Source organism: Rhodovulum sp. FJ3 (genome assembly GCF_032918305.1).
GTDB lineage: Bacteria > Pseudomonadota > Alphaproteobacteria > Rhodobacterales > Rhodobacteraceae > SAT37.
Genome location: NZ_JAWJUU010000002.1, coordinates 678,645 through 732,938, shown reverse-complemented (window position 1 = coordinate 732,938; position 54,294 = coordinate 678,645). Strand labels below are relative to the sequence as shown.

The window sequence follows — 54,294 nt, the reverse complement described above, 5'->3', positions numbered from 1 at the left end:
GGGCAGGGCGGATATGGCGATGTGATCTCGCCCGCGTCCACCGAGCCGCTGCGCTCTGGCGATGTGTTGATGTTGGACACGGGCGCGGTGCGCGGCGGGTATTTCTGCGATTTCGACCGGAATTACGCGGTGGGCGACGTGTCCGATGCCGTGCGCCGCACCCATGCCGCGTTGTGGGAGACGACCGAGGAGGCGTTGTCCGCCCTGCGTCCGGGGATGCTGGCCTGCGATGTGCATCGAATGTTGTGTGATGGGTTAACGCGGCGCGGGGCCACGCCGGGCGGTGGACGGTTGGGCCATGGGTTGGGCGTCACCCTGACCGAATGGCCGTCGTTCACGCCGCTGGACACAACGCCCCTGCGCGCCGGTATGGTGTTGACGTTGGAACCCGGCGCGATGGTCGCGGACGGGCGCATGATTGTGCATGAAGAAAACATCGTGCTGCGGGCGGAGGGGGCCGAATTGCTGTGCCCGCGCGCGCCTTATGAGATGGTGGGATTGGGCTGATGGGCGATTTTCCCTATGACCTGACGCCCAGCACATTGCCCGCGATGGGTCTGATTGTGCTGCGCGTGGATGAGACGATTGAACAGGATTTCCGCCGCGCGATTACGCCCGATGCCGCGCGTCTGCACATCACGCGGGTTCAGTCGGGCGATGACCTGACGCCTGACAGTATTGCCGCGATGGAGACGCAACTGACCTCCGCCGCGTCGCTATTGCCGCCTGCGGGGTTTGACGTGGTGGGCTATGCCTGTACGTCGGGCACGGCGCAGATCGGGGTGGATCGCGTGGGTGATCTGGTCCGCGCGGGGGTGCAAACGCGGCATGTGACCAATCCGTTGACCGCCGCGCTGGCCGCCTTTGCGGATCGGGGCGTGGCGCGGGTCGGGATCGTGTCGCCCTATGTGGCGTCCGTGGCCGCGCCCTTACGAACGGCGTTCATAAATGCGGGGATCGAGGTGCCTGATACCGTGTCCTTTGGCGAAGAGGTCGAGGCGCGCGTCGCCCGTATCGATCCCAAATCCATCGCCGACGCCGCGCGTGCATTGGCCGCGCGCCGCCCGATGGATGCGGTATTCCTATCCTGCACGAACCTGCGCACCTTTGACATCCTATCCGTGCTAGAGGCCGAATTGGGAATCCCTGTGCTCAGTTCAAATCAGGTTCTTGCGTGGCATATGGCGCGCCTTGCGGGGCAAGGCGTCTGAACGACCTATCGCACCGGTCCGTTCAACCAATTCAGGCACATCTCAACCACCCGATCGTCGATCCAGTGGCCCAGACCGGGCAGGTCGCGAAAGGTCGCGTTGGGCATATGGGCAGCCAAACGACGGGCGGCGTCGGGCGTGATACAGGGATCATTGTCCCCATGCACGAACAGGGCAGGAACCGCCGCGCCGGATAGGTCCGCGTCCCACGGTGGGGTTCCGGTAATCGCCAAGGCCTGTCGCAAATATCCGCCCCCATCCGCCGCGCGCGCCACAAGGGTGCGGGCCAAATCACCGTTTGTCGCGCTGTCGCGCGGCATCAGGCCACTTGAAAAATGCGCGTTGCTGTCACGGATCGCGTTTTCCGCGTCGGCGGGCGTGGGAAAGGGCAGGAAAAACCGTTCCATCATCTGACGGGACTGCGGGGTCGCGGATAGGGCACCGCTGCCCCCCGTGCTGGACAAGGAAACCAACAGGCGCAGGCGCTCGGGCGCGCGGAGGGCGATCTGTTGGGCGATCATCCCGCCCATGGAAAACCCAAGGCAATCAAAGGTCGCAATCCCCAAATGATCGGCAAGGGCCACAACATCGCCCGCCATGTCCCCAAGGTCATAGGGGGCAATCGCGCGGGGGCTGCCGTCCCACGAAAACCCATCGGGCACCGCCGCGAACGTGCCGCCAAGGCGATCAGACAGGCCGCTGTCGCGATTGTCCATGCGGATGACGCGGAACCGCTTGGCCAATCCGGCGATCAGGTCCTCGGGCCATTCGATCAGCTGCATGCCCAACCCCGCGATCAGGAAAATCGCGGGGGCGTCCAGCTGTCCGTCTTGGCGATAGCAGATCTGAACGCCGTTCAAATCCGCAAACCGGTCGTACGTCATTTGGGGTGCATTCAAAGGCCGAGATCCGCGGTCACAGCATCCAATGCGGACGTCCCGTCCAGCGCCTGAACCCCGTTCAGCCAGCCGTTCAGCACATCGGGATGGGCCGTGATCAGGGCGCGCGCGGCGTCCATCGCACTCATCCCGTCCTCAAGGATATAGCCCATGCCCTCGCTCTCCAACGCGACGTCAAAGGTCAATTGTGTCAATAGCTTACCAACCTCGGGACACTCGTCTACATAGCCCTTGCGCACCTGTGTCGACACGGTCGCGCCACCGAAATTCGGCCCGTAATAGGCGTCACCGCCGGACAGATATTCCAGATCAAACGCCGTGTTCATCGGGTGCGGGGCCCATGCCAAAAAGACGATCCAGTCCTCTTTGCGCGCGAACCGTTCGACCTGCGACAACATCCCCTGTTCCGAGCTTTCGACGACCTCCCATTCGCCCAGCCCGAAATCATCCGCCGCCACGACGTTCAGCATAAGTTCGTTCGATCCCGGTTCGATCCCGTAGAGCTTGCCGTCGAATTTTTCGGCATGCGCGGCCAGATCGGCGAAGTCGGTCACCCCCGCCTCATAGACATAGGACGGCACGGCCCATGTGAATTTGGCGCCCTCAAGGTTCATGTGGATCGTCTCAATGTCACCGCTGTCACGGTAGGGGGCGAAATAGGTCTCCATAGCGGGGTCCCAATAGCCCATGAACACGTCCAGATCGCCGCGCTTCATCGACTCATAGATAACCGGAATGCCAAGGATGTCGCTCTCGGTGGTATAGCCCATCCCCTCAAGCAGGACCTGTGTGATGCCGGTTGTGACCGCAAGATCGGTCCATCCGGGTTCGGCAAGGCGCACGGTGGAACAGGTCGCATAGGCAGGCAGGGCACAGGTCAGGGCAAGGGCGCTGACGGTCGGGAGGAGAGGTTTCATAGTTGACGATCCTTTCGGATTAAAGATTGACCACACGGTTTATCTATCGCGACGGTGAAATAGATTGATCGGTGAGTCAATCTATTTTAGACATCCAAGACGAACGGCCCCGCCAGCGGAGGGTGCAATGGGACGACGGGACATGTCCGATATCCGGCGGGCGGAATATGCGGCGGCGGCCTATCGTGCGTTGATGCGTCACGGAAATCAGGGCACGTCGCTGGCCCGTGTGGCCGAAGAGGCGGGCGCGTCCAAGGCCAATGTCCTGCACTATTTCAAAAGCAAAGAGGCCCTGTTGGCCGCGGCCCTGCGCCATGCGAATGCGGTTTTGCTGCGCGAGGTGGTGTTGCTGTTGAATGAGGCGCAAAGCCCGTGGGAACGGATCTATGCGGTTGTGGAAACCAACCTGTCGCCGACCTCGTTCCGGCCTGAGGTGGCCCATGCGTGGATTTCCCTATGTGCGGGCGTACCCCATGTCGAGGCCTATCAGCGTATCCAGACCGTGATTTATGCGCGGATGCGATCCAACCTGATCGGCCCGTTGCGCGCGTTGCTGCCCGAGGAGGACGCGGTTCTGATGTCGGACCTGCTGACCACCGCGATTGACGGGATTTGGCTGCGCTGTGGGCTAAGCCTGAACGGGATCACGATTGAGGATGCGCGCGCCCAGATCGACGCGGTTCTGGACGCCCGTTTGCCCGATAGCGCGGAGCGCCGCGCGGCGCGTGCCCGCATGATCGAGGTCTGCCGCATCATGACAAGCGCCCGCCGCCTGCAAAACCCGCAAGACCCGTTGTAATGCCTAGCCGCCGCTGCGGGACACGACGTGGTCGCTATTGATGCCGCCAAGGGATTGGAACAATCCGCTTGAATTGCTGACCCCGAATTTTTTCAGCAGCTTCGCGCGATAGACCTCGACCGTGCGATAGGACAGGTCCAACTGGTTCGCGATTTCCTTGCTGGTCAGCCCGTCCGAGAGGTATGAAATGATCTCACGCTCGCGCCGTGTCAGGGGGACATAGGGGCGGGTTTCGGACAGATCGGCAAAGCTCCAGACGGCGCGGGACAATGGTTCGTCCGGCGTGAACGAATGGCCGCGCACACGGCACCAGAACAGGGTGCCGTCCTTTTTCGCCATGATGCGTTCGTCCCAATAGGTGTTGGTCTCACGCAATTGGCGCACACCGCGATCACGGATGTTTTTGAATTCCTCGTCGCTGGGGTAGAGGATCGCAAAGACCTGATTGCGCAGCTCATCCCGCGTATAGTCGAACATCTCGGCAAAGGCATCATTGCAATCGCGGATCACGCGGTTTTCCGTGATGACCAGACCGACCGGCGCAAACGCATAGGCCAGCGTGGCGAAATCGCCGGTTTCATAGGCCTCGTCTATACGTATTTCCACAATATTGCCTCAGGGTCCTAGTCGCGCGAACATGTCATTAGGGTAGGGGCGCGATGCTTGTGATGCAACGCATGCACCTGCCAACATGGGAGGAAAGCATGGCACTATTCAAGCGACTCGTCGCATCCGCCGTGATGGGTATGACCCTCAGCACGGCAGCAATTGCAGAAAACGACCCGATCAAGATCGCCCTGATCCACGGCCTTAGCGGGTCGAGTTTCGAGGCGTTTTCGAAACAGGCCCAGACCGGTTTCGAGATGGGCATCGAATACGGCACCGGTGGCACGGGCGAAATCAATGGCCGCCCGATTGAGCTGATCATCAAGGACACGCAATTCAAACCCGATATCGCGCGCGCCGTTCTGGCCGAAGCGTATGGCGATGATGAGGTGTTGCTGGCCGTCGGGGCGACCTCGTCCGGCGTGACCACGGGGATGTTGCCCATTGCCGAGGAATACGAGAAAATCCTGATCGTTGAACCGGCCGTCGCCGATAGCCTGACCGGCCCCGACAGCAACCGTTACGTGTTCAAGACCTCGCGCAACTCGTCGATGGATATGCAGGCACAGGCGCTTGCACTGAACCCTGATGAGACGCTCTATGTGGCGACTTTGGCCGAGGATTACGCCTTTGGCCGCGACGGGATTTCCGCCTTCAAAACCGCGCTGGACGGGTCGGGCGCCACGGTCGTGACCGAGGAATACGTGCCCCAAGGCACCACCGATTTCACCGCGACCGCCGAACGCATGTTCAACGCGCTAAAGGACAAAGAGGGCCGCAAGGTCATCCTGATCTACATCGCCGGTGGTGGTGATGCACCTGGTAAGATTCAGGCGATGGACCCCTCGCGGTTCGGGATCGAGATCTCGATGGGCGGGCACATCCTGCCGGTTCTGCCGACGTACAAACGCTTTCCCGGTATGGAAGGCGCCGTGTATTACTACTATGAGGCGTTCGATAACGAGATCAACGATTGGCTGGTGACCGAACACACCGCGCGGTTCGACGGTCCGCCCGATTTCTTTACCGCCGGTGGGATGTCGGCCGCGCTGGCCGTGGTCAAGGCCCTGACCGAGGCACCGGATTACGACACCGAGACCCTGATCGAAACGATGGAAGGCATGTCTTGGGAAACGCCCAAGGGCACGATGACCTTCCGTCCCGAGGATCATCAGGCGCTGCAGGATATGCTGCATTTCAAAATCCGCGTCGATGATGCCGTTGATTGGGCGATCCCCGACAAGGTCCGCATCATTCCCGCCGATGAGATGGATATCCCCATCGGTCGCGAGAACTAAGACCCACGCGGTCATTCCCCGTCCCCTTCTCGGGGCGGGGCCCCACGACGGGCCACCCCGTCGTCCCAATTTTCCTATCGGAATGATCTGATGACGTCCCCATCCCTTGAAACGCGCGACCTGACGATCCGGTTTGGTGGTCACGTCGCGGTCAACAGCGTCTCTTGCGCCTTTCATCCGGGCGAATTGACGGTGATCGTCGGCCCCAATGGCGCGGGCAAAACCACCTATTTCAACCTGATCTCGGGGCAATTGCCCGCGACATCGGGCAGTGTGATCAAGGACGGCGCGGACATCACCGGCCTGTCCCCGTCCGCGCGCGCCCATCACGGGGTGGGGCGGGCGTTTCAGCTGACCAATCTGTTCCCGCAGCTGACGGTTCTGGAAAACATCCGACTGGCGGTTCAGGCGCGTTCGCGCGCGGGGTGGAGCATGTTTCGCCCCGTCGCCCATTTCCGCGACCTGACCCAAAAGGCCGAACATTACCTAGAGGCCACGCGCCTGTCCAAACTGGCCCATCAGACCGCCGCGACCTTGCCCCACGGGGATCAACGCAAGCTGGAGGTCGCGCTGTTGATGGCGATGGAACCCGACGTCTATATGTTCGACGAACCGACCGCGGGGATGAGTTTGGATCATGCCCCTGATGTGTTGGACCTGATCGCGCAGATCAAGGCGGACACGTCCAAAACGGTCCTCTTGGTTGAACACAAAATGGACGTGGTGCGCGCACTGGCCGACCGGATTATCGTGCTGCACAACGGCGAATTGCTGGCCGATGGTGATCCGGCCGAGGTCATGTCCAGCCGCATCGTGCGCGACGTCTATCTGGGTACCGCGACGGAGGAAACCGCATGAGCCTCTTGTCGATCCGCAATATGAAAACCAGCATCGGCCAATATGCCGTTCTGCATGATGTGAGTTTTGACGTGCCCGAGGGCGGGGTGTTCGTCCTGCTGGGGCGCAATGGCGCGGGCAAGACGACCACCTTGCGTTCGATCATGGGGCTGTGGTCCGCGTCGCCCGGATCGGTGACGTTCCGCGGGCAGGACATCACAGGCATGCACACCGCCGATATCGCGCGGCTGGGCATCGCCTATGTGCCCGAAAACATGGGTATCTTTGGCACGCTGACGGTGGATGAGAACCTGATCCTTGCCACCGCGAACGGCAAGTTCGACAAGGCGCGTTTGGCCCGCATCCACGAATTGTTTCCCGCGTTGGAACGGTTCCGCGACAAACAAGCGTGGAGCCTGTCGGGTGGGCAGAAACAGATGCTGTCGGTGGCGCGCGCGATTATTGAACCGCGTTCATTGATCCTGATCGACGAGCCGACCAAGGGCCTTGCGCCGTCAATCGTCGCCGCCATGGCCGAGGCGTTTCGCGAGATTTCGCAGAGCACCACGATCCTGCTGGTCGAACAGAACTTCAACTTTGCCAAGAGCCTTGGGCGCGACATGGCGGTGATTGATGACGGGCGCGTGGCGCATGCGGGCACCATGGCCGATTTCGTCGCCGACCTTGATCTGCAGGACCGCCTGCTCAGCCTTTCTGTGTGAGGACCCCGATATGACTGCACTCACTCAAACTTTGGGACGGGCGGGGGGCGTGAACCTGTTGCCGGTCTTTATCGCGGTGATCGCCTTTGTCCTGATCGGCGCGCCGTCGTCGTGGATCACCCTGACCGTGGCGGGATTGGCCATGGGGATGATGTTGTTCCTGATGGCCTCGGGCCTCAGCCTTGTATTCGGCCTGATGGACGTTCTGAATTTCGGCCATTCCGCCTTTGTCAGCTTTGGCGCCTTTATCTCGGCCACGGTTCTGGCGGGGCTGGGCGGTTGGTTGACGGCGGACAGTTGGGCGCTCAACTCAATGGCCCTGATCGCGGCCTATCTGGCGGCGATTACATTCGGCCTGATCGCCGGTTGGTTTTTTGAAACCGTGATTATCAAGCCCGTCTACCGCGACCACCTGCGTCAAATCCTGATCACCATCGGCGCGATGATCGTGGCCGAACAAACCATCCTTGCCTTTTGGGGGGGCACGCCGTTTTCCGTGGCGCGCCCCGCGTTCCTAGAGGGGTCTTGGATCATCGGCGACGTCTCGATCGAGATCTACCGCGCCTTTGCCTTTGCCCTTGGGGCGGCGGTGTTTGTGATGCTTTATGTCGTGTTGAACCGCACGCGGATCGGTCTGCTGATCCGCGCGGGCGTCGAGGACCGCGAGATGGTTGAGGCGCTTGGGTTCCGTGTGGACCGGTTGTTCATCGGGGTGTTCATGCTGGGCTCGGCGCTTGCCGCGCTGGGGGGCGCGATGTGGGCGGGGTATGAGACGTTGATCACCCCGCATATGGGCGCGGACCTGATGATCGTGGTGTTCATCGTGGTGATCATCGGCGGTCTTGGCTCGATCGAGGGGACGCTGCTTGGCGCGGTGCTTGTTGGGTTGATGTCGAACTATGTGGGATTTCTGGCGCCGAAACTGGCGCTGGCGTCCAACATGATCCTGATGGTGGCGATCCTGATGTGGCGGCCCAACGGCTTGCGCCCTGCGGTCAAGTGAGGGGAACGAGATGAGCGATACCATGACCCACACCCCCGCAAACACCGGCACCATAATGGTCAAGGGCGTGGTTGCCCTGATCGCCGCGTTGCTCCTCTTCGCGCCGTTCCTGTTTCAGGACGTCCGGTCCCTAGAGGTCGCTGCGCGCATCTGCATCTTTATCGTTCTGGTGGCCAGCTTTGATCTGTTGATCGGCTATACCGGCATCGTCAGCTTTGCCCATACGATGTTTTTCGGGTTCGGCGCCTACGGGGCGGCGATCCTGTTGAAACAGATGGGGCCGGGGTGGACGCCTGTGATCCTTGGGGCGCTGGCCGGTGTCGGCGTGTCCTTGGTGTTTGCGGTGGTGATCGGGCTGCTGTCCCTGCGGGTCAAGGCGATCTTTTTCGCGATGATCACCCTGGCCGCCGCATCCGTGGTCTTGGTTCTGGCGTCCCAACTGTCGCAAATCACGGGCGGCGAGGACGGGATCATCTACAAATCCCCCGACCTGTTCAAAACCGCGACCAAGCTGGCCGTGGATGAGGATGGCAAGGTCCTGCGCATTTGGGGCGTGCGGTTGAACGGCAAACTGGCCGCGTATTACTTCGTCTTTGCGACCTCACTGATCCTGTTTCTGGCGATGCTGCGGTTCGTCGGGTCCCCCTTTGGCACGGTGCTCAAGGCGATCCGCGAGAATGAGGCGCGCGCCGAGGCCATCGGATACCGCGTCGTGGCCTATCGCACGGCGGTGTTCTGTTTGTCGGCGGCCATCGCGTCGCTGGCGGGGACGGTCTATGCGGTCTGGCTGAAATACACGGGGCCGGACACGGCGCTGTCGTTTTCGATCATGATCGACATCCTGCTGATGGTGGTGATCGGCGGCATGGGCACCATGTGGGGCGCGGTGATCGGCGCGGTTCTGATGATCCTTGCGCAATATTACCTGCGCGATCTGATGGGCGCGGCGGCCGAGGCGACGGCGAACATCCCCGTGCTGCCTCAGCTTTTGGCGCCGGATCGGTGGCTGTTCTGGTTGGGGATCATCTTTATCCTGTTGGTCTATTTCTTTCCAAAGGGCATCGCCGGCACCGCGATGGAGCGTGGCGCAGCAAAAGGGGGCGGCGCATGATCGCCCCGCGCTTTGCCCTGATCCCCGTGATGGATCACGAAATCCACGTCACCGAATGGGGCGATCCGTCGGGCAAGCCTCTGGTGATGTGGCACGGTCTGGCGCGCACGGGTCGGGATTTCGACGAACTGGCCGCCGCCCTGTCGGACCGGTATTTCGTGATCTGCCCCGATACCATTGGGCGCGGCCTGTCCAGTTGGTCCACGAACCCCGAGGCCGAATATTCCGTGGAATATTACGCGGGAATCGCGGCCGACCTGTTGGATCACTACGGGTTTGCCAGTGCCGATTGGCTGGGCACGTCTTTGGGCGGGTTGATTGGGATGCGGATTGCCTCGGGGTCGCAGGCCGACCGCCTGTCGTCCCTGATCATCAACGACATCGGTCCCGAACTCCCGCAAGAGGCCATTGACCGCATCGTCACCTATGTTAGCGACCCGCCCGAGTTCGCCACCGTGTCCGCGGCCGAGGCATGGTTGCGCGCGGTCTATCGTCCCTTTGGCCCCGCGCCGGATGGTTATTGGCGGCGCATGGCGCGCACGTCTCTGCGCCGGTTGGACAGTGGCAAGTTGGCCCTGCATTACGATCCGCGCATCACCGTTCAATTCACCGCATCGCGCGCCGAACTGACGTCATGGGATCGCTATGGGCGGATCACAACGCCCTGTCACGTCATTCGCGGGCGGACGTCCGATTTGTTGACGACGGATATTCTGGACCTGATGCGCCAACGCGGCCCGCGCCCCGATGCGACCGAGGTCGACTGTGGTCACGCGCCCAGTCTGGTCACGCCCGAGGGCGCGGATCTGATCCGCAGCATCCTGCACAGCCTGCGATCCGATGGGTGAAAACATAAAAAACGGCCCACCAGTCGCGCGAATGGTGGGCCGTCGGCGTTTGACCTGATTTCCCGCAATCGGGTCAAACGGTCTCGGGGTGCTGTGCCATCTCGCGCGCCTGTTCGCGCAGGGCGAATTTCTGGATTTTACCGGTCGAAGTGCGCGGGATCGTGGTGAAGACGAACCGCCCCGGCACCTTATAGGGGGCCAAACTATCGCGGCACCATTGGCGCAGGGCGTCGGGATCTGGCGCGTGCCTCTCGGCCAGTTCCACAAAGGCACAGGGCGTTTCGCCCCATTTGTCATGCGGCATGGCCACCACCGCCACAACGGCGACCGAGGGATGCCGATAGAGCGCCTCTTCGACCTCGATCGACGAGATGTTTTCGCCGCCTGAAATGATGATGTCCTTGGACCGATCCTTGAGCTGGATATAGCCGTCGGTATGCATCACCCCAAGATCGCCGGAATGGAACCAGCCGCCTGCAAAGGCCTCTTGCGTGGCTTTGGGGTTGCGGAAATAGCCCTTCATCACAACATTGCCGCGAAACATGACCTCACCCATGGTTTTGCCGTCGCGGGGGACGGGGGTCATGGTTTCGGGGTCCATCACGGCCAGCTGTTCCAGCGGCAGATACCGCACGCCTTGGCGCGCCTTGAGGCGGGCCTGTTCGTCGGCGGGCAGGTCGGACCAATCGCTGTGCCAGTCATTGACCACCGCAGGCCCATAGGTTTCCGTCAGACCATAGAGGTGCGTCACCTCAAATCCGGCGGTCTTCATATCGGCCAGAACCCGCTCGGGCGGCGGGGCGGCGGCGGTAAAGAACTGAACGTCATGATCCAGCGCGCGCTTTTCGCCCTCCGGCGCCCCGATCAGCAGGGACATCACAATCGGTGCACCGCACAGGTGCGTGACGCCCTCATCCGCCAATGCAGACCAGATCGGCGCGGCGCGCACCTGACGCAGGCAGACATGCGTGCCCACAATCGCCGACAGGGTCCACGGAAAGCACCAGCCGTTGCAATGAAACATCGGCAGGGTCCACAGATAGACCGCGTGCTTGCCCATCGACGTGGTCAGGGCATTTCCCTGTGCCAACAGATAGGCCCCGCGATGGTGGGACACGACGCCCTTGGGGTCACCGGTGGTGCCCGAGGTGTAGTTGATCGAAATTGCGTCCCATTCGTCCTCGGGCATTAGCCACGCATAGTCAGGATCGCCCCCGTCCAGAACCGTTTCGTAATCGGTGGTGTGGGGCAGGGCGGGCGTGTCGCTGTGAAACTCGGGGTCGTCGCTAAGGATGATGTCGGGTGTCACGGCGCACAGGTGCAGGGCCTCTTGCAGGAGGGCGGTAAATTCCCGATCTACGATCACCACCTTGGACATCGCATGGTCTAATTGGAACGCGATGATCGCCGCGTCGAGGCGGGTGTTGATCGAATGCAGGACCGCGCCACACATCGGCACGCCGTAATGGCATTCCAGCATGGCAGGCACGTTCGGCAAGAGGCACGAGACCGTATCCCCGCGCCCGATCCCGCGCTGCGCAAGGGCAGATCCAAGGCGGCGCGCACGCTCATAGAACGCGCCATAGCTGCGGCGCAGGGACCCGTGCACAATCGCGGTATGGTCGGGAAATACGGTGGCCGCCCGTTCCAGAAAGGTCAGCGGCGTCAGGGGCTGATGGTTGGCGGGGGTGCGGTCCAGATCGGTGTTATACGGGTTCTGGGTCATGGTTAGGCGTCCTGCCAGTGGGGGGTGCGCTTGTCGATAAAGGCGGCGATGCCTTCTTGGGCGTCGCGGGCCAGCATATTATCGACCATCACCTGAGACGCATAGGCATAGGCGTCTGCCAAGGGCATCTCGCGCTGTGCGTAAAAGGCGCGTTTGCCGGTGGCCAATGTCATCGACGATTTCGCGGCGATCTCGGCGGCGATGGCCATGGTCTGCGCACGCAACTCGTCCGGTGCCACGGCAAAGTTGACCAACCCCATCTCGGCGGCGCGTGCGGCGGGCATCATGCGCCCCGTCAACAGCATCTCCATCGCGTGCTTGTTTGATACATTGCGCGACAGGGCCACCATCGGGGTTGAGCAGAACAGCCCGATGTGAACCCCCGGCGTGCTAAAGCGGGCAGTTTCTGCGGCGACCGCCAAATCGCAACTGGCCACCAATTGGCACCCCGCAGCGGTGGCAATACCCTGAACCTCGGCGATGACGGGTTTGGGACAGGCGACAATGGCCTGCATCACCGACGAGCACAGCGACATGACCTTGGTGAAATAGGCCCGTCCGCCGTCCGGCGCGTCACGCCCTGCGGTCATTTCCTTGAGATCGTGACCGGCGGAAAAGGCGGGGCCGTCGGCGGCCAGAACGATCACCCGCACCGCAGGGTCCCGTCCCGCCGCGTCAAAGGCGCTGGCCAGCGCGTCCAGCATCGCCTCGGACAGGGGATTGCGGCGCGCGCCGTCGTTCAGGGTCAGACGCAGGATGCCGTCGGTATCAAGGTCGCGCAACAGAAGGTCGCCGGTGCTCATGACGTGGGTCTTTCAGGGGTTAGAGAATGTTGATTTCAACGCTGTCGGCCAAGGTATTGGCGATAAAGCAATAGCGGTGCGCGCGGTGCTGCATCTCGGCGAGGTCGGCGTCGCTGACCGTGAAGCCGGTGTCGAAACGGACCACCGGATGCAGGTCGATCCGCGTGACCGACATCTGCCCGCGCGGGTTCTTGCCCAGATGCGCCTCGGCATAGTCGTGATAGCTTGCCACCGGCCAGCCCGCCTTGGCGCAGAGCGCAAGGAAGGTCATCATGTGGCAACTGGACAGGGCTGAGGCCAAGGCCTGTTCGGGGTTTGTGTTGTCGGGATCCCCTCCCCAATCTGGGGCGGAGTCCACGGTGACGTCATAGTGGCTGTTGAACTGGACCCGATGCGCGTTCGAATAGGCGCCGGTGTGCAGGGCCGGACTGGCCCGATGCCAGTGAAGCTGGATCGCGAGGTCGGACATCTGTCGATACGCGGGCGATCAGGCTGCAGCGATTTTCTTTTTAGGGTCGTAGAACGGGCGCTCGACAATGGTGGCACGCACCGGCCCCGACTTGGTGACCACCTCGACCTCGGCACCGATATTGGCGTGCTCGGTCGCGACCATGGCTAGTGCGATGTTACGCTCAAGACGCGGGGAATAGACGGCCGAGGTCACTTTGCCGATGGTTTCGCCATCCATATTGATCGCCCAGAACGTTGTGTTCGGACCGGTCAGCGGTTCACAGTCGATGATCAGGCCGATTTGCTGGCGTGCGGGGCCTTGGTCCTTGATCCGTTGCAGGGCGGCCTTGCCGATGAAATCCGCCTCCATATCGAGGCTCACCAGACGCCCGAGGCCCAGCTCATAGGGGTTGGTGTGGATGTCGGCATCCGCGTGATAGGACAGCATCCCGCCCTCGATCCGGCGGATCGACGAGGTGTGACCCGGTTTCAGGCCGTGCTCCATGCCCGCCGCCATGATGCGTTCCCACAGGGCGTCGCCACGGCTGCCATCGCGCAGGTAGATTTCATAGCCAAGCTCGCTTGACCAACCGGTGCGCGACACGATCAGGGGAATGCCGTCCAGATCGACCTCGCGCAGCCAGTAGTATTTCAGGTCCATGATCTCTTCGCCAAAGAGTTCTTGCATGATCAGGCCGGATTTCGGGCCCTGCAGTTGCAGCGGCGAGACATCGGGTTCGCAGATCGACACGTCCAGACCGGAATGCACCGCCACACCCTGTGCCCAGAGCAGGACGTCGCTATCGGCCAGCGAAATCCAGAAATGGTTTTCGGCAAGGCGCAGCAGGATCGGGTCGTTCAGGATGCCGCCCTCGGCGTTGGTGATCAGGACGTATTTGCATTGGCCGACCGCCATGCTCGACAAATCGCGCGGGGTCAGCATCTGGACGAATTTCGCGGCGTCGGGGCCGGTGATTTCGACCTGACGTTCGACGGCCACATCGCACAGGATCGCGTCGTTCACGAGGTTCCAGAAGTTCTGTTCCGGATCACCGAAATCGCGCGGGATGTACATGTGGTTATAGACCGAAAAGCCCTGAGCGCCCCAGCGGACGGTCGCGTCGAAATAGGGGGACTTGCGGATCTGGGTGCCGAAGCCGAAATCGTCTGCCTTGTTCATCTGTATCGCCTTGTTTCCACGGGACCATTCAGGTCGGTGTCTCTATCTGTGGCGAAAGATGTAGCGCCGGATTGCGCAGATTTCCGGACCAAAAGAATTGGCTTTGACAGGCCGTTCAGACCGATTTTCGAGGCCCCGAAAGTCCGTTCAGACGCGCGATGTCAGTTCGCGCCCTGTGCGATCAGTTTTGCGACATTGGGCTGAATCGACTTGATTCTGCGCGTGGCGATGTAGGTCATATAGCGGTCGATGCCGATCTCGGACTCAAGCAGGGTTTCCATCAGGGTCTGGAACGCGGCAAGGGTCGGGGTAAACACGTGCAGGACGTAATCCATCCCCCCACCGGTCGCGATGCACAGGGTCACCTCGTCAAGGGTCTGGATCATCGCCTCGAACCGGTCGAAATCGGCCTTGCGGTGATGGGTCAGGGAGACAGTCACGATGACTTGGGTGAAATCGGCAATCCGCTCAAGCGCAAGGGCCGCGTGATAGCCGTTGATATAGCCCGCCGCCTTGAGGCGATCCAACCGCGCCCAGCAGGGGGTCGGGGACAGGTTCACCAGTTCGGCCAGACGCGTTTTGCTCAGCTGTCCGTGCTGTTGCAGGGCGCTGAGTATGCGAATGTCGGCGGCATCCAATCCGGTGGATTTCATGTTCATATACCCTCACCAAACCAAGGGCGCGCATGTCGCCATGTCCCTCGGCACGCAATATCCTTGCTTCTATGCCGCAAAGACCGTGCCTCTGGAAGATGTCTTGTGAGGTGTGCATGATGCAAAAGTCGGGCCGCAGGCCGCCACAGACAGGCGGCGGCCTGTGGCGGGGCTAGATCGCGCCGGAATACATTGCCGCGCCCGAAATCCCCAGATGTTCGGGGAACTCGGCGCGTAGGATGCTGCCGCTGTCGGATTCGGTGATGAACAACGTTCGCCCATCCGGCCCGCCAAAGGCACAGTTGGTTGTCCCCAAGCCGCGGGGCGACCGCACCACCGCGATGGGACGGCCCAGAACGTCATGCACCCAGACCAGACCCATGCCCGTCTGACAGACCACAACGCCCCCCGAGGACGTTAGCGCAAGGCCATCCGGTCCCGCACGTCCGCCCGAAAACTGGATAAACAGGCCTGCCTTGTTCACCCGACCCGAGGGCGACATCGGCAACCGCCAGACCGCATTGGCCCGCGTCACCGCCAAGAACAGGACATGCTCGGCCAGATCAAGGACAAGGCCGTTGGGACTGGGCACTTTGTCGATCAGACAGGTCAGGGCACCGGTATCAGGTTCCCAGCGATAGACGCGCCCCGTGGGATCTTGCAGGCCCGTCTGGCCCTGATCGGTGAAATAGAGCGACCCGTCCCGCCCGAAATGCAGGTCGTTGACGCCTTTGAACCCTTCGGTATCCGCATCGCCCAGAACCTTGGTGACGCTGCCGGTGTCGGGGTCCAACTGCATGATCCCGTTCTGATAGTCGGCAAGGAAAATGCGACCGTCCTGATGGATTTTCAGGCCGTTGGGCTGGCCGTTGTATTCCGTGATCTGGGTGATCTCGCCCGCAGGGGAGGCCCGAAACACGCGGCCAAAAGGGATATCGACGAAATAGAGGTTCCCCGCGCGATCAAACGACGGCCCTTCGAGAAAGCTATCGGCGGGCTGACCGCGCCGGTTCTTTTCGGCCCAATAGGACGGCACCCCCGGACGGCGCAATGCGTCCGGAAGGGCGGTAAAGACCTCGGCGTCGATGATGACGGGATCGGGAAACGGATAGGTAGGTGTCATCCGAACGTGAACTCCGGCAGGAACAATGCGATCTGCGGCGCCGCAATCAGCAACAGCATAAACGCAACGATGATGATGAAAAACGGCAAGGTGCCCATGATCACATCCTCGACCTTAACCTCGCTCGACGAACTGGCCACCACGAACAGGATCACCCCAAGGGGCGGGGTCAACTGGCCCAGTTCCACAAGGATCACCACAAACACACCGAACCAGATCGGATCGACGTCCAGCGCGACAAGCGCCGGAAAGATCACCGGTACGATGATCGCGATCATGCCCAGACCTTCCATGAAACACCCAAGGATCGCGAAGACGACCATGATGATCAACAGGAACGTCAGGCGCGAGACATTGGCATCCTCAAGCATCGCCACAAGGTCCTCACCAATCCCCGACAGGGCGGTGGCATAGGCAAAGATCATCGAGGTGAACACGATGAACAGGATGTTGCCGCTCATCGAGGCGGTCCGCGACAGGGCCTCGCGCAGCAAGGACCAGCTGAGACGACGATAGATGCCGGAAATCAGAACGGCACCGACGGTGCCCACGGCTCCGGCCTCGGTCGGGGTGGCGAAACCGCCATAGATGCTGCCCAAGACAATCACGATCAGCATCAGAAATGGCACGATGTCCAACAAGGCGCGCCCCAATTCGGGCAGGGTGGCGCGGGTGTCGGTTTTCGGGGCCAGCGACGGGTTCCACAGAACGCGCGCGACGATGAACCCCATATAGCACAGCGCCAGCACAATCCCCGGCACCAGACCGGCGGCAAACAGGCGCGCGATCGAGGTCTCGGTAAAGGTGGCGTAGATAATCATGGTGATCGAGGGCGGGATCAGAATGCCCAGCGTCCCACCAGCGGCCAGCGATCCGGCCACCAGACGTCGGTTATAGCCGCGCGCGGACAGTTCGGGCAGGGCAACGGTGGACATGGCTGCCGCCGTCGGGGCCGAGCCGCCCGAGATCGCCGCGAAAATGCCGCTGCCTGCGATGTTGGTGTGCAGCAACCCACCCGGCAGACGGCGCATGAACAGGGCGACCCCGTTATAAAGCCGCGTCGACAGGCCCGACCCCAACAGGATTTCGGCCATCAGAACAAACAGCGGGATCGCCGCAAGGGTAAAGCTGTTGGCCGCGCCCCAGCTGACGATGCCAAGAGCCTTCCAACCGGCGAACCCTTTCAGCAGCCAGATATAGGTCAGGCCAGCCCCCGCAACGGCGAATTGCACCCACATCCCCCCAAGGATGAGGCCGATCAACAGACCGAATGCCAAAATCGCTTCCATCAGGTATCACTCCGCGTGGTGGAGAAGGTCAGCAAGAACTGCTCGACCAAGAAAAAGCCAAGGACACTAAAGCCCAGCGGCGGAACAATCTGCGGAATCCACAAAGGTGTGCGCAGAACGGTGGGCGCGAATTTCCCGCGGCTGAATGAGCTCAGCGTCAGGTCCTTGGTCTTCCACGCCAACAGGATGCAGATCGCAATCGCGATCAGGGCGAAAATCCGCACCAACCATTTGCGTGTGCCCTCGGGCCAGTTGTCCAACAGGAAATGCACCTGAAACATGGCGCGCCCCCGCAGGGCCAGAGAGGCCCCGAAGAACGTCAGGAACACCACGCAATAGCCGGTGACCTCTTCGGCAAAGCCAAGGGAATAGTTGAACACCCCGCGCAAAAAGGCCTCGGTGCAGACCAACAGGACCAGACCCGTCAGAACGGTCCCACACAGGACCGCCGTGACCCGCGCGCCGAAATCGAAAATGGGACCAGCCGAAGCCGGTCCCGTCTTGATATCGCCTACCATCTTATTTGCCGATTGCAGCGCGCACAGTGTTCAGCGCGTCTACATATTCGGGACCGTTTTCCGCAGCCCATGCTTCCCAGAACGGGGCCAGCTTGGCGTTTGCGGCGGCGGCGTCACCTTCGGCTGCGGCGACAAGGGTCATGCCCGCCTCGGACTGGGCTTTTTTCTGAACCTCTTCGTCCTCAAGAAAGGCAGCGGTGGTTTTCGGACCTTCTTCGGCGACGATCGCACGCAGGGTGTCCTGCGTTTCAGGGGACAGCGCGGCAAAGCTGTCGGCGTTGGCGATGATCATCGAGTTGCCGTAGTTCACAGCAAAGCGGTAGTTATAAGGCAGGAATTCATGCCATTTCTTGGCCCCGCCCGCGCTTGCGGTCAGAACGCCTTCGATCACGCCACGCTCCAGAGAGGTCGGCACTTCGGACCCCGACAGGGTGATGGCCGCGCCGCCGAATTCCTGAATGAACTGGCCCTGCTCGGGCGAGGTCACGCGGATCTTGTGACCCTCAAGGTCGGCAAGGCTGTTGATTTCGAAGGTGGTGAAAATCGTCTGCTCGGGATAGCGGTAGCCGCCCAGCAGCACCACACCCTGTTCGGCAAAGGCGTCAACCAGAGCCGGTTCCATGGCGGCATAGGCCTTGGCCCATTCGTCGTCGTTCTCGATCAGCATCGGCAGGTTCAGAACCCGTGCAAGCGGGACGTTGCCCGAGAAGAAGAAATCCGCCGCCATGTCGATCACGCCGTCACCCACAGCTTGGGTGATGTCGGCCGACGCGATTTGCAGCGTTTTGCCAAGGTGCAGGTCAATCGACAGGTCGCTGTCGGCGGCCACGCGCTCGGTGATGCGGTTCATGCCTTTGACAGCCGAGGTCGTCGAAACCGACGAATAGGTATAGGCGGTCCAGTCGTCAGCCTGTGCCACGGTGGCGGAAACGGCGATCAGGGCAGCGGCCCCAAGGGTCTTCAGTGTCATCGATTCGTCCTCAAGAGGGTAAGGTAAAAGGGATGCGCGGGGCGTCGCCGCCCCGCAACCGGATTATTTCCAAGGGGTCTCGGCCCAGATATCGGCGGCGACTTGGTTTTGTGCGGCCGCGGTTGCTGCAAAATCGTCGCCAACCATGAATGCGATCGGGTTGCCTTGCTCGGCCATCATGGTCTGAAAGTCGGGATTGGCGTTGACGGCACTCAGGGCGGCGCGCAGTTTTTCTGCGGTCTCCGCGTCCATATCCGCCGGTCCAACGATCCCGCGCAGGGACGACATTTTCACGTCATAGCCCAGCTCGGCCGCGGTCGGAACATCGGGACGGAACGCCGAGCGTTCATCGGCCAGCACCGCCAGAACGCGCAGCTCGTCAGGGAAGTTCGTGGTCTGGCCAAGGGTCATTGTCCCCGCCGCCACATGGCCACCCATGATCGCCGTGCGGGCGTTCGAGGCCCCTTTGAACGGCACGATGGTGAATTCCACACCCGAGGCCGCCGCCATCATATTGGCCGAGAAATGGTCGTTGCCGCCCAGCGACGACAGGCCCACGGTAATCGCGCGCGGATCGGCCTTGGCCGCCGCCAGCAATTCGTCCAGCGTCTGATAGGGCGAGCTTGCCGCGACGGTGATGGTGTTGGGATCTTCGACGAAGTTCGCCAGATAGGTAAAGCTGGTGACGTCGTAATCCGCCTCACGGTCATGGGTCAGCGCCAGAGCAGCGGGCAGGTTGAACGTGCCAAGCGTATAGCCGTCCGCATCTGCGCCGGCCACTTCGGTGAAACCGATCTGACCCCCCGCGCCGGGCATGTTCTTGACCACGACCGATGCCCCGTCGCCCAGTTCCTGCTCAAGGAACTGCGAAACTGTGCGGGCCATGACATCGGTGCCGCCACCGGCGGAATATCCGACGATCACCTCGACCGGTTTTTCGGGGTATTCGGCCAGCGCGGCAGTGGCGCCAAGCCCCAGCGCGATCACCGCGCCTAGTGTTTTCCTCATGATGGTTTCCTCCCATTATCATGTGCGAAAATCTGTTCTGTGATGCCGTAGGTGCGGGCCGCGCTCTGCCAGAAGAGGGCGTCGCGGCTGTCCTGCGAATGACCGGCGGTCAGACGCTTGAACGCGTTCCACAGCGTGCGATAGGAATACTGTCCCTTGTCGACGGGAAAGTTGCTCTCGAACATGGCGCGGGTCGGGCCGAACAGGTCGATGCAGGTGTTCACCCACAGCGCCCAGTCCCCCGCCAGTTTCAGAGACGAGGGCGGGCGCGGCGCATCGCCATAGCGCCAGCCCATGACGTTCAATCCGAAGCCACCGATCTTGACCCGCGTGTTAGGCAGATCCGCCAGACGGGCCATCGCGTTGCGCCACGCGGTAAAGGTTTCAGGGGCGAACCGGTCATGCGGGCCAACGCCCAAGGGACCGCCGCAATGATCAATGACCACGGTCAGATCGGGCAGGGCGGCAGCGAGGGCATAGACCTCATCCAACTGGGTTTGATAGGCCCAGATGTCCAGGCACAGACCGTGCTCGGCCACGGCGCGTGCGCCCTCAAGAAACGCCGCACTGCGCAACAGGCCGTCGGGCGGCGGGTTGGGATTGCTGCGCACCGCCGGATCGGGATGCCACGCGGTGGTGTTGCGGATGCCGCGCAGACGTCCGTCGGCGGCCGCGCTGAGGGCGTCCAGAACAGGGCGCACCGCGTCGCCCAGTTGCAGGTCCGCCATGGCGACAATCGCGGCGGGAAAGGTCGGGTGGCCTGCGGTCCAGTTCAGGATCGTTTCGACCTCGCCCACGGGGCGCAGGTCCTTGGGGCCTTCGGTGCGATAGCCGGTGCGACATTGCACATAGACACTGGCGCGCAAATCATGCCCCGCGCAAACATCCCCCATCAATTCCTCTGTGCGATAGCGGCCCTCGGGGCGGTCCCACAGATGGTGGTGGGCATCAAGGATCGGCTGATCCGGCGCAAGAACCTTTTCTTGCGCCAGAGCGAGCCAATCCTCGCGCACTATGTGATGGGGGCTGTTCAAGATCAGGCCTTTGCCTTGGCGTCAAACAGGCGCCGTTTCAGGATCGGACCGACCACAACCGCAACGGTCAGCGCCACAAGGATCAGGCTGGTGGTGTTCTGGAACAGAACGCCCCAGTCACCGCGACCAATCCGCAGGGCAAGGCGCAGGTTCTCTTCGGCAAAGCTACCAAGGATCAGGCCCAAAACGACGGGTGGCAGCGGGAACTTGAGCTTGTCCATGATCCAGCCGATCGCGCCAAAGCCCAGCATCATATAGACGTCAAACATGCGGCCATGGATCGAATAGACCCCGATCAGCATCAGAACGATGATCACCGACCCCAGCAACGGGCGCGGCAGGTTCAACAGACGCGCAAAGCTGTTGGTGGCAAGCGAACCGCCCAGAAAGATCAACAGGATCGCACCGAACAGGAACTGCCACATAAAGCCGAACACCACATCGGGGTTTTCGCGAAACAGCATCGGTCCGGGCTGCAGGCCATGCACCAGAAGACCGCCCAACATGACCGCCGCCACAGCCGTCCCCGGAATGCCAAGGGTCAGGGCGGGGATCAGGGCCGACGCGGTATCGGCGTTGTTCGCGGTTTCTGCGGCGGCCACGCCTTCGGGTTCGCCGTTGCCCCATGTGTCAGGGGTTTTGGAGCCGCGGCGCGCCTCGTTATAGGACATGAACGCGGCCATGGATCCACCCGCACCGGGCAGGATGCCGATCCAGATGCCGATGAACGAGCCACGTAGCCACGTTTTCCAGAACCCCTTCATGCGCGGCATGGCCTTCCACATGGATTGGGTGCCCAGTTTCGAGCCGGTCACGCCATCGGTCTTGAGTGGGGTTTCCAACAGGTCGATCACCGGCGGCAGGGCATAAAGACCGACCAGCAGGATCACGATGTTGATCCCGTCCAGCAATTCCAGCGCCCCAAAGGTAAACCGGTCGTTGCCGTAAATCGGGTCGGATCCGACCACGGAAACAAAGACGCCGAAACAGGCGCTGATCAGGCCCTTGATCGGGTTGCCGCCCAACAAAAAGATGATCGAGGCAAGGCCGAACACCGCGACCCAGAACACCTCGGACGGGCCGAACAGCAACGTCACTTTGGACAGGGGCGGCGCCAATAGCATCAAGGCAAAGGCCGACGCGATCCCGCCAATGGCCGAAGACACCACCGCGACCTGCAGGGCAAAGCCGCCTTCGCCCTTTTGGGCCATGGGATAGCCGTCAAATGTGGTCGCGACGGCGGCGGGGGTGCCCGGAATGCGCAGCAAAACCGCAGGGATCGCGCCGCCATACATGGCCCCGTTATAGATGCCCGCCATCAGGCCGAGCGCGACAAGCGGCTCAAGGCCAAAGGTAAAGGGCACCAGAACCGAAATGGCCATTGTGGCCGACAGGCCCGGCATGGCCCCCACGACGATGCCCGCGATCACGCCGATGATGACGGCGGCAAAGTTGGCGAGTGCAAAGACGTTGGGCAGTGCGCTGAGAAGATCGGAATACATGGCGTGCTTAGTCCTTCCACAAGCGACCGGTGGGGAAATCCTGTGACATCCCGAAATCGAAGATCAGCCAGATCGTCCCGACGACGATCACCGTGGCCGCCAACAGGCCCAGCGGCGCGCGATAGCCAAAGGCCCAAGCGACAAGCGGGATGGTGATGGCGGTGCTGATGTAGAAACCGATGAAATCCGCGGCCAAGGCATAGGCCACGATCAAAAGAAACGCCCCGATTACCCGTTTGGGCGACTTGGTCACGGGGGCGGGGGCCTCACCCTTGGCGGCGCGGCGTTGGTCCATGGCCAAAAGGGCCACCGACAACACGATCAACCCGATCAGCATCGCCGCAGGCAACAGGGCCGAGATCGGGCGCAGTTCGGCCGTAGGGATCAACAGGGCACCGGCGACGATGACGATGCCGACGGCGGTCAGGGTCTCGGGCCGCATCAGGCGGGGCTTGGGGGTATCGGACATGGTGGGGTTCCGTTTCAGAGGATCGGAGTGCGCGGGGACATCGGGAGGAGCCCCCGCGCACCAAGGGCCTTAGTTCCAGGGGGTCGTTTCCCAGGTTTCCTTGGCCAGATCGAAGAGACCGTCGGTCAGCGTGCGGAAGTCCTCGCCGGTGACGACCTCAACAGGGTTGGCCGTGTCGGTCATCGCTTGGATGAACTCGGGGTCCTGTGCGGCCTTTTCGAACGCGTCACGCAATTTCGCGGCCACGTCCTCGGGCAGGCCAGCCGGCGCAACGACGCCCCGCATCGAGCCATTGATCAGGTCCAGACCCTGCTCACGGAAGGTTGCAACCTCAGGCGCGAAATCCGAACGCTCTGCTTGGGCGATGCCCAGCACGTTCAACTCACCCTGAAACTTGGCGATTTCGGAGACGTTGAAGATGCCGACGGCCACGTGGCCACCCATCACCGCCGTCCGCGCAGGGGCCGAGCCCTTGAACGGGACGATGGTGAAATCGGTCTCGGTCTGTTTTTGCAGTTTGATCAACAGGAAATGATCGTCGCCACCAAGGCTGGACATGCCGACGGTGATGGCAAACGGGTTTTCCTTGGCCGCCGCAATCAGATCGTCCACGGTTTCGATGCCGCTGTCTTTGGAGGTCACGATGACGTTGGGGTCATTCACGACATTCGCCAGATAGGTAAAGCTGTCGCGATCATAACCGGCCTCACGGTCCAGCGTCCGCGCCATCATCCCGGGCAGGTTGAACGTCCCAAGCGTATAGCCGTCCGCGTCCGAACCGGCGACCTCGGTGATGCCGATCTGACCCGATGCGCCGGGCATGTTTTTGACAACGATGCTGCTGCCTTCGCCGAGGTATTTCTCGACGAACGGCATGGTGGTGCGGGCCATAACGTCGGTGCCGCCACCGGCGGAATAGCCGACGATCACCTCAATCGGTTTCTCGGGATATTCGGCCTGCGCCGCGCCAGCGGCCAGAACCAGTGCGCCAATTGCGGCAGCGGTTTTTACGAATTTATGCATGTCTCTCCTCCGTTCATGCAGGTGTTAGGCGTCGGGCAGGATGCAGCCGCGCGCGATCAACGCGCGGTCGACCCAGCTCCGGTCGTTGGTGCCGGCCTCAATCGCGGCCATCTGTTTGATCTCGGCGGCGGATTTGGCTTCGGTGGCTTTCAGGATCTCCTCGGCGCCGTCGATCGGAACGCTGAGAACCCCATCGGAATCGCCGATGACGATGTCGCCGGGGTGGATCACCATGCCGTCGATGGCGACGGGGACGTTGATTTCGCCGGGGCCGTCCTTGTACGGGCCACGGTGGGTGACACCGGCGGCATAGGTCGGCAGGTTGGTTTCACGGAAGTTGTCCAGATCGCGGATCGCGCCGTTCAGGACAAAACCGACCACGCCACGCTTGATCGCATAGGCCAGCATCAGTTCCCCCATCAACGCATTGGCCAGATCGCCACCGGCATCCACGACGATCACGTCGCCGGGGACGGCCATGTCGATCGCCTTGTGCAGCATCAGGTTGTCACCGGGGCGCGCCTTGACGGTCAGGGCCACACCGGCCATGCCGCCAGAGCTGTGCATCGGGCGCAGGGTCGGACCGGCGGCGGTCATGCGCGACATGCTGTCCGAGACATTGGCGACCGGCAGCTTGGCGAATGCGTCGACCAGTTCTTTGGACGCGACGCGCTCACGGTTCAGGATGCGAAAGCCGATGGTCATTGTTTTTCCTTTACTTGGGCTGCGGGCGCCTGTGCGGCGGCCAGCATTTTGCGATTGACGATGCGTTCCTCGGGGACCGGCTGACCGTCGATGATCTGAAAGATGCCGCGTACGGCATCGACGCCGACGCGCACGCCCGCCTGACGGGTGACGCCGCCGATATGCGGGGTCAGGACGATGCGGGGTTCGGCGAAAAAGGGGTGGTCGGCGGCGGGCGGTTCCACCGCGAATGTGTCCAGACCGGCACCGGCCAGATGGCCGCTCTGGATCGCGTCCAGCAGGGCGGTCTCGTCAATCAGGCCCCCGCGCGCGGTGTTCACGACATAGGACCCTTCGGGCATGCGCGCGATGGTCTCGGCGTTCAGGATCTGGCGGGTTTTTTCGGTCAGGGGGCAGTGCAGGCTGAGGATATTGGACTGGGCGCAAAGATCCTCAACCGTGGCGCAACGGGTCACGCCAAGCTCTTCGAACGCGCTGTCGGGCGCAAACGGGTCATAGCCGATCAGGTTCAGGCCCAACCCCTTGGCCATGCGCCCCGTGGCCTGAGCGATAGAGCCCATCCCCATCAGGCCCATGGTTTGCCCCGCGATCTCGCGCCCCGAGAACCCGGGTTTTTCCCAGCGACCGGCGCGCAAACCGGCGTCCAGCGGCAGGATGCGTTTGACACTGGCCAACAGCAGGGCAATCGCGTGTTCGGCCACGGAAACAGCGTTCGCACCGGTGGCGACCAGAACGGGAATGCCGCGATCCGCCGCCGCCTGCAGGTCGATGTTATCGACGCCCACACCGTGTTTCGAGATCACCCGCAACTGGGGACCTGCGTCCATCACCTCGGCGTCGACACGACCCATCCGCGACACGATCCCGACCGCGCCGGTCTCTTGCAACAGCTGCGAAATCACCGCGCTGTCGGCATAGGCCGGGGTATGGACCGTCTGGTACCCGTGATCCAGCACCAGCTGTGCCGCTGCCGGATCCAGATCGGGTCCCGTTACGAGGATAGTCTTGCTCATCGCGCATGTCTCCATAGCGTCCCGAGAGGTCGGGGCGCGCCATTTCGTTTCCGTAATTTTTCGAAATCCCCGCTACGGCCTCCCAAGCCGATGGCAGGATTTCCTCCTTGGAGCGGGACCCTAAGAAAAAGAATGACTTCACAACAGCGCGTAATTCTGGTTATTAAATTAAGAAAAGCTGGATGTAGGCGATGGATACGCGACAATTGCGCACACTTTTGGCCATTCAGGCGCATGGCACCTTTGCGCTGGCTGCAGACGTCGTGAACCTGACGCCCTCTGCGGTTAGCCAACAAATTCAGGCGCTTGAGGATGAGTTGCAGGTGACTGTGTTTGACCGCAGCACCCGCCCGCCGCGCCTGACACCGGCGGGGTTGCAGGTGACCGAAATGGCGCGCGATATCCTGCGCCGTGAAGAGGATACAAAGGCCAGTTTGCGCGGAGATCAGATCGCGGGGACGCTTATGCTTGGCTCGGTCCGGTCGAGTGCGCTGAACCTTTTACCACGTGCGATGGTAGAAATGCGCAGCCGCTATCCCGACCTCAAGTCCAGCTTGCGGGTCTCGCTGTCCGCGAACCTGATCGCGGATGTGGCGGCGGGGCGTCTGGATGCGGCGATTGTGGCGGAACATGTCGGCTTTCCCAATGCCCTCCGGTGGAGCCCGTTTTTGCGCGAACCTCTGTGGCTGATCGCGCCAGAGGGGACGGTGGGCGACGATCCGATTTCGATGCTGAACAGTCTGCCCTATATCCGGTTTCGCAGTGCCGTGCCCTTGGCCAACCTGATTGACGCCGAGATTTCGCGCCTTGGGGTGGTGACGCATGATGTGGCGGAAATTGATACGATCGGGTCCATCGTGACCTGTGTGCGCCAAGGTCTGGGCGTGTCGATTGTCCCGCATGTGGCCCTGCAAGAGCCCGAGGACATCGACCTTGTCCGCCTGCCGTTCGGCAAGCCACAGATCAACCGCCAGATCGGGATTGTCGAACGTACCGTGTCGCCGCGGGGCGAAATCATCGCGCGGCTGCATGCCATTCTGGCCGAACTCTGTGGTCCATACGGGGTGGATCGGACCTAGGGGCCGCATCCCGACACTGCGGGATGTGGCGTTGGTTTAGGGCAGGGCGCGGTCGACCAATCGGTCCGACATGCGGCGCAATCCCGTCCCGAACAGCATGTCCAGCGTAAAAGCCACAGGCAGGGCGATCAGAATGCTGCGCCCCCAGACCTCTAGCCATTGAACGGTCGCGCCGAACTCTAGCAAGGTGAAAAGGCCCGACAGGGACACGGACATAAAGGTCGACATGACCAATGACCCTGTCAGGCGGCGAATGCGGTTATGCTGCATCTTTTTGAACGGCGTTCGTGGTCAGGGCCTCGGCCGCTGCGGTCAAATCGGCCAGAACCTCATCCGCGGTGATCGTGCCGGTGTCGGCGTCATAGACGTCATAAAAGCTGCCCACAGATACGGCGCCGCGCAGGTCCACGCCGAAAAACGGGGCCGATCCTTTGGCCGCGGCCAGAACGCTTGCGGCACCTGCGGGACCGGGCGAGGTCGACAGGAACAGGGCCGGTTTGTCCTGATAAACCTTCTGGTCAATGCGGCTGGCCCAATCGAACAGGTTCTTATAGGCGGCGGTGTAGGACCCGTTGTGTTCGGCATAGGATACGACCACGGCGTCGGCGGCCCCGATCTTGTCAAAGAAGGTCCGCGCGGCATCGGGCACGCCGATCTCTGCTTCACGGTCGGTGCTGTAAAGGGGCAGGTCGTAGTCGTTCAGGTCCAACAGCTCGACCTCCGCACCCGGTACCAGACCGGCGGTAAAGCGGGCCAGTTCCTTGTTGATCGAGGTCTTGGAGTTGCTTGCGGCAAAAGCGAGGATTTTCATGTGTCGTCTCCGGTTGTTCGGGCAGAGGGTCGGGCGATGCGACCCCGTGTTGATGTCTGATCCCTACTTAGGGCGTCACATGAGCAATTGATAATATCGAATTTTCACGATAATGATCCATTAAATAGATCAGGTTGGGTCGCTATGACATTGGAACAGTTGATCGTCCTGCATGCGATCGTCGAACACGGAACCTTTCGCGCGGCGGCCGAGCATTTGCACAAGGCCCAATCGGCGGTCAGCCACATGTTGAAAAAGCTGGAGGACGAGATCGGGTTCGAATTGGTGTCGCGGGAGGCCTATCGCCCCGCGCTGACCGAACGCGGAGAGGTCTTCTATCGCCACGCCACTCGCGTGTTGCAACGGATGCAGGACCTGAAATCGGTGGCGGCGACCTTGGGGTCGGACCAAGAGGCCGAGGTCGCGCTGACGGTCACGGCGACCTATCCTCTTGCGCCGATCCTGTCTTTGATCAGTGACATGACCGCACGGTTTCAGGCGACCCATATCAAGATGGGGCGCGATAACATGGGCGGCCCTCTGGAAAAGCTGATGGCGGGTGAGGTGCAGATCGCGATCTCGACCCTTGATGAGGCCCCTATGGATCGGGTGGAGGCGCTGCCGCTGGGGCCGGTGCGGATGATCCCCGTGTGCCATCCCGATTTCGCGCCCGCGCGCGGCGACGGGATGACCTCGGACGCCGAAATGCAGACCCATATTCAGGTCGTCGTCTCCGATAGCGCCCGCGAAACCACCCAAAGCAAGGGCCTGTTGCCGGGCGGGCTGCGCTGGACCGTGTCGGATTTCGGTACCAAGAAAGAGATCCTGCTGGCCAAAATGGGCTGGGGCGGGATGCCGGATTTCCTGATCAAGGACGAACTGGAGGCGGGCAGCTTGGTCCCGCTCAGCATTGAAGGCTATCCGCCCGCGCAGGTCCTGCACTATGCCCTGCGTCGCCGCGACATGGTGCACGGCACCGTGGCTCAGGCGATTTGGGATCAACTGCGCGGCGGCTCAGAATGAGTGATTTGACTGTCATTGAGAAATTGACGCGAAACGGTTGCGTATTTGAGGTGTTGGGCCCCGATACGGCCAAAACGCGTGCGGTCAATGCCGCGTTTGAGGTAATGGTTCCCAAGCTTGACGCGGGGGCAGAAGTAAACTGGGCAAAGGGGCGTGAGGTCACGGTCGAGGTGTCCGAAACCTACGCAGACCTTTTTGATCGTACCGCCGCGCGTCTCAGACAGATCTTCGGCGATGTCCTTGCCGGACAGGAGGTGACGGTCATCCCGTTCAATATGAACGACCCGACAATTGTTTTGTCTGCCTGTGAGGCCAGCAATGCAGTAGAGATTTTGCTTGAGCTAGAGCCGCTGTGGATGGTCGTATTTTCGAAGGGCTGGGTCTTTGAATGGCGACGGGTTGGGCATACCACATCAGGCTATTTCGACGGCTAACAGCAAAGGGTGCGACGCGCGCGCGTTCCCAGAACGCTGCGCGGTGTTGCCATGAACTCTGTGGAGACTTGGGTTACCCCGAGATCTTTTTGACGAATTCGGATTTCAGGCCCATTTGCCCGATGCCCGGCACCTTGCAGTCGATGTCGTGATCGCCGTCGACCAGACGGATGTTGCGCACCTTGGTGCCCACTTTGACCACGGAGGAGGACCCTTTGACTTTGAGGTCCTTGATCACCGTCACATCGTCCCCGTCGTTCAGGACATTGCCGACGCTATCACGCACGACCGGCGCGTCGTCGGACGCGGCACCCGGGGCCCATTCGTGACCGCATTCGGGGCAGGTCAGCAGGGCGTCCACTTGGTACGTGTAGACAGAGGAACATTCGGGGCAGGGGGGCAATGAATCGGTCATAGTGCAGCTATAGCGCTATGTCCGCACCCTCACCACTGTTTATGCGCGATCCGCGTGGTCGGGCAGTGGTCCCCGCGCGCGGTGGCGCGCAGAATCCGGTGCTCGTCGCCTAGCCCCAATCGCGGCAGACGTATTTCAGTTCGGTGAACGCCTCCATGCCTTGGCGCGCCCCTTCGCGGCCAAGCCCCGATTGTTTGGCCCCGCCAAATGGGATTGGGGCGCCTGTGACCTTGGTGCGGTTCACGGCCACCATGCCGAACTGTAACCGGCGGCTCATCCGGTGGATCTGGCGGGGGTCGGTGCTGTGGACATAGGCGACCAGCCCGTATTCGGTGTCGTTGGCGCGTTGGGTCACTTCGGGTTCGCTGTCAAAGGGCAGGATCGCCGCCACGGGGCCAAAGGTCTCTTCGTGCAGGATCAACGCATCCTCGGGCACATCAGACAGGACGGTCGGTTGATAAAAGAGCGGCCCCAGCGCGTGGCGCGCGCCCCCACAGGCCAGCGTTGCCCCCTTGGCAAGGGCGTCGGCGACATGGGCCTCTTGTTTGGCAATGGCGGCGGCGTTCATCAGGGGGCCGATATCAGGGTCCTCCATGCCGTGTCCGACCGTCAACCGTTTGGTGGCCGCGATGAATTTCTTGCAAAACGCGTCATAGATCGGGCGTTCCACGAAAATCCGGTTCGCGCCGAGGCAATCCTGACCCGAGGTGGCGAATTTCGCCTTGATGGTTTCCTCGACCGCCTTGTCCAGGTCCGCGTTCTTAAACACGATCACCGGCGCGTGCCCGCCGAGTTCCATCACCAGTGTTTTCATCGTATCCGACGATTGCCGGTACAACAGCTTGCCCACCTCGGTCGACCCCGTAAACGACAGGGCCCGCACGCGGGTGTCGGTGGTCCATGGTTCGACAACGGTGGCGGGACGCCCCGTGACCACGTTGAACACACCGGGCGGAAAGCCTGCGCGCTCGGCCAGTTCGGCAAGGGCCAGCGCGCTGAACGGGGTCTCGCCCGAGGGATGCGCCACAACGGTACAGCCCGCCGCCAGAGCCGCCGCCGCCTTGCGCGTCAGCATGGCCGAGGGAAAGTTCCACGGCGTGATAAGGGCGACAACGCCCACCGGTTCGCGCCACAGTTCCATCTCGGCGTCGGGCAGGTGGCTGGTGACGCCTTCGACATTGGGACGTTTGGCCTCTTCGGCATAGAATTCGACAAAGTCGGCCCCATAGCCGATTTCGCCGCGCGCCTCGGACAGGGGTTTGCCCTGTTCCAGAACCATGATCCGTGCGAGGTCCTCTTTGTGCTCCAGTTGCAGTTCATACCACCGGCGCAGGATCGCCGCGCGCTGTTGGGGTAGGATTTCGGACCATGTCTGAAACGCCTTTTGCGCGGCGTCGACGGCGGCGCGGGATTCATCGGCGGACAGGGCGGCGACCTCGCCCAGATGGGCACCTGTCGCGGGGTTGCTGACCAACAGCGACTCACCCGAGGCGGCCTGATGCCATTTGCCGTTAATGTAGGAAAAGGAGCGGATCAGCCGCTTGTCCTTGATATCGGCCTCGCCCGAAAAGAAAACCGCGTCCAACATGATGACCCTCCGTCTGTGATCTGACCCAAGGATGGCAGAGCAAACCCGAGGAAATGACCAAAGACAGGCCGTGTGGCAGATGAATCATCTGCCAGAGGCGATGCTTGCCAGAAGGTCTATCGGCAAGGTGCCGGGGTCCTTGACGGTTTTGGTGACAACATAGGTGAAATAGCGGCTTAGGCCGAGGCGGGCCTCAAGCATGTCGTCGATCATCCGCTGATAGGCATCAATGTCGCGCGTCACCACCTGTAACAGATAGTCAAACCCGCCCCCAAGCGCCCAGCATCCCGTGACCTCGTCATAGCGTTGGATCGTGGTCTCGAATTTCTGGAAACTGGCCGCCGTGTGATCCGACAGTTCGATCACCGCAAAAACCGTGACATGCGGGCCCAGCTTGCGCAGGTCGATGCGCGCGCCAAAGCTCTGGATCAGGCCCGCGTTTTCCAGTTTGCGCAGCCGTTCCCAGCAGGGTGTTGGCGACAGGCCGATACGCTCGGCGAGGGCAGCTTTGGAAATCCGGCCCTCGCGGGTGAGGGTCGACAGGATCTGAAGGTCACGGTCGTCAAGTTGCATAAGGGCTTGGTGGCGGGCCGAGGGCAGGGTGTCAAGCGTTGTGCGCGCGATGGACCGGCAGGGGCTCCCGTCACAGGGTCATGGGCAGGCGGGCAAAGCTGTGTTCGATGATCTCGGTCATCAGGCGGCGCGCCTCGGACGGTTGGCCGGACATGATCGCATTGGCCATCTGGCGGTGGCGGTCGGCGACAATCGACTGGTTCTCGTCGAAATCAACGTCCTTTTGGGCGATGAACAGGGAATACAGGGCCGTTTGCACCAGATCCCCCAGTGACAACAGAAACCGGTTTCCCGTGGCGCGCAGGACCTGCTTGTGAAACTCGTAATCTGCCACCGCAAAGTCGGTGCGTGAGGTGGCTTGTTCCATTCGGTCGCAATAGTCCGACAATAGGCCAGGGGGTAGGGCGTTGGATTTCTCTGCCGCCTTGGCGGCCGCCGCCGGTTCAAAGATCAGCCGGATATCAAACAGTTCGCGGTAGAACTGTTCGGGCGTTTTCAGGGACGCGTGCCACAGCAACACGTCCTTGTCGAACATGTTCCAGTGTTCGGGATCACGCACGTGGGTGCCGACCTTGGCGCGCGACTGGATCATGCCCTTGGCGATCAGGGTTTTCTTGGCCTCGCGCACGACGGTCCGTGACACGCCGAACATCTCACAGATGTCAGGGTCCAGCGGGATCATCGTTTCGCGGGGGTATTCCCCCGCGACGATGGCTTGGCCCAACTGGCCGACAACAAATGTGGTGTGATTGCTTGCCCGTTCCTGTCGCGCCTCACCGTTCACGACGTTCATGAGGGCGCGGCGAAACCAGTCACCGCCTTTCTGCGTGCCGTCGATACCCAAGTGAGCCCCTTTTGAAGCAAGATAAACGCAAATAGCAAAGCACCGATCACGATCTTTGTCCACCAACTGGACAGCGTGCCGTCAAACACGATGTAGGTCTGGATCAGGCCCATAATCAGGATGCCAAAGAAGGTTCCGGCGACAAAGCCATAGCCCCCCGTCAACAAGGTGCCGCCGATGACCACCGCGGCAATCGCGTCCAGTTCAACGCCAACCGTTGCAAGCGAATACCCCGCCGACGTGTAGAGCGAATAGACAATACCCGCCAACCCCGCAAGCCCGCCGGAAATCGCGTAAATCCCGATGGTTGTGCGCGCAAGCGGCACCCCCATAAGCTTGGCCGTGACATCGCCACCCCCAAGCGCATAGACGTTCTGGCCAAACCGTGTGCGGTGCGCGATCAGCATCCCCACCAGAAAGGTCAGCACCATCAGCCCGCCAATCAGACGAAACCGTCCGCCGCTGGGGGCTTTCCAATAGACCGATTGCAGCCAGTCATAGAACGCGTGATCAATCGGCACGCTGTCGGTGGACAGAACATAGGACACGCCCCGCGCCAGAAACATACCGGCAAGGGTCACGATAAAGGCGGGCATCTCAAGGTAATGGATGATCGCCCCCATGGCCGCGCCGAACAAGGTCGTGATGACCAGAACGATGGCAAAAGCCGTCAACGGGTGGATCGACGTATCCCGCAGGATCACCGCAAGGAACACACCGGTAAAGGCGATCACCGATCCCACGGACAGGTCGATCCCGCCCGACAGGATCACAAAGGTCATCCCGACCGCCACGATCCCCAGAAAGGCGTTGTCGGTCAACAGGTTGGCCACAACCCGCGTCGAGAGCATCGACGGGTACTGCCACGCGCAGAGCGCATAGGCGAGAATGAAGGTTGCCAATGTAATGATCAGCGACAGGTGGGTCGAACGTATCATCGGCCGTCTCCATCAATGGGTTTGGGTGTTTTCAGGGGCGGCGCGCCGGACACGCCGGGATCGTCCGGCTTGGCCTCTAGGACGGTGGCGCGCAGGATGTAGATGAAATGCGACACGCGCGGCGACTGGATCACGAGGATCGACAGGATCAACAGGGCCTTGATCACTAGGTTCAGTTCGGGCGGCATTCCCGACAGCAGGATCACCGAATTCACTGATTGAATGATCATTGCCCCGATCAGCGACGCGATGATTGAGAACCGTCCGCCTAGCAGAGAATTCCCGCCAATCACCACCGCTAGGATCGCGTCCAGTTCCAGCCACAGGCCCGCGTTATTCGCGTCCGCGCCCTTGATGTCGGCGGCCACGATCACACCGGCCAGCGCGGCGCAGATGCCGGACACCATATAGACGCACATCAACAGAACACGCGAATTGATCCCCGCAAGGCGGGAAGAGCGTTCGTTGATCCCGATGGCCTCGATCAACATCCCGAGGGCCGTGCGCCGGACGGCAAAGGCGGCAAAGGCCCCAAGGGCAATCCAGATCAGGATCGGGGTCGGAATGCCAAGGATCGTCCCCGCACCAAGGCGGATCAGGCCCTGATTGTTAAAGGTCAGGATAGTGCCTTCGGTGATCAATTGGGCGATGCCGCGCCCTGCGACCATCAGAACAAGGGTGGCCACGATGGGTTGGATGCGCAAAACCGCGACCAACACCCCGTTCCATGCGCCACAAATCGCCCCCACAGCCAGGGCCCCGATCAGGGCGGTTGGCCAGTTCTGCCCCTCAACAACCAGAGACGCGGCGGTTGCGCCCGCGATGGCCATGACCGCGCCGACGGACAGATCAATGCCCTTGGTTGCGATGACCAACGTCATCCCGATACACAGCAACGCCGTCGGCGCGCCACGGTTCAGCACGTCAATCAGGTTGCCAAACAGGCGTCCGTTCTGGAATTCGATCCGGAAAAAGTCCGGAAAAACAAGTAGGTTCAGCAACAGCACAACAGCGAGGATCACAAGCTGGGGCATGATCCGTTTCACGGCGGGGTTGCGGTGCAGAAAGCTCATGCGCGGATCTCCTGCTTGGCGGTGTCGGTCGTGTCCGCAATGGCATGGACGATATTGTCTGCGGTGATCTGATCACCGGTCAGTTCGCCGACCAACCTGCGATCCCGCAAAACCAGAACGCGGCTGGAATAGGCGACAAGTTCCTCAAGCTCGGACGAGGTCACCAACAGGGACATGCCATCACGGCGCAGGCGTTCGATCAGGGAAATGATTTCCGCATGGGCCCCGATGTCGATGCCGCGCGTTGGTTCATCAAGGATCAGGAAATCCGGCTCGGTCGCAAGCCACCGCGCCAACAGCGCCTTTTGCTGGTTTCCGCCCGATAGCAGACGGATAGGCATGTCCAGATTGGACAGGCGAATGTCCAACGCTTTGACATAGTGTTCGGCGATCTCGTCGACCTTGGCGCGTGGGATCGGACGGGTCCAACCCTGCCGCGCCTGCAATGCAATGATGATATTGTCGCGCACACTCAGGTCGCCAACGATGCCCTCGGTTTTGCGATCCTCAGGGCAGAGCGCAAAACCAAGGGCGATCGCATCGCGGGGGTTCGAGATCGACACATCCCGCCCCCTGAACCGGATCTGACCGGCGTCCGCCTTGGCCGATCCGAAGATGAGATTGACAGTTTCGGTGCGTCCCGATCCCAAAAGACCGGCCAGACCGACCACTTCGCCCGTGTGAACGGTGATGGATGTGGGGTCCAACATGCCACTGCGGCCAAGGCCGTCAATCTCAACCAAGGGGGCGCCGACCGCGTCCACCTTGGATTTCGCATGGACCGCTGATTCAAGCTGACGTCCCAGCATCAACATGACAATGTCCTTTTGGGACACGTCGGACAGGACGCGATGCCCGACCACACGCCCGTTGCGCAACACCGTCGCGCAATCGCACAGGTCAAACACCTGATCCAGAAAATGCGTAATGAAAACAATCGATAAACCGCGCTCCTTCAACTTGCGAATAACGGAAAAAATCAACTGGATTTCTTCGCGGTCGAGGCTGGCGGTGGGTTCGTCCAAGATCAGAACCTTGCCCGACAGTTCCACCGCGCGGGCGATGGCGATCACCTGTTGGATGGCCACGGAAAAATCCGACAGCGGGTCGGCGGGATTGATATCCACCCCATAGCCCCGCAACAGGTCCGCCGCGCGCCGGTTCATTTCGCGCCGTGCCACGAACGGGCCGCGCATGGGCTGGCGTCCCAGAAACAGGTTCTCGGCCACGGACAGGTTCGGCAGCAGATTGACCTCTTGATAGACGGTCCCGATGCCCAGATCCTGACTGTCTTTGGTCGATTTCGGATCGACCCGTTCACCGTCGATCTCGATACTGCCCGTGTCGCGCCGGTAGGCCCCCGTAAGGCATTTGATAAGCGTCGATTTTCCGGCGCCGTTTTCGCCCAAAATCGCATGAATTTCGCCGCGTTTCAGGTCCAGATCCACATCGTCGAGCGCAATCGTGCCCGGAAAGAATTTGGAAACGCCCCGCGCCCGAAGCACGGTCGGCCGGTTGTCTGTCATTGCTCTGCTCTATGTGCGTTGATGGATGGATAGCCCCGCCGTTCTGGTGCGGGACTATCCAAGCCGATCACAGATCGTGCGTAAAGGGATGCGCGGCCTTAGTAGCCGAGGCCCTTTTTCTCTTCGTAGATGGCGGCATTGTCGTCGGCCAAGGTGTAGAGACGGGATTCCGTCTGGATCCACTTGGGCGGTACGGTGCCATTGTCGAGATAGGCCTCAAGCGCGTCCAGAGCGGGACCCGCCATATTCGGCGTCAGTTCGATCGTCGCATTCATCTCGCCGTTTGCGATGGCAAGGTGGGCATCGGGAACCGCGTCAATGGCCACGATCTTGATGTCCTTGCCGGGGTTCAGGCCGGCCTCTTTGATCGCCTGGATCGCCCCGACGGCCATGTCGTCGTTATGAGCATAGAGCGCACAGATGTTTTCGCCGCCCTCTGCCTTGAGAAAGCTCTCCATCACGGTTTTGCCAAGAGAACGCGTGAAATCGCCGGTTTGGCTGCGCACGATCTCTAGGTTGGCGTGACCGGCGATGGCCTGTTCGAACCCCGTCTTGCGGTCAATCGCAGGGGACGAACCGGTCGTGCCTTGCAGCTCGACAATGCGACACTGATCGCCCGCCATTTCGTCGACAAGCCACTGACCCGCAACCGATCCTTCATGCACAAGGTCCGATGTCACCGCAGTCAGATACAGGTCCTCTGGTGCATCAACCGTCCGGTCCAGCAGGATAACCGGAATGTCGGCGTCCTTGGCTTCCTCCAGTACCTCGTCCCAACCGGTCGCAACCACCGGCGCGATCAGGATCGCATCGACGCCTTGCGCCACAAAAGACCGCAGCGCCTTGATCTGGTTTTCTTGTTTTTGCTGCGCGTCTGCGAATTTCAAATTGATGCCACGGCGCTCGGCCTCAAGCTTGGTCACCGTGGTTTCGGCGGCGCGCCATCCGGATTCAGACCCGATCTGCGAAAAGCCGATGGTGATATCGGCCAAAGCCGCGACAGGTGCCAATGCAACCGCACTGGCCAGTAGAATAGACTTTACCTTCATGTGTTCCTCCCTAGTTCTCCTCCAAGGTGAACTGATTAAGTATTACTTTATTATTTTTGTAAACAGGGTTGAGGTCGTGACCCTCTGACGGGCTGTTTTCAGATGCTCAAAATCTTGGGGGAACAACGGGGCGTCTGTCATCAAAAAACAGACTTAAGTCGTTATCAGGTAACAAACTTTAGGTTGGGTCGGGCAGGGGGTATAGGCAGGCCTCTTTGGGCTGGGGCGCAAGGGGCGCGGAGGGGCCAGAGCTTCGCCAGACCTGCCGAATCAGGCAGCGCAAGTCGCGACGGCGCGCCGGTCCGGCAGCCGCCCCGTTGCAGGGTCAGACCGATGGCAAGGTCGTCAACGGGCGCATCGGTGTGTCACGCAGGTCATCCCGACCGCCACGGTCTTCGGAAGGGCGTTGTCGGTCAGCAGGGCGTCCGCGTGACAGATGGAGATGGACGCATATTCGGGGCAGGGCGGATGAAACGCTTAGGCCGCAGCCATAGCGCCGCGCGAGTACGCGGGCCACTGTTTATACGTGTTGTGGGGCGCACCTATATGTTGTGGCGCACGCAACATCCGCTATGCGGGACGGGGCGGACCTAGCGCAAACCTCGCCGCAAGAGCGAGTCATTGATGGAGCGACGCTGTCGATAGAACTCGGGACCGCTATTAGACTTCGCTACTTCGAAGCCGATTTTTTCCAGAACTCGCATCAATTTCGGATTTGGTGTTGAGCAGTTTCTTGCATAAACAGACCATTCGATTGCAGCAAACTCCCGCATCAAGGCCGCTCTTTCGATTGTGTCGATTAGTACTGGCAGGACGCCATCTCCACCTTGATCTACCACCGCAATTTCAACCGAAAGCACTTTTCCTGATTTGGAGAACTCAGCGAGAACTTCTGCCGCTCCAACAGAGAAAACAATTGGACGCCCCGCCAGTACGTAGGATTCTAAATCTTCTAGGTTCACTAGCTCGCTTGGCTTGATGCCATCAATCAATAGTTCGGGCTTCGGCATAGTGTTCCAACTGTTTGTTTATGTCATGTGAAGCTCAGAGTGGCTGAAACACAACCCACAGTTTGGGCTCTTACCGGGCATCCCATAAGCGCGACAAAGCATCGATCGCGTGCCCTTAACGGACACTTACCAAAAATGATGTTGGGAAATCAGTAGGCAAGTGGCGGAGAGACAGGGATTCGAACCCTGGGTGGGCTTGCACCCACAACGGTTTTCGAGACCGCCCCGTTCGACCACTCCGGCACCTCTCCGCAGCCTGTGGCCTTGTGTGAGGGGCGATGTAATGCCAAGCGCGGACGGGCGCAACCCAGTTTTTTGCTTTTATGTTCGAAAGCTTGGAAAAATTCTGTGGCGTCCCTAAATTGGCAGGGAATTTCATCATCGGGACAACAGGTATGACGCGCATTTTTTCGATCGGGGTGTTGGTTTTGTGGGCCCAAAGCGCGGTGGCCCAGTCCGCGCCGGTCCCCGAGCAGGTGGATGCGCTATTGGATGCGATCCGGTTGCGCGACACGGTTGAGGTCATGACCGAGGAAAGCCTGAGCTATGGCCAAGAGATCGGGGACGATATCATGGCCGGCGGCGGGCAGAGCCCCGTTTGGGTCGCGCAGTTGGAGGACATCTATGATGCCGACCGCCAATATGCGGTGATGCGCCGCGTGATGGCGCGCGAATTGGGGGATCGGGACTTGACGTCGATCCTTGAGTTCTACGGCGATGGGGTCGGGGCCGAGGCCATCGCGCTTGAGATCGAGGCACGGCGCGCCTTGCTGGATCAGGCGGCAGAGGACGCCGCGATTGCCCGCCTTGAGGAATTGCGCGACGACAACGACCCGCGTCTGGACCTTGTGGAGCAGTTTGTTGAGGCCAACGATCTGGTCGAGTTGAACGTCTCGGGCGGCCTCAATGCCGAGTTTGCCTTTCTCAGCGGGTTTTATACCGGCTCGGGCGCTGTGGCCGAAATCCCCGAGAGCGATATCCTGTCCGAGGTTTGGGGGCGCGAACAAGAGGTGCGCGACAGCACATCCGAATGGCTGGCATATTACCTGTTGATGGCCTATCATCCTCTTAGTGACGCGGACCTACAGACCTATATCGACTATTCCGAGACCGAGGCGGGGCGCGCGTTGAACCTTGCGTTGTTTGCGGCCTTTGATGTTCTGTTCACCCAGACGTCGCGCGAATTGGGCTTTGCCACCGGCCAGATGGTCGTGGGCGAAGATATCTGACAAAATCTCAGGAAACACAGGGTGATCCCTGTTGACTTGGGCGGGGAATCTATGGATAAGCCCGCATCCCTGCCCAGAGTCCGTCTTGGCGGGGTGATTATTGTCTGCCCATAAGGGCGCGCAGTCTGAGGCGCGGTTCGCCGCCAAACACCGCCACGCGGGGCCACAAGACGCGGAAATGAAAAGGAAAGACACATGTTTGCGGTTCTGAAAACCGGCGGCAAGCAGTACAAAGTTCAGTCCGGCGACGTTCTGCGCGTTGAGAAACTGGCGGCTGCAGCGGGCGAAAAAGTCCAATTCAACGAGATTCTGATGCTGGGTTCGACCATCGGCGCCCCCACCGTAGAAGGTGCGGCGGTTCAAGCTGAGGTCATCGACCAGATCAAAGGCGAAAAGCTGATCCACTACGTCAAGCGTCGTCGTAAGCACAGCTCGCAGCGTAAAAAAGGCCACCGTCAGCAACTGACCCTGCTGCGCGTGACCGACATCCTGGAATCGGGTGCTGACAAATCCGGCGTCAAAGCCGCTGTTGGTGCTGGCTCGGTTTCGGGTGAGGCTGCTCCGGCTGCTGCGCCCGCCAAGAAAGCCGCCCCCAAGAAAGCAGCAGCCGCTGCTGGTGGTGACGATCTGAAAAAGCTGTCGGGTGTAGGTCCGGCTCTGGAAAAGAAACTGATTGAAGCTGGTGTCACCACCTTCGCGCAAATCGCCTCGTGGGGCGAAGCCGAGATTGCCGAGTTCGACGAGAAACTGTCGTTCAAAGGCCGCATCGAGCGTGAAGGTTGGGTCGAACAGGCCAAAGAACTGGCCAACGGCTAAGGTATAGGAGAACAGCGATATGGCACATAAAAAAGCAGGCGGTTCATCCCGTAACGGTCGCGACTCTGCTGGTCGCCGCCTTGGTATCAAAAAGTTCGGCGGCGAAGCTGTCGTTCCCGGCAACATCATCGCACGTCAGCGCGGCACCAAGTGGTGGCCGGGTGACAACGTCGGCATGGGCAAAGACCACACGATCTTTGCAACTGCCGAGGGTGCTGTGACCTTCCGCAAAGGCCTGAAAGGCCGCACCTTTATTTCGGTTCTGCCGGTGGCGGAGGCCGCTGAATAAGCCGAAACCCAAGGGTTCAAGTTTTTAGGGGATCGGCACCGCCGGTCCCCTTTTTCGTTTTCGAGATGATCACAAAATTAGGATTTTCGCGTTAACGGTAGCAAGTGATATGCTTTCGGAGGAGGAGAGCATGAACGTACTGACATCTGAATTACAGCCGACCATCGCGGCGGACCGGTTCGATTTGCGCCCTGTGCGCCCGTCCGATGCGGGGCTGTTTCAACTTTACGCCGGAGATGAACGCGTCGCGAGTTTTACGCGCTCGATCCCGCATCCCCTGCCACCGGGGGCCAGTGAGGCGTTTATCAAACGCTCAATGGCACCAGAGCGCAGCGAGGACGTCTGGGTTCTGGACGGCTCGCGCTTTGGTCAATCCGAGGTGCTGGGTGTGATCGGTCTGGACCGCATCAACGACACCCAGTCCGAGATCGGCTATTGGGTGGTGCCCGCGTCGTGGAACACGGGTCTTGCATCCGAGGCGGTGCGCGCGCTGTTGGCTGCGAACCCGCTCAAGAACACGTCGGTTGTGGCCGAGGTGTTTCAGGACAACCCGCGCTCTGCCCAAGTGCTGACCAACGCGGGGTTTGAATATATCGGCGATGCCGAGGCGTTCTGTGTGGCGCGCAATGCAACCGTGCGCACATGGACCTACGTACGAAAGATGGACTAGGCGATGACAGATGCGCCGTTGGATTTAACCCTGAACACGGCGCGTTTGACCCTTCGGCAAATGACGCCCGACGATGCGCCCGAATTTCGGCGGATGGTGTGTATCCCGTCCGTCGGTCGGATGCTGTTCGTGTTTCCGCCCGATTGGACGGATGAGGCCGCGCGCGCATGGATCCCCGATTGGGTCTATCGCGGTGATCTGAAGCTGCGCCTTGCGATTGAGGACCCGTCGGGTCGCTTCATCGGCACCGTTGGCGCGGTTGACATGGACGGTCGGGTACAGCTGTTTTACTTCATCGACCCAGATCACGCGGGCCATGGCTATGTGTCCGAGGCCGCGCGCGCCTTTCTGACGTGGCTGTTTGCCCAGTTCGACATCGACCTGGTCCATGCCGATGCCTTTATCGACAATCCCGCCTCGGCGCGGGTTTTAGAGAAGCTGGGCTTTGAATATATGGGCCAAGGCATGGGAAGTTCGGCCGCAAGGCTTGAGGATTGCGCGATTTCCCTCTATCGCCTGACGCGAAACCGTTTCGAAAGCACTCTGTCATGAAATTCCTTGATCTGGCCAAAGTTTACATCCGCTCGGGCGCGGGGGGGAATGGCTGTGCCAGCTTCCGCCGCGAAAAGTTCATGGAATACGGCGGACCGGATGGTGGCGACGGGGGCTGTGGCGGCGATGTGTGGGTTGAGGCCGTCGATGGTCTGAACACGCTGATCGATTTCCGCTATCAACAGCACTTTTTCGCCAAGAACGGACAACCCGGCATGGGGCGTCAGCGCACCGGCAAGGACGGCGATGACATCATCCTGCGCGTGCCCGTCGGGACCGAGGTGCTGGACGAGGACGAAGAAACTGTTCTGGCCGACCTGACCGAACTGGGCCAGCGCGTGCAATTGGCGCGCGGCGGTAACGGTGGTTTTGGCAACCTGCACTTCAAAACCTCAACGAACCAGGCGCCGCGCCGTGCGAACTCGGGTCAGCCGGGGGTCGAGCGTACGATCTGGTTGCGCCTGAAACTGATCGCGGATGCGGGTCTGTTGGGCCTGCCGAATGCGGGCAAATCGACCTTTCTGGCGGCGACGTCGAACGCGCGTCCGAAAATCGCGGATTACCCGTTCACCACGCTGCACCCGAACCTTGGGGTGGTAGGCGTCGATAACGTCGAATTCGTGATTGCCGACATTCCCGGCCTGATCGAGGGCGCGCATGAGGGTCGCGGGATCGGCGACCGGTTCCTTGGGCATGTGGAACGCTGTGCGGTGCTGCTGCATCTGGTGGATGGCACGTCGGAAACCGTGGTCGAAGATTACCAGACCATCATTCATGAGCTTGAGGCCTATGGCGGCGATCTGGCTCATAAACCGCGGATCACCGTTCTGAACAAGATCGACGCGCTGGATATTGATGAGCTGGCCGAGCGTCGCGATGCACTGGCCAAGGCCAGCGGCGGCAAGGTCATGACCATGTCGGGCGTCGCCAAACAGGGCACGACCGAGGTTCTGCGCGCACTGCGGGCCCAGATCGACGAGGACCGCCTGCGCCAGAAGAAATCCGCAGAAGAGGACGACCAGCCTTGGCATCCCTAACATCGGCGAAACGCCTTGTTGTCAAAATCGGCTCGGCCTTGCTGGTCGACCGGAACACGGGGGCATTGCGCCAAGAGTGGCTGCACGGATTGGCCGAGGATGTTGCGGCGGCTAAATCGGCGGGCGCAGACGTGGTTCTGGTGTCGTCGGGGTCCATCGCGCTGGGGCGTTCGATCCTTGGGTTGCCCGCGGGCGCGCTGTCGCTTGAACAGTCACAGGCCGCTGCCGCCGTCGGACAAATCCGTCTGGCCCGCGCCTATGAAGAGGCCCTGACGCCCCACGGGATCACCACCGCGCAGGTTCTGGTCACGCTTGAGGACAGCGCGGATCGTCGCCGCTATCTGAATTCGCGCAACACGCTGGCGACGCTGATCGGCTATGGCGTGGTGCCGATCGTCAACGAAAACGACACTGTCGCCACGGATGAAATCCGGTTCGGCGACAACGACCGCTTGGCCGCGCAGGTGGCCGTGACCGTGGGCGCGGATCAGTTGATCCTGTTGTCCGATGTCGACGGGTTCTACACGGCCAGCCCCGCGATTGATCCCAACGCGACGCGGTTTGATGTGATCGACGACATCACCCCCGAGATTGAGGCGATGGCGGGCGATGCCGGTTCGGGTCTGTCCAAGGGCGGGATGAAGACCAAGGTTCTGGCCGCCAAGACCGCGACCGGTGCGGGCTGTGCCATGGCGATCACCGAGGGGTCCGTCATGCGGCCCCTACAGGCGCTGGAAAACGGCGCGAATGCCACGTGGTTCCTGCCCAGAACCGACCCGCAGGCCGCGCGCAAGAAATGGATCGCCTCGATGAAGCCCCAAGGCATCATCGCGATTGACGCGGGCGCGGCGGCGGCGTTGAAGCGGGGCAAATCCCTGTTGCCCGCCGGTGTGGTGTCGGTCACGGGCGGTTTCGGGCGTGGCGACGCGGTTGAGGTGCACGCGCCCGATCACACGGTGCTGGCGCGCGGGTTGATCCGTTACACCGCCGATGAGGCCCGCGCGATCGCCGGTGCCCATTCGGATGAGATCGAAACGCGCCTCGGCTATCCCGGTCGCGCTGCGTTGATCCATCGCGATGATATGGCTCTTTGATAAAACGTTGACATTTTGTTTGCGTTGACCCATCTGCGTTCTGTATAAAGCGCAGACGGGGCGCTTGCCCGTGGATCGAAAGGCAAAGACATGAAAGACGTAGATGATATCGCCGCTGTGATGGTTGATCTGGGACGCCGCGCGCGTGCCGCTGCGAATGAACTGGCCTTTGCTGATCCAGCGGCGAAACGTCTGGCGATTGAGGCGGCCGCCGATGCGGTGATGGCCCGCGCCGAAGAGATCAAGGCCGCCAACGCCAAGGACATGGAATTTGCCCGCGAAAAGGGCCTGTCGGGCGCGATGATCGACCGGCTGATGCTGGACGATGCGCGGATTGCGGCGATGGCGGGGGGCCTTCGTACCGTTGCGGCGCAGGACGATCCGGTCGGGCAGGTGATGTCGGAATGGGATCGGCCCTCGGGTCTGCACATCAAACGCGTGCGCACGCCCCTTGGCGTGATAGGTGTGATCTATGAAAGCCGCCCCAATGTGACGGCGGATGCCGGTGCCCTGTGCCTGAAGGCCGGGAATGCCGTGATCCTGCGCGGCGGTTCGGAAAGTTTCCACAGCTCGGGCGTGATCCATTCCTGTTTGCAGGACGGGCTGCGCGCCGCCGGTCTGCCCGAGGACGCGATTCAGCGCGTGCCGACACGTGATCGCGCGGCGGTGGCGGAACTGCTGCGGATGACGGATTATGTCGACGTGATCGTGCCCCGTGGCGGCAAGGGATTGGTTGGTCTGGTTCAACGTGAGGCGCGTGTTCCCGTGTTCGCCCATCTTGAGGGCATCGTGCACATCTATCTGGACAAGGACGCCGATCCGCAAAAGGCGATGGATGTGGTGATGAACGCGAAAACGCGGCGCACCGGCATCTGTGGCGCGGCGGAATGTCTGTTGATCCACAAGGATCTGGTCGACGGTCTGGGTGGGGACATCATCCGCGCGCTGGTCGACGCGGGCGTGCGTGTGCACGCCGATCCGACCTTGGCCACCATTGAGGACACCACGCCTGCGACGGATGCCGATTGGGGACGCGAATATCTGGACATGGATATCGCGGCCAAGGTTGTCGATGACGTCGATGGCGCGATCAAGCACATCCGCACCTTCAGCAGCAGCCACACCGATTGTGTGATCACCGAGGATGACGCGGTGGCCGACCGGTTCTTTACCCGTCTGGACAGTGCGATCCTGATGCGCAACGCCTCGACCCAGTTTGCCGATGGCGGTGAGTTCGGGATGGGCGCGGAAATCGGCATTGCGACGGGCAAAATGCACGCCCGTGGTCCGGTGGGGGCCGAGCAATTGACCAGCTTCAAATATATCGTGGTCGGTCAGGGCACCGTGCGCCCCTAAATCCTAGAACGTCAGGCGGACCGCCCCATCGGTCAGGTCCGTTTGCAACCGTCGTCCCGCCGCGCGCAATGCGTCGGGGACCAGTGCGAATTGCACCTCGGCCGCCGACAGGCCGGGGGCCGGTACGGCCTCGGCCATCTGACCCCAGACCGCAGGATCGGTGTCGATCCGTTCGCCCGTCGCATGGATGGTCCAACCCGCATCGGTGCAGGTCAGGGAGATTTCGCCGCCACGGGGCAGGGCGGTTTCCACGCACATCACCAACAACAGGGCCAGTTTCGCCTCAACCCGCCGGATCGCCTTGGGTAGGTCACAAGTCATCGTCAGGCGCGGGCCGGTGAACATGGCGGTCGCGGCCTCGGACACCTCGGACCCTTTGACCACCGCATCCGTGGACGCCGCGCCAAAGGCCAGACGGAACACGCGAATCCGTGTGTGGGCGTTCTGGACGCTGTCGCGGATCAGGTCGAATTCCGGCCCAGAACTGTTCGACATCATCTCAAGCAGTTCCAACCCATTGCCGATTGCGCCCAGAGGGCTGATAAGGTCATGACAGATCCGCGATCCAATCAGGGCGTTTACATCAGGCGAACCGGTATGGGTCATGGCAATTCCTTTAACGACAGGCGGCCGAATTCATGAGTGATTTGAACGACTTTCTGGAACCGGGCCAATTCGTGCGCCATCCCGAGCGCGACGATTGGGGCCTGGGACAGGTGCAATCCAACATCAACGGCAAGATCACCGTGAATTTCCAAGAGCAGGGAAAGGTCGTGATTGATGGGGCCCAAGTGCCTTTGATTCCAGTGTTTGACGTTTGATAGCGTCATCCTGCTGCCGTCTTGGTTAACACGTGGTTAACGGCCATGTGTCGCGGTTGCCAAACGGCTGTGCGCTGCCTAGAACCCAAGGCCAGAGACCCCAGATAGAACGTGATCATGCCGCGCCCGACCGAAGACCATTTTGAACTGCGCCTTGCCGCCACGCGCGAAGACATCCGCGCGGCGCAACACCTGCGCTATCGGGTGTTTGTGCAGGAACTGGGCGGCGACGGCGCGATGGTGGATCACGACGCACAGCTGGAAATGGACGCGTTCGATCCGGTCTATGACCACCTGTTGTTGTTGGACCGACGTCGGGGCGACACCGTGCGTGACAGGGTCGTCGGTGTCTATCGCCTGATGCGCAGCGACCGCGTGGCCGAGGCGGGGCGCTATTACTGCGAAGACGAATATGACCTGAGCGTGCTCAAGGCCTCGGGGCGGCGTCTGTTGGAACTGGGCAGGTCCTGTGTCGATGCGGACTATCGCGGCGGGACGGCGATGTTGCATCTCTGGAGCGGTCTGGCCAGATACGTGGCCGATCATGACATCGACATCCTGTTTGGCGTGGCAAGCTTTCACGGCACCGACATTGGCGCGCTGAAACAGGCGCTGTCGTTCCTCTACCACAACCATCTGGCGCCCGAGGACGTGCGCGTGCGCGCCGTTGCGGATCATTTCCAGCCGATGGATTTGCTGCCTCCCGATCAGATCGACCGCAAAGAGGCGGTGCTGCAGGTCCCTGCGTTGATCAAGGGATACCTGCGTCTGGGCGGCACGGTCGGGGATGGGGCGTTTATTGATCACGCGTTCAATACCACCGATGTCTGTCTGATCATGGACACGGCGCGTATGACGGCGGGCGCAAACGCGAAATACAAAAAGGGCCGCGCATGACGACGACTTGGGGCGAAGGTCAGGAAATCACACCACCGCGCCCCACGGCGTTGGGATGGCTGTTGGTTCTGGTGCGGGGCGTGACGCTGGGCGTTGTGGTATTTGGCGGGCTGTTGATCCTGTTGGCGCTGCGGTTCATTGAACGTCCGCTCTGCGGGGCGCATCGCCCCGTGACGCCCTATATCACCCAAATCGTTTGTCGAACGGCGTTCATCATCCTTGGGATCCGCTATCGCGTGCAGGGCACCCCGATGCGCCAACGCGGGGCGATTGTGGCCAACCATGCATCGTGGCTGGATATTTTCGCGCTGAACGCGCGCAAACGCATCTATTTCGTGTCCAAGGCCGAGGTCGCCAAATGGCCCGGGATCGGCTGGCTGGCGCGGGCGACGGGAACGGTGTTCATCAACCGCGACCGCAAAGAGGCCGCCGCGCAAAAGGCGATGTTCGAGGAACGCCTGACCATCGGGCACAAGCTGTTGTTCTTTCCCGAGGGCACCTCAACCGATGGGCGGCGGGTTCTGACGTTCAAGCCGACCCTGTTTGCCGCGTTTTTCGCCGACGAGCTGCGCGATTTCCTGCATGTTCAACCGGTCACATTGGTCTATCGCGCGCCCAAGGGGGCGGATGCGCGGTTCTATGGCTGGTGGGGCGATATGGAGTTCGGCGCGCATATGCTGGCCGTTCTGGCCGCGCCGCGACAGGGCTCGGTCACGCTGATCTATCATGAGCCGATTTCGGTGGCGGCAGCGGGGGATCGCAAGGCCCTCGCGGCGGCCTGTCAGGCGGCCGTTCTCAGCGGCCTGCCTGAAGAGGTTCGTGCGAACGACTAATCCGCCCGTTAGCCCATGGCGGCGATCATGTCGCCCAGTGCGGCGGCGGCATCGTCCTGACGCCAGATTTCTTCGCCAATGCCGAAAAAATCGGTGATCGGCGACAGGGTGCGGATCAGATCGATATCCAGCGCGCCCTCGGCGACCACGGGCACCTCGATCATCTCCGACCACCATGCAAACAGGTCCGGTTCCGCGACCGATCCATCGCCCAGCGAGGTTTTCCCGACGGGGCCGAACGCGATGTAATCCGCGCCACCTTCGCCTGCGTTCATGCCATCATGGCTGGACGTGCCACAGAACGCGCCGACGATGGCGTCCTCACCCAGTTCCTTGCGCGCCTTGCGTACAGAGCGCGCACCATCGGTAAGATGCACACCGTCAAGGCCAAGGCGTTCCACCATCTGCACATGGGTGTCGATGGCAATCGCGATGTCACGGGCATGGCACACCTCGCGCAGGGCATCGCCCGCGCGCGACAACCGGTCCTCGTCCGTGGTGGCCAGCGACAGGCGCACACAGGCGATCTCATGCGCGTCCAGAACCGAGGCCAGCCGGTCCGGAAAGGACGACAGTTCAAACGACGGGGGCGTGATCAGATAGATTTGCGGGCGCTCGATCTCGGCCATTTGGGGCTCCTTCGTGACATTGGGGTGCTATAGCGGGGAATTTGCCGAACGGGAAGGGGGCAGCTGCGCCACGATCCCTTGTAAAGGCGCGGTCCAGCGCGTATCACCCGCCCGTATTTTAAGGAAGCGCGATGACCGATCCCCAGACCCAAACTCCGGCCCAAAATCCTGTGGCCCCGGCCTTTGTCCTGATCCGCCCGCAAATGGGCGAAAACATCGGGGGTGCGGCGCGGGCGATGTGGAACTTTGGCCTTGACCGGATGCGGATCGTGGCCCCGCGCGACGGTTGGCCCAATCAGCGCGCGATTGCCATGTCCAGCGGGGCGGGACGTCTTCTGGACGAGGCAGGGTTGTTTGACACGACCGCCGAGGCGCTGGCCGATTGTGATTATGTGTTTGCGACCACCGCGCGGCCCCGTGGGTTGACCAAGCCGGTGATGACGCCCGAGCGCGCGATGGAACACGCCCGTGCCCTGTGCGCCGAGGGCAAAAAGGTCGGCGTCATGTTCGGCCCCGAACGCGCCGGTCTGGAGAACGAGGACATCGTTCAGGCCAACGCCATCGTCACCGTGCCGGTGAACCCTGCCTTTGCCTCGCTGAACCTTGCGCAATGTGTGTTGCTGACCGCCTATGAATGGGGTCGTCAGACCACCGACACCCCGCCCGAGGTGATGGAGATGGCCAAGACCGAGGTCGCCGCCCATGTCGAGGTGCAAAAGCTGGCCGATCATTTCGAGGAACGGCTCGAAGAGGCGGGATTCTTCTTTCCGCCTGAAAAGGCCGCCAACATGAAAACCAACCTGCGCAACCTGTGGTCGCGTATGCCCCTGACCAAGGCCGACGTACAGGTGTTTCACGGCATGATGCGGCAACTGGTCCGATGGAAGAACAAGTCCGAGTGACTTGAAGCGCACAGGGCCGCGCCCTAGTGTCAGCACGCGACAGATGAGGACAGCATGAGCGGCAAGCGCAGTATCTTTGAAGAGGTCGGCACGACCAAATCCGAAACCGCCCCCAGCACCCCCAAGGGCGGTGTGATCGACGGGGCGCGCCGTCGCGGCGCACGCGGGGCGATCCGCGCGTGGTTGATGGTGCTTTTTGCCATGGTGGTGGCGATGATCGTGGTGGGCGGGCTGACCCGTCTGACCGACAGCGGTCTGTCGATCACCGAATGGCGTCCCGTGACCGGTGCCATGCCCCCGCTGAGCGAGGCCGCGTGGCAATCCGAGTTCGAGAAATACCAAGCCATCCCCGAATATCAGTTGCAGAACAAGGGGATGAGCCTACAGGAATTCAAGTTCATCTATTGGTGGGAATGGGGCCACCGCCAACTGGGCCGTACCATTGGTCTGGTCTGGGCGATCGGGTTCTTCGGCTTTATGGTCGCGCGCAAAATCCCGACGGGGTGGACGCGGCCGTTGCTTGGGATTGGCTTGCTTGGTGGTCTGCAGGGCGCAGTGGGTTGGTGGATGGTGCATTCGGGCCTGTCCGGTGATCGGGTCGATGTGGCCAGCTATCGCCTTGCGACGCACCTTGGGATTGCCTTTGTCATTCTCGGGTTCATCGCGTGGTTCGTGTTTAAACTGGGCCGCGAAGAGGGCGACCTGATACAGGCCCGCCGCGGACGTGAGGCCAAGCTGTTTTCCATGTCGACCGGCCTGATGCATTTCGCGTTCCTGCAAATCCTGCTGGGCGCGCTGGTCGCGGGGATCGATGCGGGGCGCAACTATATCGACTGGCCGTTGATGGCCGGTGGGTTCCTGCCGCCCGAACCGTTCTCGATCACGCCTGTCTGGCGGAACTTCTTTGAAAACGACGGTCTGGTGCAGTTCCTGCACCGCATGTCGGGTTATGGTCTGTTTATCTTTGGCCTGATCACATGGAACCGCGCCCGCAAGAGCGCCAATATGAAATCGCGCCGTGCGTTTGACTGGATGGCGACCATGATGTTTGGTCAGATGGTTCTGGGCGTGGTGACGGTGATGCATTCCTCGCCGTGGAATATCGCGATCCTGCATCAGTTGGGGGCGGTGATCCTGTGGGTTCTGATCCTGCGGGCCCGTTTCATCGCGCAATATCCGTTTGCTCAATCCGTTCGGGGGTAAAGATGACACAGGGCGCTCTGGCCGATCTGCTGGCCTATCAATCGGTGACCGAGGCCTTGGCGCAGGTGTCAGGCCGCCTTGGCTGGGATCAGGAAACGGTCATGCCACGCGGGGCCGCCCATCAGCGGGCCGAGGAGATGGCAGCGCTGGAGGGCGTATTGCACGCCCGCCGGACCGACCCGCAGATCGGTGAATGGTTGGCCGCGCTGGACGGTGCGGATCTGGACCCTGTGGCCGCGGCCAAGGTCCGCCATATCACCCGCTCCTATGCCCGTAATACCAAGGTACCCGGTGATCTGGCCGCCGAAATCGCCCGCGTCACCAGCCGTGCCCAAGGCATCTGGGCCGAGGCGCGCAGCAACGATGACGTCGCCCATTTCCTGCCGGTTCTGGGGCAGGTGATTGATCTGCGCCGCCAAGAGGGCGCGGCGTTGGCAGATGGCGGTGACACCTATGACGCCCTGCTGAACGATTATGAACAGGGCGCAACGGCCGCCGAGATCGGCGCGATGTTTGGCCGGATGCGCGAACGTCTGGTGCGTCTGCGCGAACGTATCCTTGGGGCGAACAAACCGGTTGCGGGTCTGAGCGGCACCTTTGACGAGGCGGGGCAGCTGCGCCTGTCCCATATGATGGCCGAGCATTTCGGATATGACTTCCGCCACGGTCGCATTGATAAGGCCGTCCATCCGTTCAGTTCGGGTTCGGGCGCCGATGTGCGCATCACCACCCGTGTGGACGAGGGCGATCCGTTCAACTGTCTCTATTCCACGATCCATGAGGTCGGCCACGGCTGTTATGAGCAAAACATCCATCCCGATTATGCCCTGACCCCTCTGGGCGGGGGCGTGTCGATGGGCGTCCATGAAAGCCAGAGCCGGATTTACGAAAACCAATTGGGCCGCAGTCGCGCCTTCACCGGTTGGATGTTTGATCAGATGGCGCGCGTGTTCGGTCATGGCGGTGCGGCGGATGCGGATGCGTTTTACGCCGCCGTGAACCGTGTCCATTCGGGCTATATCCGGACCGAGGCGGATGAGGTGCATTACAACCTGCACATCATGATGCGGTTCGATCTGGAACGTGCCTTGATGTCCGGCGATCTGGCCGTTGACGACCTTGAGGCCGCGTGGAACGACCGGTTCCATACCGATTTCGGGGCCAAGGTGGATCGCGCGTCCAATGGCGTGCTGCAGGACGTGCATTGGTCCGTGGGCCTGTTTGGCTATTTCCCGACCTATACGCTGGGCAATGTCTATGCGGGGTGTCTGCATCAGGCGTTGCGCGCGGCGCATCCTGATCTGGACGCGCAATTGGCCAAGGGCGACACCTCGGCGGCGACCGGATGGCTGCGCGAGAATGTGCAGGTGCATGGCGGCCTTTATGAGCCCGCCGAGATTATCAAACGCGCCTGCGGCTTTACCCCGGATGAGGGGCCTTTGTTGGATTATCTCGACCACAAGTTCGCCGCGCTTTACGATTTGTGAGGGCCGCACGCGTTCGGTGTGATTTTTGCACCCCTCGGTGGCATAAAAGAATTGCCCCGGTCACGCGGTGTTGATAGCACCGCGGCCAAACATAGGAACGCCATGGCCGAGATCAGACATAGCCGCGACAAGGGCCTGCCCCTGTGCATGATGCGCAATGAGGGGTTGGACCTAAAGACGCGCCTGTTGGCCCCGTTCTTTCCGCGCTATCGTTCGGTTCAGGCGACCCGCGCCCTGTCTGACGAGATGCGCGCGCCGATGCGCAATCTGGTCATGACCAAGGACAAGAGGTTCCTGTTTCTGCGCAACCAAAAGGCGGGCTGTACCTCGATCGCCCAGCTGATGTATGCCTATTCGACCGGCGATTTCTATGCGCGCACGATCCACCGCGCGCGCGATGGCATCTATCTGGCGCGCTATGATTGGGAGTTGATCAATCAGGTGATGCAGGCGCGTACGGCGACCCTGTTCACCTTTGTGCGGGATCCGGAAGCGCGGGTCTATTCGTCGTTTCGCAACTTTTTGGTGGATCGCTCGAACATCGCGCTGCGCAAACACTGGCAGCCGCTGTTGGCCAATGGCTATGACCCTGATGGCGATCATGTGCGCAATTTTGATGTGTTTCTGGACTATATCGAGCGTTGTCTCGATCTGGATCCCTATCTGACAGACACGCATTTCCGTCCGCAGGTGTTGAACATCGCCTATGGCGAGATCGACTATGATTTTATCGGGCGGTTGGAAAATATCGGCCACGATCTGCCGCGGGTGTTCGCGCTTGGCGGTCGGCCGGAATTCCCGCCGGCCGAGATCATGGATCATCGGTTCAACGCCTCGCAGGTGAAACCGGCCCCCCTGACGCCCGAGCAACGCAAGCGCGTGCGCCAGATTTTCGCCGCCGATTATGAGGCGTTTTCCTACGACTAATCCCGCGATAGGGCCCTATTTCGGGGCCCAATCCGGCGGGCGTTTGTCCAGAAATGCGTTGATCCCCTCATCCGTGTCACGGTGCAGCAGGTTTTCCACCATCACCTGACCCGTATGCGCATAGGCCTCGGCCACGGGCAGGTCGATCTGGTCGTAAAACGCGCGTTTGCCGATCTTGACCGCCGTGCCCAGTTTATCCGCGATAGTTTGCGCAAGGGTCAGGGTCGCGGTATCGAGGTCTTCGTGCGGGACGGCGCGGTTGATCAATCCCAGATCAGCCGCCTGATCAGCCGAGATAAACCCGCCCGTCGTCAGCATTTCAAACGCCGCCTTGCGCCCGATGACGCGGGTCAGGGCAACCATAGGGGTTGAGCAGAACAGGCCGATATTGACGCCGTTTACGCCAAACCGCGTGTCCTCGGCCGCGATGGCCAGATCACAGCTTGCCACCAACTGACAGCCCGCCGCCGTGGCGATGCCGTGGACCTGTGCGATCACCGGTTGGGGAATGGATTGCAGGCCCAGCATCACCGCGCTGCACCGGTCGAACAGGTCCTTGAAATAGGCCTTGCCGCCGTCCTCTGCCGCGCGGCCTGCCTGCATTTCCCGCAGGTCATGGCCTGCGCAAAACACCTTGCCCGCACCGCGCAGTATCACCACGCGCGTTGTCGTATCGGTCTTGAGCGCCTCGATCTGATCCGTCAGCGCCGCAAGTGTCGCGTCGCACAACGGGTTCAGGTTCTTGGGACGGTTCAGTGTCAGGGTCGCAATGCCTTCGGCATCGTGACGCAGGATCACGGCGTCATCCATGTTGTGTTTCCTCCCGATTTTGATTCACCATAGGGGCGGAAGACAGTCGGGGGAAGCACAAGGAGGGCTGTTATGGCAGTGGTGATGGATGAGGTTGCGCTAACAGCGTTCTTGCAGACGGCATTCGCGCAGGTGGCCGATGATTTCACGGTCGAGGAGGTCGGTGAGATGCGCGCGCGGGTGCGGTTGAACGTGGCCGAGCGACACCTTCGCCCCGGTGGCACCGTGTCGGGGCCGTCGATGTTTGCGCTGGCCGATGTGGGGATTTACGTGGCGATTTTGGCGATGGTTGGGCCCGAGGCCCTTGCCGTGACCACAAGCGCGCATATGGATTTCATGCGCAAACCGGCGGCAGGGGCCGATCTGATCGCAGAGGTGCGGTTGCTAAAGCTGGGTCGGGTCTTGGTGGTCGGCGAGGTGCTGATGCACTCCGAGGGGCAAGAGGCGCCTGTGGCGCGCGCCGCGATGACCTATTCCCGTCCGCCTAGCGGTGGCGGCGCGACGTGAGTATTTTTGCCAAGATGAAGGCGAAAAAAGTGGCCGGACACAAAGGCCCGGCCCAGGATGGGGACTGGTGCGGCGCTTAGGTGCGCCAGAAGGGTTTTTCGGTCTCTTGATCCGCTTGTTCGGAAGTCAGGCCGATGTCGCGCAGCAGATGGGGC

The 54,294-nt window shown here is 61.4% G+C and carries 62 protein-coding genes and 1 tRNA gene (2 of these 63 running past the window's edge); 28 read left to right on the top strand and 35 right to left on the bottom strand.

Annotated features, from left to right (window positions below; all coding sequences use genetic code 11):
* On the top strand, positions 1-507 hold the 3' portion of the coding sequence (locus R1W00_RS08680; protein WP_317262331.1) for a Xaa-Pro peptidase family protein. 657 nt of this gene lie to the left of the window's left edge; the window shows 507 of its 1,164 coding nt (coding positions 658-1,164); the start codon falls outside the window, past its left edge; it ends in the stop codon at positions 505-507.
* A complete protein-coding gene (locus R1W00_RS08675) occupies positions 507-1,211 on the top strand; it encodes an aspartate/glutamate racemase family protein (protein ID WP_317262330.1) in 705 nt (234 codons plus the stop codon). The genes R1W00_RS08680 and R1W00_RS08675 overlap by 1 nt, the downstream gene beginning before the upstream one ends.
* 5 nt (positions 1,212-1,216) lie before the next feature.
* On the opposite strand, the gene R1W00_RS08670 is transcribed toward R1W00_RS08675, so the two are convergent.
* Together R1W00_RS08670 and choX are read right to left on the bottom strand one after the other, a co-directional pair.
* The gene (locus tag R1W00_RS08670; RefSeq protein WP_317262329.1) at positions 1,217-2,095 is read right to left on the bottom strand and encodes an alpha/beta fold hydrolase; all 879 of its coding nucleotides are present in this window, start codon (positions 2,093-2,095) and stop codon (positions 1,217-1,219) included.
* 11 nt (positions 2,096-2,106) lie between these two features.
* Positions 2,107-3,027 carry a choline ABC transporter substrate-binding protein gene (gene choX / locus R1W00_RS08665; protein WP_317262328.1) on the bottom strand — a complete coding sequence of 307 codons (921 nt, stop codon included), beginning with the start codon at positions 3,025-3,027 and terminating at the stop codon, positions 2,107-2,109.
* A 127-nt stretch (positions 3,028-3,154) separates the two neighbouring features.
* Between choX and betI the strand changes: the two genes are divergently transcribed.
* Positions 3,155-3,826, top strand: a complete 672-nt coding sequence (betI, locus tag R1W00_RS08660; RefSeq protein WP_317262327.1) for a transcriptional regulator BetI — start codon at positions 3,155-3,157, stop codon at positions 3,824-3,826.
* Between the two features lie 3 nt (positions 3,827-3,829).
* Here the strand turns inward: betI and R1W00_RS08655 are convergent, their stop codons facing one another.
* Positions 3,830-4,432: a PAS and helix-turn-helix domain-containing protein gene (locus tag R1W00_RS08655; protein WP_317262326.1), complete on the bottom strand. Its 603-nt coding sequence runs from the start codon at positions 4,430-4,432 to the stop codon at positions 3,830-3,832.
* 98 nt (positions 4,433-4,530) lie between these two features.
* Here R1W00_RS08655 and R1W00_RS08650 point away from each other — a divergent pair, with 98 nt between their 5' ends.
* The 6 genes from R1W00_RS08650 to R1W00_RS08625 all read left to right on the top strand — a co-directional run bounded on the left by R1W00_RS08650 (position 4,531) and on the right by R1W00_RS08625 (position 10,251).
* On the top strand, positions 4,531-5,730 hold the full coding sequence (locus tag R1W00_RS08650) for a substrate-binding domain-containing protein (protein ID WP_317262325.1): 1,200 nt from the start codon (positions 4,531-4,533) through the stop codon (positions 5,728-5,730).
* Between the two features lie 90 nt (positions 5,731-5,820).
* Positions 5,821-6,588 carry an ABC transporter ATP-binding protein gene (locus R1W00_RS08645; RefSeq protein ID WP_317262324.1) on the top strand — a complete coding sequence of 256 codons (768 nt, stop codon included), beginning with the start codon at positions 5,821-5,823 and terminating at the stop codon, positions 6,586-6,588.
* The gene (locus R1W00_RS08640) at positions 6,585-7,289 is read left to right on the top strand and encodes an ABC transporter ATP-binding protein (RefSeq protein ID WP_317262323.1); all 705 of its coding nucleotides are present in this window, start codon (positions 6,585-6,587) and stop codon (positions 7,287-7,289) included. Before R1W00_RS08645 ends, R1W00_RS08640 begins: the two co-directional genes overlap by 4 nt.
* A gap of 10 nt (positions 7,290-7,299) precedes the next feature.
* Positions 7,300-8,292 (top strand): branched-chain amino acid ABC transporter permease, encoded by a 993-nt coding sequence (locus R1W00_RS08635; protein WP_317262322.1) that lies wholly within the window; start codon positions 7,300-7,302, stop codon positions 8,290-8,292.
* 55 nt (positions 8,293-8,347) lie between these two features.
* A complete protein-coding gene (locus R1W00_RS08630) occupies positions 8,348-9,403 on the top strand; it encodes a branched-chain amino acid ABC transporter permease (protein WP_317262407.1) in 1,056 nt (351 codons plus the stop codon).
* Positions 9,400-10,251 (top strand): alpha/beta hydrolase, encoded by an 852-nt coding sequence (locus R1W00_RS08625; protein ID WP_317262321.1) that lies wholly within the window; start codon positions 9,400-9,402, stop codon positions 10,249-10,251. The genes R1W00_RS08630 and R1W00_RS08625 overlap by 4 nt, the downstream gene beginning before the upstream one ends.
* Before the next feature lie 73 nt (positions 10,252-10,324).
* Here the strand turns inward: R1W00_RS08625 and R1W00_RS08620 are convergent, their stop codons facing one another.
* The 16 genes from R1W00_RS08620 to R1W00_RS08545 all read right to left on the bottom strand — a co-directional run bounded on the left by R1W00_RS08620 (position 10,325) and on the right by R1W00_RS08545 (position 25,717).
* Entirely contained in the window at positions 10,325-11,977 is a 1,653-nt protein-coding gene (locus R1W00_RS08620) for an acyl-CoA synthetase (RefSeq protein ID WP_317262320.1), read from the bottom strand.
* A 2-nt stretch (positions 11,978-11,979) separates the two neighbouring features.
* On the bottom strand, positions 11,980-12,780 hold the full coding sequence (locus R1W00_RS08615) for an enoyl-CoA hydratase (protein WP_317262319.1): 801 nt from the start codon (positions 12,778-12,780) through the stop codon (positions 11,980-11,982).
* 19 nt (positions 12,781-12,799) lie between these two features.
* Positions 12,800-13,249: an OsmC family protein gene (locus R1W00_RS08610; RefSeq protein WP_317262318.1), complete on the bottom strand. Its 450-nt coding sequence runs from the start codon at positions 13,247-13,249 to the stop codon at positions 12,800-12,802.
* Between the two features lie 18 nt (positions 13,250-13,267).
* Complete coding sequence (locus tag R1W00_RS08605; protein ID WP_317262317.1) at positions 13,268-14,410, bottom strand: glycine cleavage T C-terminal barrel domain-containing protein; 1,143 nt, start codon at positions 14,408-14,410, stop codon at positions 13,268-13,270.
* 161 nt (positions 14,411-14,571) lie between these two features.
* Positions 14,572-15,063: an Lrp/AsnC family transcriptional regulator gene (locus R1W00_RS08600; protein ID WP_317262316.1), complete on the bottom strand. Its 492-nt coding sequence runs from the start codon at positions 15,061-15,063 to the stop codon at positions 14,572-14,574.
* Between the two features lie 172 nt (positions 15,064-15,235).
* Positions 15,236-16,186 carry an SMP-30/gluconolactonase/LRE family protein gene (locus R1W00_RS08595; protein ID WP_317262315.1) on the bottom strand — a complete coding sequence of 317 codons (951 nt, stop codon included), beginning with the start codon at positions 16,184-16,186 and terminating at the stop codon, positions 15,236-15,238.
* Positions 16,183-17,475, bottom strand: coding sequence for a TRAP transporter large permease (locus tag R1W00_RS08590; protein WP_317262314.1), 1,293 nt, complete (start codon positions 17,473-17,475; stop codon positions 16,183-16,185). Before R1W00_RS08590 ends, R1W00_RS08595 begins: the two co-directional genes overlap by 4 nt.
* Complete coding sequence (locus tag R1W00_RS08585; RefSeq protein WP_317262313.1) at positions 17,475-17,993, bottom strand: TRAP transporter small permease; 519 nt, start codon at positions 17,991-17,993, stop codon at positions 17,475-17,477. The genes R1W00_RS08590 and R1W00_RS08585 overlap by 1 nt, the downstream gene beginning before the upstream one ends.
* 1 nt (position 17,994) lies before the next feature.
* Positions 17,995-18,963 carry a TRAP transporter substrate-binding protein DctP gene (gene dctP / locus R1W00_RS08580; RefSeq protein ID WP_317262312.1) on the bottom strand — a complete coding sequence of 323 codons (969 nt, stop codon included), beginning with the start codon at positions 18,961-18,963 and terminating at the stop codon, positions 17,995-17,997.
* Between the two features lie 63 nt (positions 18,964-19,026).
* A complete protein-coding gene (locus R1W00_RS08575) occupies positions 19,027-19,971 on the bottom strand; it encodes a tripartite tricarboxylate transporter substrate binding protein (protein ID WP_317262311.1) in 945 nt (314 codons plus the stop codon).
* Positions 19,968-21,005 carry an amidohydrolase family protein gene (locus R1W00_RS08570; protein WP_317262310.1) on the bottom strand — a complete coding sequence of 346 codons (1,038 nt, stop codon included), beginning with the start codon at positions 21,003-21,005 and terminating at the stop codon, positions 19,968-19,970. The genes R1W00_RS08575 and R1W00_RS08570 overlap by 4 nt, the downstream gene beginning before the upstream one ends.
* Before the next feature lie 2 nt (positions 21,006-21,007).
* On the bottom strand, positions 21,008-22,507 hold the full coding sequence (locus R1W00_RS08565) for a tripartite tricarboxylate transporter permease (RefSeq protein WP_317262309.1): 1,500 nt from the start codon (positions 22,505-22,507) through the stop codon (positions 21,008-21,010).
* A 7-nt stretch (positions 22,508-22,514) separates the two neighbouring features.
* On the bottom strand, positions 22,515-22,976 hold the full coding sequence (locus tag R1W00_RS08560; RefSeq protein ID WP_317262308.1) for a tripartite tricarboxylate transporter TctB family protein: 462 nt from the start codon (positions 22,974-22,976) through the stop codon (positions 22,515-22,517).
* A gap of 69 nt (positions 22,977-23,045) precedes the next feature.
* On the bottom strand, positions 23,046-23,999 hold the full coding sequence (locus tag R1W00_RS08555; protein ID WP_317262307.1) for a tripartite tricarboxylate transporter substrate binding protein: 954 nt from the start codon (positions 23,997-23,999) through the stop codon (positions 23,046-23,048).
* Between the two features lie 24 nt (positions 24,000-24,023).
* Positions 24,024-24,704: an RraA family protein gene (locus R1W00_RS08550; RefSeq protein WP_317262306.1), complete on the bottom strand. Its 681-nt coding sequence runs from the start codon at positions 24,702-24,704 to the stop codon at positions 24,024-24,026.
* On the bottom strand, positions 24,701-25,717 hold the full coding sequence (locus R1W00_RS08545) for a hydroxyacid dehydrogenase (protein ID WP_317262305.1): 1,017 nt from the start codon (positions 25,715-25,717) through the stop codon (positions 24,701-24,703). The genes R1W00_RS08550 and R1W00_RS08545 overlap by 4 nt, the downstream gene beginning before the upstream one ends.
* A 191-nt stretch (positions 25,718-25,908) precedes the next feature.
* Between R1W00_RS08545 and R1W00_RS08540 the strand changes: the two genes are divergently transcribed.
* Entirely contained in the window at positions 25,909-26,796 is an 888-nt protein-coding gene (locus R1W00_RS08540; RefSeq protein WP_317262304.1) for a LysR family transcriptional regulator, read from the top strand.
* Positions 26,797-26,832: 36 nt separating this feature from the next.
* On the opposite strand, the gene R1W00_RS08535 is transcribed toward R1W00_RS08540, so the two are convergent.
* Positions 26,833-27,024 carry a DUF2798 domain-containing protein gene (locus R1W00_RS08535; RefSeq protein WP_317262303.1) on the bottom strand — a complete coding sequence of 64 codons (192 nt, stop codon included), beginning with the start codon at positions 27,022-27,024 and terminating at the stop codon, positions 26,833-26,835.
* Positions 27,025-27,055: 31 nt separating this feature from the next.
* Complete coding sequence (locus tag R1W00_RS08530) at positions 27,056-27,607, bottom strand: NAD(P)H-dependent oxidoreductase (protein ID WP_317262302.1); 552 nt, start codon at positions 27,605-27,607, stop codon at positions 27,056-27,058.
* Positions 27,608-27,751: 144 nt separating this feature from the next.
* On the opposite strand from R1W00_RS08530, the gene R1W00_RS08525 reads away from it, so the two are divergent.
* Together R1W00_RS08525 and R1W00_RS08520 are read left to right on the top strand one after the other, a co-directional pair.
* Entirely contained in the window at positions 27,752-28,630 is an 879-nt protein-coding gene (locus R1W00_RS08525) for a LysR family transcriptional regulator (protein WP_317262301.1), read from the top strand.
* Complete coding sequence (locus R1W00_RS08520; RefSeq protein ID WP_317262300.1) at positions 28,627-29,064, top strand: hypothetical protein; 438 nt, start codon at positions 28,627-28,629, stop codon at positions 29,062-29,064. Before R1W00_RS08525 ends, R1W00_RS08520 begins: the two co-directional genes overlap by 4 nt.
* Before the next feature lie 73 nt (positions 29,065-29,137).
* Here R1W00_RS08520 and R1W00_RS08515 read toward each other — a convergent pair whose 3' ends face one another.
* The 10 genes from R1W00_RS08515 to R1W00_RS08470 all read right to left on the bottom strand — a co-directional run bounded on the left by R1W00_RS08515 (position 29,138) and on the right by R1W00_RS08470 (position 38,331).
* Complete coding sequence (locus R1W00_RS08515) at positions 29,138-29,479, bottom strand: zinc ribbon domain-containing protein YjdM (RefSeq protein WP_317262299.1); 342 nt, start codon at positions 29,477-29,479, stop codon at positions 29,138-29,140.
* A 109-nt stretch (positions 29,480-29,588) separates the two neighbouring features.
* Positions 29,589-31,067, bottom strand: a complete 1,479-nt coding sequence (locus R1W00_RS08510; RefSeq protein WP_317262298.1) for an NAD-dependent succinate-semialdehyde dehydrogenase — start codon at positions 31,065-31,067, stop codon at positions 29,589-29,591.
* A gap of 84 nt (positions 31,068-31,151) precedes the next feature.
* Positions 31,152-31,640 (bottom strand): Lrp/AsnC family transcriptional regulator, encoded by a 489-nt coding sequence (locus R1W00_RS08505; protein ID WP_317262297.1) that lies wholly within the window; start codon positions 31,638-31,640, stop codon positions 31,152-31,154.
* A 70-nt stretch (positions 31,641-31,710) separates the two neighbouring features.
* Entirely contained in the window at positions 31,711-32,484 is a 774-nt protein-coding gene (locus R1W00_RS08500) for a FadR/GntR family transcriptional regulator (protein ID WP_317262296.1), read from the bottom strand.
* On the bottom strand, positions 32,430-33,422 hold the full coding sequence (gene yjfF, locus R1W00_RS08495) for a galactofuranose ABC transporter, permease protein YjfF (protein WP_317262295.1): 993 nt from the start codon (positions 33,420-33,422) through the stop codon (positions 32,430-32,432). The genes R1W00_RS08500 and yjfF overlap by 55 nt, the downstream gene beginning before the upstream one ends.
* A complete protein-coding gene (locus R1W00_RS08490; RefSeq protein ID WP_317262294.1) occupies positions 33,419-34,495 on the bottom strand; it encodes an ABC transporter permease in 1,077 nt (358 codons plus the stop codon). Before R1W00_RS08490 ends, yjfF begins: the two co-directional genes overlap by 4 nt.
* A complete protein-coding gene (locus R1W00_RS08485; RefSeq protein WP_317262293.1) occupies positions 34,492-36,021 on the bottom strand; it encodes a sugar ABC transporter ATP-binding protein in 1,530 nt (509 codons plus the stop codon). Before R1W00_RS08485 ends, R1W00_RS08490 begins: the two co-directional genes overlap by 4 nt.
* Positions 36,022-36,119: 98 nt before the next feature.
* Positions 36,120-37,070: a galactofuranose ABC transporter, galactofuranose-binding protein YtfQ gene (gene ytfQ / locus R1W00_RS08480; protein ID WP_317262292.1), complete on the bottom strand. Its 951-nt coding sequence runs from the start codon at positions 37,068-37,070 to the stop codon at positions 36,120-36,122.
* 590 nt (positions 37,071-37,660) lie between these two features.
* Complete coding sequence (locus R1W00_RS08475; RefSeq protein WP_317262291.1) at positions 37,661-38,080, bottom strand: hypothetical protein; 420 nt, start codon at positions 38,078-38,080, stop codon at positions 37,661-37,663.
* Positions 38,081-38,241: 161 nt separating this feature from the next.
* Positions 38,242-38,331 (bottom strand) — tRNA-Ser (locus R1W00_RS08470).
* A gap of 144 nt (positions 38,332-38,475) precedes the next feature.
* Here R1W00_RS08470 and R1W00_RS08465 point away from each other — a divergent pair.
* The 8 genes from R1W00_RS08465 (at position 38,476) to R1W00_RS08430 (ending at position 45,123) form a co-directional block, all read left to right on the top strand.
* On the top strand, positions 38,476-39,309 hold the full coding sequence (locus tag R1W00_RS08465; protein WP_317262290.1) for a hypothetical protein: 834 nt from the start codon (positions 38,476-38,478) through the stop codon (positions 39,307-39,309).
* A gap of 195 nt (positions 39,310-39,504) precedes the next feature.
* Positions 39,505-40,125 (top strand): 50S ribosomal protein L21, encoded by a 621-nt coding sequence (locus R1W00_RS08460; RefSeq protein WP_317262289.1) that lies wholly within the window; start codon positions 39,505-39,507, stop codon positions 40,123-40,125.
* Between the two features lie 19 nt (positions 40,126-40,144).
* Positions 40,145-40,414, top strand: a complete 270-nt coding sequence (rpmA, locus tag R1W00_RS08455; RefSeq protein ID WP_317262288.1) for a 50S ribosomal protein L27 — start codon at positions 40,145-40,147, stop codon at positions 40,412-40,414.
* A 130-nt stretch (positions 40,415-40,544) separates the two neighbouring features.
* A complete protein-coding gene (locus R1W00_RS08450; protein ID WP_317262287.1) occupies positions 40,545-41,084 on the top strand; it encodes a GNAT family N-acetyltransferase in 540 nt (179 codons plus the stop codon).
* Positions 41,085-41,087: 3 nt separating this feature from the next.
* Positions 41,088-41,636: a GNAT family N-acetyltransferase gene (locus tag R1W00_RS08445; RefSeq protein ID WP_317262286.1), complete on the top strand. Its 549-nt coding sequence runs from the start codon at positions 41,088-41,090 to the stop codon at positions 41,634-41,636.
* Entirely contained in the window at positions 41,633-42,673 is a 1,041-nt protein-coding gene (gene obgE / locus R1W00_RS08440; RefSeq protein ID WP_317262285.1) for a GTPase ObgE, read from the top strand. Before R1W00_RS08445 ends, obgE begins: the two co-directional genes overlap by 4 nt.
* Complete coding sequence (gene proB / locus R1W00_RS08435; protein WP_317262284.1) at positions 42,661-43,767, top strand: glutamate 5-kinase; 1,107 nt, start codon at positions 42,661-42,663, stop codon at positions 43,765-43,767. Before obgE ends, proB begins: the two co-directional genes overlap by 13 nt.
* Positions 43,768-43,857: 90 nt before the next feature.
* Complete coding sequence (locus tag R1W00_RS08430) at positions 43,858-45,123, top strand: glutamate-5-semialdehyde dehydrogenase (protein ID WP_317262283.1); 1,266 nt, start codon at positions 43,858-43,860, stop codon at positions 45,121-45,123.
* 3 nt (positions 45,124-45,126) lie between these two features.
* Here R1W00_RS08430 and R1W00_RS08425 read toward each other — a convergent pair whose 3' ends face one another.
* Complete coding sequence (locus R1W00_RS08425) at positions 45,127-45,729, bottom strand: histidine phosphotransferase family protein (protein WP_317262282.1); 603 nt, start codon at positions 45,727-45,729, stop codon at positions 45,127-45,129.
* A 32-nt stretch (positions 45,730-45,761) separates the two neighbouring features.
* Between R1W00_RS08425 and R1W00_RS08420 the strand changes: the two genes are divergently transcribed.
* From R1W00_RS08420 to R1W00_RS08410, 3 genes are all read left to right on the top strand, one after another.
* Positions 45,762-45,944 (top strand): DUF3553 domain-containing protein, encoded by a 183-nt coding sequence (locus R1W00_RS08420; protein ID WP_317262281.1) that lies wholly within the window; start codon positions 45,762-45,764, stop codon positions 45,942-45,944.
* Positions 45,945-46,061: 117 nt separating this feature from the next.
* Entirely contained in the window at positions 46,062-46,841 is a 780-nt protein-coding gene (locus R1W00_RS08415; protein ID WP_317262280.1) for a GNAT family N-acetyltransferase, read from the top strand.
* Positions 46,838-47,674, top strand: a complete 837-nt coding sequence (locus R1W00_RS08410) for a lysophospholipid acyltransferase family protein (protein WP_317262279.1) — start codon at positions 46,838-46,840, stop codon at positions 47,672-47,674. Before R1W00_RS08415 ends, R1W00_RS08410 begins: the two co-directional genes overlap by 4 nt.
* An 8-nt stretch (positions 47,675-47,682) precedes the next feature.
* Here the strand turns inward: R1W00_RS08410 and R1W00_RS08405 are convergent, their stop codons facing one another.
* A complete protein-coding gene (locus R1W00_RS08405; RefSeq protein WP_317262278.1) occupies positions 47,683-48,303 on the bottom strand; it encodes a thiamine phosphate synthase in 621 nt (206 codons plus the stop codon).
* 131 nt (positions 48,304-48,434) lie between these two features.
* Here R1W00_RS08405 and R1W00_RS08400 point away from each other — a divergent pair, with 131 nt between their 5' ends.
* The 4 genes from R1W00_RS08400 (at position 48,435) to R1W00_RS08385 (ending at position 52,822) form a co-directional block, all read left to right on the top strand.
* Positions 48,435-49,205 (top strand): RNA methyltransferase, encoded by a 771-nt coding sequence (locus R1W00_RS08400; RefSeq protein WP_317262277.1) that lies wholly within the window; start codon positions 48,435-48,437, stop codon positions 49,203-49,205.
* Positions 49,206-49,259: 54 nt separating this feature from the next.
* Positions 49,260-50,408 carry a heme A synthase gene (gene ctaA, locus R1W00_RS08395; RefSeq protein ID WP_317262276.1) on the top strand — a complete coding sequence of 383 codons (1,149 nt, stop codon included), beginning with the start codon at positions 49,260-49,262 and terminating at the stop codon, positions 50,406-50,408.
* Positions 50,409-50,410: 2 nt separating this feature from the next.
* Positions 50,411-51,895 (top strand): carboxypeptidase M32, encoded by a 1,485-nt coding sequence (locus tag R1W00_RS08390; protein WP_317262275.1) that lies wholly within the window; start codon positions 50,411-50,413, stop codon positions 51,893-51,895.
* A 102-nt stretch (positions 51,896-51,997) separates the two neighbouring features.
* Entirely contained in the window at positions 51,998-52,822 is an 825-nt protein-coding gene (locus R1W00_RS08385; RefSeq protein WP_317262274.1) for a sulfotransferase family 2 domain-containing protein, read from the top strand.
* A gap of 15 nt (positions 52,823-52,837) precedes the next feature.
* Here the strand turns inward: R1W00_RS08385 and R1W00_RS08380 are convergent, their stop codons facing one another.
* Positions 52,838-53,632 carry an enoyl-CoA hydratase gene (locus tag R1W00_RS08380; protein WP_317262273.1) on the bottom strand — a complete coding sequence of 265 codons (795 nt, stop codon included), beginning with the start codon at positions 53,630-53,632 and terminating at the stop codon, positions 52,838-52,840.
* Between the two features lie 72 nt (positions 53,633-53,704).
* Here R1W00_RS08380 and R1W00_RS08375 point away from each other — a divergent pair, with 72 nt between their 5' ends.
* Entirely contained in the window at positions 53,705-54,139 is a 435-nt protein-coding gene (locus R1W00_RS08375; protein WP_317262272.1) for a PaaI family thioesterase, read from the top strand.
* 76 nt (positions 54,140-54,215) lie between these two features.
* Here the strand turns inward: R1W00_RS08375 and R1W00_RS08370 are convergent, their stop codons facing one another.
* Positions 54,216-54,294, bottom strand: the 3' portion of a protein-coding gene (locus R1W00_RS08370; protein WP_317262271.1) for a DUF1127 domain-containing protein. The gene runs 146 nt beyond the window's last position; only the last 79 of its 225 coding nucleotides appear in the window; its start codon lies beyond the right edge, outside the window — the gene reads right to left on this strand; the stop codon is at positions 54,216-54,218.

What these genes read in the sequence shown, in the direction of transcription:
- R1W00_RS08675 (WP_317262330.1), top strand. Translation starts at nt 507, where the DNA reads ATGGGCGATTTTCCCTATGACCTGACGCCCAGCACATTGCCCGCGATG.
- R1W00_RS08670 (WP_317262329.1), bottom strand. Translation starts at nt 2,095, where the DNA reads ATGACGTACGACCGGTTTGCGGATTTGAACGGCGTTCAGATCTGCTAT.
- choX (WP_317262328.1), bottom strand. Translation starts at nt 3,027, where the DNA reads ATGAAACCTCTCCTCCCGACCGTCAGCGCCCTTGCCCTGACCTGTGCC.
- betI (WP_317262327.1), top strand. Translation starts at nt 3,155, where the DNA reads ATGGGACGACGGGACATGTCCGATATCCGGCGGGCGGAATATGCGGCG.
- R1W00_RS08650 (WP_317262325.1), top strand. Translation starts at nt 4,531, where the DNA reads ATGGCACTATTCAAGCGACTCGTCGCATCCGCCGTGATGGGTATGACC.
- R1W00_RS08645 (WP_317262324.1), top strand. Translation starts at nt 5,821, where the DNA reads ATGACGTCCCCATCCCTTGAAACGCGCGACCTGACGATCCGGTTTGGT.
- R1W00_RS08640 (WP_317262323.1), top strand. Translation starts at nt 6,585, where the DNA reads ATGAGCCTCTTGTCGATCCGCAATATGAAAACCAGCATCGGCCAATAT.
- R1W00_RS08635 (WP_317262322.1), top strand. Translation starts at nt 7,300, where the DNA reads ATGACTGCACTCACTCAAACTTTGGGACGGGCGGGGGGCGTGAACCTG.
- R1W00_RS08630 (WP_317262407.1), top strand. Translation starts at nt 8,348, where the DNA reads ATGGTCAAGGGCGTGGTTGCCCTGATCGCCGCGTTGCTCCTCTTCGCG.
- R1W00_RS08625 (WP_317262321.1), top strand. Translation starts at nt 9,400, where the DNA reads ATGATCGCCCCGCGCTTTGCCCTGATCCCCGTGATGGATCACGAAATC.
- R1W00_RS08620 (WP_317262320.1), bottom strand. Translation starts at nt 11,977, where the DNA reads ATGACCCAGAACCCGTATAACACCGATCTGGACCGCACCCCCGCCAAC.
- R1W00_RS08615 (WP_317262319.1), bottom strand. Translation starts at nt 12,780, where the DNA reads ATGAGCACCGGCGACCTTCTGTTGCGCGACCTTGATACCGACGGCATC.
- R1W00_RS08610 (WP_317262318.1), bottom strand. Translation starts at nt 13,249, where the DNA reads ATGTCCGACCTCGCGATCCAGCTTCACTGGCATCGGGCCAGTCCGGCC.
- R1W00_RS08605 (WP_317262317.1), bottom strand. Translation starts at nt 14,410, where the DNA reads ATGAACAAGGCAGACGATTTCGGCTTCGGCACCCAGATCCGCAAGTCC.
- R1W00_RS08600 (WP_317262316.1), bottom strand. Translation starts at nt 15,063, where the DNA reads ATGAAATCCACCGGATTGGATGCCGCCGACATTCGCATACTCAGCGCC.
- R1W00_RS08595 (WP_317262315.1), bottom strand. Translation starts at nt 16,186, where the DNA reads ATGACACCTACCTATCCGTTTCCCGATCCCGTCATCATCGACGCCGAG.
- R1W00_RS08590 (WP_317262314.1), bottom strand. Translation starts at nt 17,475, where the DNA reads ATGGAAGCGATTTTGGCATTCGGTCTGTTGATCGGCCTCATCCTTGGG.
- R1W00_RS08585 (WP_317262313.1), bottom strand. Translation starts at nt 17,993, where the DNA reads ATGGTAGGCGATATCAAGACGGGACCGGCTTCGGCTGGTCCCATTTTC.
- dctP (WP_317262312.1), bottom strand. Translation starts at nt 18,963, where the DNA reads ATGACACTGAAGACCCTTGGGGCCGCTGCCCTGATCGCCGTTTCCGCC.
- R1W00_RS08575 (WP_317262311.1), bottom strand. Translation starts at nt 19,971, where the DNA reads ATGAGGAAAACACTAGGCGCGGTGATCGCGCTGGGGCTTGGCGCCACT.
- R1W00_RS08565 (WP_317262309.1), bottom strand. Translation starts at nt 22,507, where the DNA reads ATGTATTCCGATCTTCTCAGCGCACTGCCCAACGTCTTTGCACTCGCC.
- R1W00_RS08560 (WP_317262308.1), bottom strand. Translation starts at nt 22,976, where the DNA reads ATGTCCGATACCCCCAAGCCCCGCCTGATGCGGCCCGAGACCCTGACC.
- R1W00_RS08555 (WP_317262307.1), bottom strand. Translation starts at nt 23,999, where the DNA reads ATGCATAAATTCGTAAAAACCGCTGCCGCAATTGGCGCACTGGTTCTG.
- R1W00_RS08550 (WP_317262306.1), bottom strand. Translation starts at nt 24,704, where the DNA reads ATGACCATCGGCTTTCGCATCCTGAACCGTGAGCGCGTCGCGTCCAAA.
- R1W00_RS08545 (WP_317262305.1), bottom strand. Translation starts at nt 25,717, where the DNA reads ATGAGCAAGACTATCCTCGTAACGGGACCCGATCTGGATCCGGCAGCG.
- R1W00_RS08540 (WP_317262304.1), top strand. Translation starts at nt 25,909, where the DNA reads ATGGATACGCGACAATTGCGCACACTTTTGGCCATTCAGGCGCATGGC.
- R1W00_RS08535 (WP_317262303.1), bottom strand. Translation starts at nt 27,024, where the DNA reads ATGTCGACCTTTATGTCCGTGTCCCTGTCGGGCCTTTTCACCTTGCTA.
- R1W00_RS08530 (WP_317262302.1), bottom strand. Translation starts at nt 27,607, where the DNA reads ATGAAAATCCTCGCTTTTGCCGCAAGCAACTCCAAGACCTCGATCAAC.
- R1W00_RS08525 (WP_317262301.1), top strand. Translation starts at nt 27,752, where the DNA reads ATGACATTGGAACAGTTGATCGTCCTGCATGCGATCGTCGAACACGGA.
- R1W00_RS08520 (WP_317262300.1), top strand. Translation starts at nt 28,627, where the DNA reads ATGAGTGATTTGACTGTCATTGAGAAATTGACGCGAAACGGTTGCGTA.
- R1W00_RS08515 (WP_317262299.1), bottom strand. Translation starts at nt 29,479, where the DNA reads ATGACCGATTCATTGCCCCCCTGCCCCGAATGTTCCTCTGTCTACACG.
- R1W00_RS08510 (WP_317262298.1), bottom strand. Translation starts at nt 31,067, where the DNA reads ATGTTGGACGCGGTTTTCTTTTCGGGCGAGGCCGATATCAAGGACAAG.
- R1W00_RS08505 (WP_317262297.1), bottom strand. Translation starts at nt 31,640, where the DNA reads ATGCAACTTGACGACCGTGACCTTCAGATCCTGTCGACCCTCACCCGC.
- yjfF (WP_317262295.1), bottom strand. Translation starts at nt 33,422, where the DNA reads ATGATACGTTCGACCCACCTGTCGCTGATCATTACATTGGCAACCTTC.
- R1W00_RS08490 (WP_317262294.1), bottom strand. Translation starts at nt 34,495, where the DNA reads ATGAGCTTTCTGCACCGCAACCCCGCCGTGAAACGGATCATGCCCCAG.
- R1W00_RS08485 (WP_317262293.1), bottom strand. Translation starts at nt 36,021, where the DNA reads ATGACAGACAACCGGCCGACCGTGCTTCGGGCGCGGGGCGTTTCCAAA.
- ytfQ (WP_317262292.1), bottom strand. Translation starts at nt 37,070, where the DNA reads ATGAAGGTAAAGTCTATTCTACTGGCCAGTGCGGTTGCATTGGCACCT.
- R1W00_RS08475 (WP_317262291.1), bottom strand. Translation starts at nt 38,080, where the DNA reads ATGCCGAAGCCCGAACTATTGATTGATGGCATCAAGCCAAGCGAGCTA.
- R1W00_RS08465 (WP_317262290.1), top strand. Translation starts at nt 38,476, where the DNA reads ATGACGCGCATTTTTTCGATCGGGGTGTTGGTTTTGTGGGCCCAAAGC.
- R1W00_RS08460 (WP_317262289.1), top strand. Translation starts at nt 39,505, where the DNA reads ATGTTTGCGGTTCTGAAAACCGGCGGCAAGCAGTACAAAGTTCAGTCC.
- rpmA (WP_317262288.1), top strand. Translation starts at nt 40,145, where the DNA reads ATGGCACATAAAAAAGCAGGCGGTTCATCCCGTAACGGTCGCGACTCT.
- R1W00_RS08450 (WP_317262287.1), top strand. Translation starts at nt 40,545, where the DNA reads ATGAACGTACTGACATCTGAATTACAGCCGACCATCGCGGCGGACCGG.
- R1W00_RS08445 (WP_317262286.1), top strand. Translation starts at nt 41,088, where the DNA reads ATGACAGATGCGCCGTTGGATTTAACCCTGAACACGGCGCGTTTGACC.
- obgE (WP_317262285.1), top strand. Translation starts at nt 41,633, where the DNA reads ATGAAATTCCTTGATCTGGCCAAAGTTTACATCCGCTCGGGCGCGGGG.
- R1W00_RS08430 (WP_317262283.1), top strand. Translation starts at nt 43,858, where the DNA reads ATGAAAGACGTAGATGATATCGCCGCTGTGATGGTTGATCTGGGACGC.
- R1W00_RS08425 (WP_317262282.1), bottom strand. Translation starts at nt 45,729, where the DNA reads ATGACCCATACCGGTTCGCCTGATGTAAACGCCCTGATTGGATCGCGG.
- R1W00_RS08420 (WP_317262281.1), top strand. Translation starts at nt 45,762, where the DNA reads ATGAGTGATTTGAACGACTTTCTGGAACCGGGCCAATTCGTGCGCCAT.
- R1W00_RS08415 (WP_317262280.1), top strand. Translation starts at nt 46,062, where the DNA reads ATGCCGCGCCCGACCGAAGACCATTTTGAACTGCGCCTTGCCGCCACG.
- R1W00_RS08410 (WP_317262279.1), top strand. Translation starts at nt 46,838, where the DNA reads ATGACGACGACTTGGGGCGAAGGTCAGGAAATCACACCACCGCGCCCC.
- R1W00_RS08405 (WP_317262278.1), bottom strand. Translation starts at nt 48,303, where the DNA reads ATGGCCGAGATCGAGCGCCCGCAAATCTATCTGATCACGCCCCCGTCG.
- R1W00_RS08400 (WP_317262277.1), top strand. Translation starts at nt 48,435, where the DNA reads ATGACCGATCCCCAGACCCAAACTCCGGCCCAAAATCCTGTGGCCCCG.
- ctaA (WP_317262276.1), top strand. Translation starts at nt 49,260, where the DNA reads ATGAGCGGCAAGCGCAGTATCTTTGAAGAGGTCGGCACGACCAAATCC.
- R1W00_RS08390 (WP_317262275.1), top strand. Translation starts at nt 50,411, where the DNA reads ATGACACAGGGCGCTCTGGCCGATCTGCTGGCCTATCAATCGGTGACC.
- R1W00_RS08385 (WP_317262274.1), top strand. Translation starts at nt 51,998, where the DNA reads ATGGCCGAGATCAGACATAGCCGCGACAAGGGCCTGCCCCTGTGCATG.
- R1W00_RS08380 (WP_317262273.1), bottom strand. Translation starts at nt 53,632, where the DNA reads ATGGATGACGCCGTGATCCTGCGTCACGATGCCGAAGGCATTGCGACC.
- R1W00_RS08375 (WP_317262272.1), top strand. Translation starts at nt 53,705, where the DNA reads ATGGCAGTGGTGATGGATGAGGTTGCGCTAACAGCGTTCTTGCAGACG.